We start from the raw sequence: 55,524 nt of genomic DNA, 5'->3' as shown, positions 1-55,524 counted from the left end.
CTCTCCCCGCACCAGGCGCCGGGCCACCGCGCGCCTCGCCGCAGCCGCCCTGCTGGCCGGGGCCGTGGCCGCCCTTCCGGCGCCCGCCGCCCACGCGGCGGGCAGCGTGGTCGAGGTGACCGGCTCGCAGGGCGACTGGCAGCTCACGGTGGACGGCGCGCCGTACACCGTGAAGGGCCTGACCTGGGGCCCGTCCGTCGCGGATGCCGAGTGGTACGTGCCCGATGTGAAGTCGATGGGCGTCAACACGATCCGTACGTGGGGCACCGACGCCACCACGAAGCCCCTCCTGGACACCGCGGCGGCCAACGGCATCAAGGTGATCGCCGGATTCTGGCTCCAGCCCGGCGGCGGCCCCGGCAGCGGCGGCTGTGTGAACTACCTGACGGACACCGCGTACAAGAACGACATGCTCGCCGAGTTCCCGAAGTGGGTCGAGACCTACAAGGACCATGAGGGCGTCCTCATGTGGAACGTCGGCAACGAGTCCGTACTCGGCCTGCAGAACTGCTACAGCGGCGAGGCCCTGGAGCAGCAGCGCGACGCGTACACCTCGTTCGTCAACGAGATCGCCAGGAAGATCCACGACGTCGACTCGAACCACCCGGTCACCTCCACCGATGCCTGGACCGGGGCTTGGCCCTACTACAAGAAGAACGCGCCCGACCTCGACCTCTACGCCGTGAACTCCTACGACGCCGTCTGCGACATCCGCTCCACCTGGGAGCAGGGCGGGTACGACAAGCCCTACATCGTCACCGAGGGCGGGCCGGCCGGCGAGTGGGAGGTTCCGGACGACGCCAACGGCGTACCGGAGGAGCCCACCGACGTGGAGAAGGCAGCGGGGTACCGGAGCGCCTGGGACTGCGTCCAGGACCACCCGGGAGTCTCGCTCGGGGCGACGCTCTTCCACTACGGCACCGAGTACGACTTCGGGGGCGTCTGGTTCAACCTGCTCCCCGCCGGCCAGAAGAGGCTCTCGTACTACGCGGTGAAGGAGGCGTTCGGCGCCGCCACCTCCGGTGACAACACCCCGCCCGTCATCAGCGGGTTCACCGTCGACAACGCCTCCGCAGTGCCGGCCGGGCGGACCTTCCGGGTGAGCGCCTCCGTCACCGACCCGGACGGCGACGCGCTCAGCCACCAGATGCTGTTCAGCTCCAAGTACGTCGACGACAACGGGAGCTTGACGGAGGCGGAGTTCACCGACCGCGGCGACGGCACCTTCGACGTGACCGCCCCGGACCGGCTCGGCGTCTGGAAGGTCTACCTCAAGTCGACCGACGGCCAGGGCAACGTCGGCATCGAAACCAGGTCCTTCAAGGTGGTGCCGCCGCAGGTCGACGGGGTCAACCTGGCGCTCGGCAAGACCGCCACGGCGTCGACCTTCCAGGCGGACAGCACCGGTTGCCCCTGCCCGGCGGCCAACGCCGTCGACGGCTCCTTCGACACCCGCTGGGCCAGTGAGTGGGCCGACCAGCAGTGGATCCAGGTCGACCTGGGCGCAGCCGCCTCCTTCGACCATGTCCAACTGGCCTGGGAGGCCGCCTACGCCAAGGGCTACACCGTCCAGACCTCTACGAACGGCGAGGACTGGACCACCGTTCACACCGAGACCGCGGGCAACGGCGGCATCGACGACATCGAGGTCGCCGGGAGCGGCCGCTACGTCCGCGTGAACACCTCGGAGCGCGGAACCCCGTGGGGCAACTCGCTCTACGAGTTCGGCGTCTACCGCGGCTGACCCCGCCGGACGGCACGACCTGCCGCACCGTTCCCACCCCGCTGCCGGTGCGGTGGGACAGGCCGTGGCGGCCACGGAAATCCGTGGCCGCCACGGCCTTCCCCTTCGTGGCCACCTCCGACCCGCGAGGCTGGTCGTGGAGCCCTCCGGACGGTCAGGTGGCGGACCAGTCGCCCGCGACGCACACGGAGGACATCGCCCGGACCGAGGACCCCAGGGCCTTCGCCGCCCGCCTGCGGGACGTGCTCGCCGCCACGTGAAAAGGCTCCCGGCCGTGGCGGCGAACCACCACGGCCGGGAGCCCGTACAACCAAGGGCCGAGCGCTCAGACGGACAGCCCCGCGTGGCGCTCCGCGTGCTCCCGGATCAGCTCCGCGTACCGGCGGCCGCTGCTCTTGACCGTACGGCGCTGCGTCGCGTAGTCCACGTGCACCAGGCCGAACCGCTTGTCGTAGCCGTAGGCCCACTCGAAGTTGTCCAGCAGCGACCAGGCGAAGTACCCGGCCAGCGGCGCGCCCTTGGCGACCGCGCGGGCGCAGGCGGCGAGGTGCTCCTCCAGGTACGCCACGCGCTCCGGGTCGTGGACCGAGCCGTCCGCCGCGACGGTGTCCTGGTAGGCCGAGCCGTTCTCGGTGACGTAGACGCGCTCGACGCCGTACTCCTCGGTGAGCCGCAGCAGCAACTGCTCCAGCCCGTCCGCGTACACCTCCCAGTCCATGTACGTGTGGCGTGCGTCGGCCACCGGGACCTGGGTGAACCCCGGCGCCGGGCCGGACGGATCGGCGGCGACGATCTGCCGGAAGTAGTAATTCAGGCCCAGCCAGTCCAGCGGCGCGGCGATCGTCTCCAGGTCGCCCGGCCGCACCGGGAGCTCGACTCCGTACGTCTCGACCATGTCCTGCGGGTAGCCGCGCCCCAGGACCGGGTCCAGCCACCAGCGGTTGATGTGGCCGTCGGCGCGGCGGGCGGCGGCGAGGTCGGCCTCGCTCGTGCTCGCGGAGACGATCGGGCTGAGGTTGTTCACGATGCCGACCCGGGCGTCCGAGGAGGCCGCGCGGATCGCCTGCACGGCCAGGCCGTGGCCCAGGTGCAGGTGGTACGAGGCGTGGACGGCGGCCGTCAGGTCGGTGAGGCCCGGGGCCATCCGGCCCTCCAGGTGGCCGATCCACGCCGAGCAGAGCGGTTCGTTGAGCGTCGCCCAGTCCTTGACCCGGTCGCCGATCCGCTCGACGACGTGGGAGGCGTACGCGGCGAAGTGCTCGGAGGTCTCCCGTACGGTCCAGCCGCCCCGGTCCTGGAGCACCTGCGGCAGGTCCCAGTGGTAGAGCGTGGCGAACGGGGTGACCCCGGCCTCCAGGAGCCCGTCCACCAGCCGGTCGTAGAAGTCCAGGCCCGCCTTGTTGACGGGTCCGTCGCCGCCCGGCACGACGCGCGGCCAGGCGATCGAGAACCGGTAGGCGTCCGCGCCGACCTGCTTGATCAGGCCGATGTCCTCGGGGACCCGGTGGTAGTGGTCGCAGGCGATGTCCCCCGTGTCGCCGCCGTCGACCTTGCCGGGCGTGTGCGAGAACGTGTCCCAGATGGACGGCGAGCGGCCGTCCTCGGTGACGGCTCCCTCGATCTGGTACGCGGCGGTGGCGACGCCCCAGGTGAAGTCGGCCGGGAAGGCGTTGAGATCGGTCACGTGCTGCCTTTCTGCGGGGGTCACTTGACGGCTCCCGCGGTGAGTCCGGCGACGAGGTAGCGCTGCAGCAGCAGGAACCCGGCGACGATCGGCACGCTCACCACGAGCGAGGCGGCCATGACCTGGTTCCAGTAGACGTCGTTCTGCGTGGCGTACCCCTGGAGGCCGACGGAGAGGGTCCGGGTCGCGTCGTTGGTCATGACGGAGGCGAAGAGGACTTCGCCCCAGGCCGTCATGAACGAGTAGACGGAGACGGCGACGATGCCCGGCACGGCGGCCGGCACGACGACCCGGAAGAGGGCACCGACCGGTCCGCAGCCGTCCACCAGGGCGGCCTCGTCGAGGTCCTTCGGGATGGAGTCGAAGTACCCGATCAGCATCCATATGGAGAACGGCAGCGAGAACGTCAGATAGGTGAGTATCAGGCCGCCGCGTGAACCATAAAGGGCGACGCCGGTCGAGCTGCCGATGTTGACGAAGATGAGGAACAGCGGCAGCAGGAAGAGGATGCCCGGGAACATCTGCGTGGAGAGCACCGTGACGGTGAAGACCCGCTTGCCCCGGAACTTGTAGCGGCTCACCGCGTAGGCTGAGAACACCGCGATCGTCACCGACAGCACCGTCGCGGAGCTCGCCACGATCAGCGAGTTGACGAAGTACTTGGCGAGCGGAACGGTCTTCCAGATGTCGAAGTACGGCTGAATCGTCAGCGTGGACGGGATCCACTGGAACTTCCCCGACACGTCCTGGAGCGGCTTCAACGAGCTGCTGACCATCACGTAGACCGGCAGCAGGACGAAGCCGGCCAGCAGCGTGAGGACGATCCGGCGGGTCCACAGGAAGGACTGCGGTGCCGCCATGGGGGAGCGCGACCGGGACCGGGCGGTGCCCGGGGTCCGGGCGGCATCCGGGGTCCGCGTGAGGCTAGACATCGGCGCCCTTCCTTCCGCGGGAGGTGAGGATCAGGTAGACGGCCGTCACGAGCAGCAGGAAGAGCAGCAGCAGGACGGACATCGCCGAGCCGGTGCCGAAGTTCCAGGTGACGAACGAGGACTGGTAGATGTGGATCGAGATGAGGTCCGCGTTCTCCGGCGCCGATCTCCCGAACAGGACGTACGGCGTGTTGAAGTCGTTGAACGTCCAGAGGAAGAGCACGAGGACCAGCACCTGGTTGACCGGGCGCAGCGAGGGCAGGGTGATCTTGCGGATCTGCTGCCAGACGCCGGCGCCGTCGATCGAGGCGGCCTCGTACAGTTCACGCGGGATGTTCTGAAGGCCCGCCATCAGCATGAGGAAGGCGAACGGCCAGCCCTTCCACACCGAGACGATGATCAGCGTGTAGAGGCTGTTGTCGCCGATCAGCCAGAAGGAGGGCTCATCGGTGATCCCGAGCTGGTCGTGCAGCACGTGGTTGATCAGGCCGTTGTCCCGCTGGAACATGAACGCCCAGGTGATGACGGCGGCGTAGACCGGCAGGGCGTACGGGACCAGGAAGATCGCCCGCAGGATGCCCCGGCCCCGGAAGCTCTCCTGGAGCAGGATCGCCGCCGCCGTCCCCAGCAGCCAGGCGAACCCGACCGAGAAGAACGTGAAGACGCAGGTCACGAAGAACGAGTGGAGCAGGGCCTCACCGATCGGCGCGTCGAAGTCGACGGCGATCCGGTAGTTGTCGAGGCCGGTCCAGGGCGCTGCACCCCAGTTGTTGATGAAGAACTGTGTGAGCTGACGGAAGCTCATCACGATCCCGATGACCATCGGGATGATGTGGATGAGGAGTTCCAGCAGCACGGCGGGCAGGAGCAGGAGATAGGGCAGTCCGCCTTGGCGGATCCGGTCGGGGATGCGCGGCAGTCTCCTGCGCGCACCCCCGGTGCCCCGGCTCGTACCCCCGGTGGCCGACTTGTCGACCTCGGGGTTGGTGACGGTGGCGGTCATGGATCAGGGCCTCACTGCTGCATCGACTGCTGGGCCTTTTCGAGGCGTGCCTTGACGGACGCCTCCGTCACCGGACGTCCGGCGGCGGCGTCCGCCCACAGCTCCTTGACCGCGGTGCCCACGGCCGTCTCGAACTGCGACTCGTTCGGGACCTGGGGGAGCGGGGCGGCGCTGGTGGAGAGCGTGTCGCGCAGGACCTTGAGGTCGGGGGCGCCGAAGGCCGCGTCGGCCTGGGCCTCCTTGACCGGCGGGATCGACCCGTAGGTCTTGTTGAGGTGCTTCTGCTCCTCGTCGCTGGTCATGAACTTCACGAACTTCTTCGCGCCGTCGATGTTCTTGGTGTTCTTGAACACCGCGATGTTGATGCCGGCGACCATGGAGTTGACCTGCTTGCCCGTGCCCGGGGCGCCCGCCGGGACCGGCACCGGGGCCGCGCCCCAGTCCTCCGGCTTCATGCCCTGGGCGGCGAAGGTGGAGGCGGCCGCCTGCCACAGCACCATCGCCGTCTTGCCCTTGGCGAAGTCGGTGAGCGACTGGTTCTGGGCGTACTCCGCGTTGCCCGGAGCGATGATCTTGTCCTTGGCCATGAAGTCGATGTACTGCTTCACGGCGGCGACGGCGCCGTCCGAGGTGAAGGTCGCCTTGCCGTCCTGGTCGAAGAAGTCGGCGCCGTGCTGCTGGCCCAGGACGAAGGTCTGGTGGATGTTGTTGGAGAGGTTGCCGCCCTCGGCGCCAAGACCCCACTTGCCGCCCTTGGATATCTTCTTACCCGTGGCGACGAGGTCGTCCCAGGTGGCCGGAGGTTCGTCGACGCCCGCCTCGGCGAACATCTTCTTGTTGTAGTAGAGCGCGTACGCCAGCGAGTACAGCGGGACGGCGGCGGGCGGCTCGCCCTCCTTGCCGGCCGAGGCGACCGCCGAGTCGACGAAGCGGTCCCGGCCGCCGATCGCCTCGAAGTTCTTCTCGTCCCACGGCAGGAGCGCGCCGGTCGCCTGGAGCGAGGCCGACCAGGTGTTGCCGATGTTCAGCACGTCCGGGCCCTGACCGGACGCGGTGGCGGCGAGGATCCGGTTCAGCAGGTCGGCCCACGGCACGACCTCCAGCTTCACCTTGATCCCGGTCTCCTTCTCGAACTTCTTCAGCTCGGGAGTGAGGATCTCCTTGTCGGCCTCGATGCTCGGGCCCTGGTTCGACGCCCAGTACGTGAGGGTCTTCGGGGACTCGTTGCTCCCGCTCCCGCCCGTTCCGCCGCCGCAGCCGGTGGCGGCTGCGGCGATGGCGATCGCGAGGGTGACGGCGCTTGCGGCTCTGAGGTGACGCATGTGAGGTGGCCCCTTTCCGGGGATGGCTGCGTTCGGGAACCGAACGGCCTCCATGACTTAATTTATGCCGTGATTTAAGAGGTGAGAGAAGGTCGCGTCAAGGTCTGGGACCGGGTATGTTCCTGGACGGGAAGGAGCAACATGGCCGAGCGCAACAGACGAACCGTGCGTGACCTGCGGCGGGGCAACCGGGCGAGGGTATTGCAACGGTTGTATTTCGACGGTCCGCTGAGCCGCCAGGAGCTCGGACCGGCCACCGGGCTGAGCTCGGGCTCCATCAGCAACGTTGTTGCGGAACTGGCCGCCGAGGGGCTGCTCCAGGAGGCCGGCATCGTCGACTCCGACGGCGGCCGCCCCCGTACGCTGCTGAAGGTCGCCCCGGACGGCGGCTTGCTGGTCGGCATCGACATCGGCGAGACCCGGGTGCGCGTCGAGCTCTTCGACCTCTCCCTCACCGAACTGGCCCGCACCGAAAGGCTGCTGGCCCAGCACGGGTACGACGTCGAGCGCATCGTCGCCCACGTCCGTACGGGCGTCGCCGACGTCCTGCGCGACGCGGGAGCCGACCCGCACCGGCTGCTCGGCATCGGCGTCGGGGTCCCCGGCATCATCGAGCGCGAAGGACCGGAAGGCCCCGACGGCAGGCGCACCGCCGTGGTGCACGGCCAGACGATCGGCTGGCAGGCGGTCCCCTTCGAGCAACTGCTCCGCGAGGCCGTCGACGTACCGCCCGAGGTGCCCCTCTTCATCGACAACGGCGCCAAGACGCTCGGCCGGGCCGAGATGTGGTTCGGCGGCGGGCGGGGCGCGGGCGCCGCCGCCATCGCGCTCATCGGCTCCGGGGTGGGCGCCTGTGTCGACCACGGCGACATCCTCGCCGAGGACCGCACGAGCCTCGCCCTCGAATGGGGCCACACCACCGTCCAGTTGCGCGGCCGCCGGTGCCGCTGCGGCTCGATCGGCTGCCTGGAGGCGTACGCCGGAGCGGAGGCGCTGCGCGAGCGCTGGCGCGAGGCGGGCGGCCCGCTCCCGGAGGACGCCGACGACGAGACCGCCCTCGCCGCACTCCTCGCCGCCGCCTACCCCCCGCCGGGCGGCCCCGCCCCGGACCAGGTCGCCCTCTCGCTCCTCGACGAGACCGCCGAATGCCTCGGCGCGGCCCTCGCGGACCTGGTCAACCTCTTCCTGCCCGAACGCATCCTGCTCGGCGGCTGGGCGGGCCTGCTGCTCGGCCCCCACCTGCTTCCCGACATCCGCCGGTACGCGAACGGGTACGCCCTGCGCCACGCGGCGGCCCGCACCACCATCGAGATGGGCAGGCTCGGCCCGGACGCGGTCACCGTCGGCGCCGCCACGCTCCCGCTGGCCGACTTCCTGACCCGCGGCGGCAGCCGCCCGGCCCCCGGTGCCCGGCCGGACGGCACCGGCGCCCCCGCGCGGACAGCGACCGAGACCGTACGCAACCGGAGCCGTACGGCGGCGAGTTGACGGCGGGGAGCGTGCGAAGCCGCTACGCCGACCCCCGCACCACCAGCTCCGGTTCGAAGATGACCGAGGTGGCGGGGGCGGCCGGGCGGGCCATCCGGTCCAGGAGCAGACGGGTCATCTCGGCGGCCATCTCCTCCACCGGCTGGCGGACCGTGGTCAGCGGCGGCCGGCACGCCAGGGCGGCACTGCTGTCGTCGAAGCCCACCACCGCCACATCCTCGGGCACCCGGCGGCCGTGCTCCCGCAGCACATGGCAGGCCCCCATCGCCATCAGGTCGTTGGCGGCGAAGACCCCGTCCAGATCCGGATGCTCCGCGAGCAGCCGCTCCATCGCCGCCTCCCCGCTCTCCTGGGTGAACTGCCCCTCGACGATGGGGGTGTACGGGTGCCCGTGGCGCGCCATGGTGTCCCGGAAGCCGGCCAGCCGGGCCTGGCCCGCCGGCACGTCCAGCGGGCCGCTGATCGTCGCGATCCGGCGGCAGTCCCTGGCCAGCAGGTGCTCGGCCGCCAGCCGGGCGCCGTCCTGGTGGGCGAGGTCGACATAGCTGATGGGGACGGGCCGGGCGGGGCGCGCGTAGAGGACCGCCGCGAGCCCCGCCTCCGCGAGCAGGCCGGGCAACGGGTCCTCGGCGTGCGTGGAGACGATGAGCGCCCCGTCCGCGCTGCCCTGCCGCAGATACGCCACCACCTCGTCGCGGGCCCGCGAGGTCTCCGCGAACATCAGCACCGGATGCATCCCGCGCGGCCGCAGGTAGTTGACCACCCCCGTGACCACCCGGCCGAAGAACGGGTCGGCGAAGACCTGCGCGGTGAAGGAGCCGTCGTCCCCGGCCGCCCGTGAGCCGGAGCCCTCGGGTCCCGGTTCGACGCCCGCCCCCGACACCACCAGCGCCACGGCGTCCGTCCGCCGGGTGACCAGGGAGCGGGCCGCCCGGTTCGGCGCGTAGCCCGTGACGGAGACCGCCTGGCGTACGACCTCCTGGATCGCCGGGTCGACGTTGCGCACCCCGTTGATGACCCGGGAGACGGTGGCGCGCGAGACACCGGCAGCCCGCGCCACGTCCTCCAGGGTTGGTGCTCCGGCCGACCGCAGATCATCCGTCATAAGCGTCTTTATAGCACCTGCGGAGAGCGCTCTCCATTCGCAACCGCCCGCACTTTCCCGCCCCTTGCACAAGGGGCGGGCGAGGATGGTCCGTTGGGCCCAGGGGCGGAATCCGGCCACAGACCCGGCCTGGGCGGCCGACTATCACGTTTCGCTTGTGATCAGTCTCCGCTCCGCCCTACGTTTGCCCCGCATTGCGACATCCCAACGCCCGTGGGGGAGCCCCGTCATGGCCGCAAACGGTCGGCACCGCAGATACCAGCCCAGCCGGATCAACCGTGCCTCGCTCACGGTCACCGCGGGCGGTGCGGGCCTAGCACTCCCGCTCCTCACCGCGACCTCGGCGGGAGCCGCCTCGGGGGAGGTCTGGGAGAAGGTCGCCGCCTGCGAGTCGAGCGGCGACTGGGCCGTCAACACCGGCAACGGCTATTACGGCGGGCTGCAGTTCAGCGGGCCGACCTGGGCGGCCTTCGGCGGTACGCGGTACGCACCCCGCGCCGACCTCGCCACCCGGGACCAGCAGATCGACATCGCCGAGCGGGTGCTCGACGGCCAGGGGCCCGGAGCCTGGCCCGCCTGCTCGGTGAAGGCGGGCCTCACCCGGGGCGGGGACGCACCCGACACCACCCCGCAGAGCGCGGGCACCCGGCCCGTCCAGGCCGCGGCGCCGCAGAGCGCCCCGCCCCGGAAGCCGCGGACGACGCCTGTCGCGGCGACACCGACGCACGTACCGGGCAAGCGCGACGCGTACACCGTCGCGAACGGCGACTCGCTCTCCGGGATCGCCGACGCCCAGCGCGTCCGCGGCGGCTGGCAGAAGCTGTACGCGGCCAACCGCACGGTCGTCGGCGACGACCCCGACCTGATCTTCCCCGGCCAGCGGCTGAGCCTCATCCCGCGCGGCGGCGACGGGGCGAGCGCCCGGAAGCCCGCGCCGCCGCCCGAGCCGCAGAAGCGGCAGGCGGCGCCCAAGCCCAGGTCTTCCGGGCAGCAGGCCGCGGGGTCCCGGGCCGACGAGGCGAAGCAGGCCGAGCAGCGCAGGGCCGAGCAGCGGGCCGCCGCGTCGAAGGCCGAACAGAAGAGGGCCGAGCGGGAGCGGGCCGAACAGAAGCGGGCGGAGCAGCGTAAGGCCGAGCAGGAGCGGGCGGAGCAGCAGCGGGCCGAGCGGAAGAAGGCCGAGCAGAGGCAGGCCGCGCCCAAACCGCAGAAGCAGGCGCCGGCGGAACGCGCCGTGAAGAGCTCCGGCATGAGCGCCCCCGTCGCCGCCTCCACCGGAACCGCCTACCGCCAGGCAGGCTCCTGGTCCAGCGGCTATCACACGGGCGTCGACTTCCCCGTGCCCACCGGGACCTCGGTGAAGGCGGTGGCCCCGGGCCGGGTCGTCTCCTCCGGCTGGGCGGGGGCGTACGGCTACGAGGTGGTCATCCGCCACGAGGACGGCAGGTACAGCCAGTACGCCCACCTCTCCGCCCTCCATGTGCGGGAGGGGCAGTCGGTCTCCGGGGGACAGCGGATCGCCCGCTCCGGCTCCACCGGCAACAGCACCGGCCCGCACCTGCACTTCGAGGTCCGCCTCGGCCCCGGCTACGGGTCGGACATCGACCCGCTGGCCTACCTCAGGGCGGGCGGCGTCAGGGTCTGAACCGTCCGCTCCGGGCGCGGGGCGGCGGCCGGCTCACCGCGCCGGTCGTGCCCCGCCCGGCGCGGACCACCGAACTCCACCCGCGGAACCGCGCCGCCGGGCCGCAGGGGCATCGGCGGAACGTACGTCGACCCGACGGCGGCCGGCGCCTCCTCGGGCCACACCTGCGCGCCCTGCGCCCCGCCGCTCTCCGGCTGCGCGTCCTCCGTGCCCTCCGCGCCGTGCGGCCTCAGGCGCCCCTGTCCGGCCAGCTCCGCACTCAGCCGCTCCTTTGTCAGCAGGACCAGGCCGCCCGCCGCCAGCGCCCCGCAGAGGAGCGCGAGGACCGTGCCCGTGGCGCCCTGGCGGAAGTGCTCGCCGAACAACGTGATCCCGATCGCGGCGGCCACCACGGGGTTGACCACCGTCACCGTCGCCAGCGGAGCGGCGAGCCCCGCGCCCCGGTACGCGGCCTGGGAGAGCAGTAGGCCCGCCGCCGCGAGCCCGGCGATCACCAGCAGCGTCGGGAGCCCCGAGCGCACCGAGCCGGACGTCCACTCCATGGCCACGGTCTTGGTGAACACCGAGGCCATACCGAACGCCCCACCGGCCGCCGTGGCCAGCACCGCGCTCCGCAGCACCGGTCGGCGCAGCGCCCGGGCGAGCAGTACGAGCGCGCCCACCGCCCCGAAGGTCACCGTGGCCAGCGCGAGCTGCTCGGGCCCGCCCAGGGTGTGCGGATCGGTGTCGGCCGTGAGGGCCAGCAGCCCGACGAGACCGGCCGTGGCCATGAACGCACCGCGCCAGGCCCGCCCCCCGGCCCTGCGGCCGACGAAGAGGGCCGCCATCGGCAGGGCGAAGACGATGGTCAGCGCACCGAGCGGCTGGACCAGGCTGAGGGGGCCGTAGGCGAGGGCCACCACATGCAGGACCGCGCCGACCCCGTTGAGCAGCACCGCCACCCACCAGACGCCGTTGCGCACCAGGGCGTGCGGGGAGTTGTCACCGCGCGCGGCCACCCGCTCCTGGACGATCGCCCCGGCCGCGTAGGCGACCGCGGAGACCAGTGACAGCAGCACAGACAGCGCGAGGGAGCTCATGTACACCACGATGTCCTGTCCGGGGCGCCACGTCGTCGTCCTTGAGACGTCACTTCCGCGTACTGCCCCAGTAGTACGGACGGAGGACCGAGGTCCTCCCCTCGACGGTAGTCCTGCCGGGCCCGGCCGTCAGAAGTTGTGCACCGGCGGATACGGTGAGCCGCGCGGACGGCACACGCCGTCGCCGGACGCGGCCCGTGCTCCGGCGCCGACCCGCAGACCGTGGCGAGTGAGGAGCGGGGCATGGACCTGGAGCGGACGGCCTCGGTGGGCGGCTTCTTCGCCTTGCGGACCACTCCGGTCCCCGGCGGCTCCCACCGGCCCCTGGCGGAGCTGTACGCGGGCGGGACGGCGCCCCTGACGGCGCGGGTCGACAAGGTCGCGGCGCGGCTGGTCGCCCCCGAACGCCGGGTCGCCGCCTCCATCGCCCATCTCGGCCTCGCCGCCCGGCTCTGGTCCATCGCGCTGGGCCCGGCCGTGCTCTTCGGCCGCTTCCCCGCCCTCGTACCGGACACCCTGCACTGGGACCCGCTCCACACCTCGCCGGACGATCTGTGGCTCGCGGACCCCGCGGAGCTGCCCGGGACGGCCGACCGGATCCGCGAGCAGGTCCAGTACGGGCACCTGGTGCCGCTGGCCGAGGCCGTCCGGCGCGACGGACACATCTCCCCGCAGCTCCTGTGGGGCAACGCCGGGTCCGCGCTCGCCGGGGCCGTACGCGAGCTGGTCACCTGGGCGCGCGGGCAGGACCGCCCGGATGTGGCGCAGCGGGCCCGGGCCCTGGCGGCGGAGCTGTTCGACCACCCCGACCTGCGCTCCACCGGCTCCCCGCACGGTCCGGCGTTCCGGCGGCGGAGCTGCTGTCTGTACTGGCGCTGCCCGGGCGGCGGGCTCTGCGGCGACTGCGTATTCGACCGCCCGCCGGGCCGGACGCACGCGGCCCGGTAGGCGCGGAGGCAGGGCCGTCACGGCCCGCCGTCCACGGCCACCGGGCCGGACGTGCCGGTCAGGAGGGCAGGGCCGCGTCTATGGCCTCGTCGACGTCCTGCAGGACGGGGATCGCGCTGTCGAGCCCGATCATCCCGATCAACCGCCGGAAGAACGGGGAGGGTGCGGCGAGCCGCAGCCGGCCGCCCAGCGCGGTCTGCCCCTGGAGCAGCACATTGACCGTGGTGGAGTCGGCGAAGCCCACCCCCGACAGATCCACGACGACCGGTCCGGAACCGTCATCGGCCGCTGCCTCCAGTGCTCGACCGAGCGGCGGAACGCTGTCGATATCGAGGTCACCCGACACGGTGAGGACCAGAGCACCCCGTTCCTGACGGGTCGTGATTCTGACTGCTCTGTCTTCGTTGGGCGGTGGTTGCACGGAAGGCACCTCGGGCGGATTCGGATGGACGGCGGACGCCGGTGCGCCGGACGGTCGGCCTTGTTCCGTCCCTGCTCACGGCGGGGTACGGACCAACGATAGAAGGAACGGTTGCCATTTGACAACATTTGCCATTGGGTAACAATCTGATCCGCAACGGTTGGAGGACCAGCCGTCGGCGGTGACGCACCGAGAGAAGCGGGAGCAGGAACGGGATGAGGCTAGGCGCTGTCGGCGACATCATCGCGGAGCAGGCGGCCCGCCGCACGTGTTTCCGGCGAGAGCCGCTCCGAAGCGGCCACGTGGAAGGCCGCCAGCCCCTCCGCGAGCGCGGCCACGGCGGCCGGTTCCATGCGTTCCAGCACGGCGCTCAGCTCGCGCGCGCGCAGGGCCCGGTACTCTTCGAGGAGGGCCCGGCCGCGCAGACTCAGCCGCAGCAACACCTCGCGCCGGCTCGTCGGGCTCGGTGCCCGCTGTACGAGCCCCATCGCCTCCATCCGGTCGCAGAGCCGGCTGACCGACGGCGCGCGCGAACCCAATGCCTCGCCCAACGAGCGCAGATTGGTGCCCTCCTGCTTCTCGATCACGAGCAGGGCCCGGAGCTGGGAGGGCGATACGGTGCCCGAAGCGGCCGCTTCCTGACCGCGTCCCCAGAGCACTTCCAGCAGCTCCGAGGCCGCGGCGGCGTCGGCGGACACCTCTGCGCGACTGATCGGGCGGCGGGCACGGTGGGGCATCCACCCACTCTGTCATCCGTCGGCCCCACTTGTCAGCCCGGCTCAGGCCCCTACCACGTCGCAGGACGAAGAATGCACGAGAGACCGTGAACAGAAGACCGGACATCGAGACGGCCGTCAGGGCCGCCGCTCCGCATGCCCTGCTGTCGACGCTGCGCACCCTGCTGGCCGACGCCTACGGGGCCCTCGCCGTGGATCTGCACCTGGCCGACTACGGTCTGCGCGTCCTCAAGCGCCTGGACGGGGCCGATGGCGAGGAGGAGCCGCTCTCGCTGCACAACAGCCCCGAAGGCCGGGCTTTCGGCAGCCAGAAGCCCCGCGAACAGCAGGTCCGGCACGGCGACGCGGTCGACCACTACCTCCCGGTGACGGTACGCGGCGAACGCCTCGGCATCCTCACCATCCGGCTGCCCGCCGAGCGGTCGGTCCCGGAGCTGGTGGGCGAGCTGACCCATGTGGCCGACCTGCTGGGCCACGAGATCCTGGTCGCCGAACGGGACACCGACGTCTACCAGCGCGCCCGGCGCACCACCCGGCTCACCCTCGCCGCCGAGATGCAGTGGCAGCTCCTCCCCGCCCGGGCCTGCACCGCCGCCGAGTTCGCCATCGGCGCCCAGCTCGAGCCGGCGTACTCCATACACGGCGACAACTTCGACTGGGCGGCCGACGCCGAGGAGCTGACCCTCGCGGTGACCAACGGCATGGGCGAGGGCATACAGGCCTCGCTGCTCACCAACCTCGCGGTGAACGCCCTGCGCAACGCCCGCCGGGCCGGCATCGGCATCGCCGACCAGGCGGCCCTCGCCGACCAGGCGCTCTACGACCAGCACCGCGGGGCCTCCCACGTCTCCACCCTGCTGCTCCGCTTCGAGCTGGCGACCGGCCGGGTCGGCGTCGTGGACGCCGGATCGCCGCAACTGTGGATCCAGCGCGGCCGCACGGTCCGGCGCATGGAGCTGGAGGCCCAGCTCCCGCTCGGCATGTTCGAGGAGTCGCACTACACGGTCCAGGAGTTCCACGTGGAGCCCGGCGACCGGCTGCTGCTGCTCAGCGACGGCGTCTACGAGGCGGTGTCCCCGGCGGGGGAGAGGTACGGCGAGAAGGCGCTGGCCCGGGCCATCCAGTCGACGCGGCTGCTCCCGGCAGCCACCGTCCCGCGCGCGATGCTCGGCGAACTGGCCGAATATCGCGTCACGGAGACACTCGACGACGCGCTGGTGGTCTGCGTGGACTGGTTCGGCCGGCAGAACGACGGCTGAGGCCGGAACATGATGCCCCCGGGGACGCGTGACGCGTCCCCGGGGGCATCGCCGTGTCCGGGTCAGGCCTCAGGGCCAGGCCGCGGGGCCAGGTCTCCGGGTCAGATCGAGAGCTGGAACTCCGCGCGGATCCGCTTGCCGACCGGCACCCGCTCCGCCGTGAGCCGGTCGCACAGGGCCACGACGATCTCCATGCCGTGCCCGCCCAGCCGGGAGGGATCGGGGCCGTACAGCACGGGCATCGCCGTACTGCTGTCGTACACCGTGACGCTCATGACCTGGGCGTTCCCCTCCAGCTCCAGGAGGTACGGGCCGTGGCTGTAGCGGTCGGCGTTGGTGACCAGCTCGCTCACGGCCAGCATCAGATCGCTGCGGGTGTGCTTGCCGATCGGGGCCAGGCACTCCACCGCGAGCCGCGTGAGGAAACGGTCCGCCAGGGCACGCGCGAGCGCGATGCAGCCCGGTTCGCCGTCGAAGACCTCGGCGCAGAGCAGTACCTCCGTGGACCGCAGACCCTGGCCGGGATCTTCCGGTGGTGAGGTGACCTCTGTGTTCATGTGCTCCAGCCAGGCGCCGCAGTGAGGTCGGAGACCTTGTTCCGCCATTCGTCTACCCGAGTCGAAGGATCCCACGCCAGGCGATCCGGACCGATCCTACGCACGTCCGGGCAGCCGCACCACGGTCACGAAGAATTCATCGATCTGACGTACCGCCGCGATGAACTGATCCAGGTCCACCGGCTTGGTCACGTACGCGTTGGCGTGCAGCTTGTAGCTGCGCAGGATGTCCTCCTCGGCCGAGGAGGTGGTGAGGACGACCACGGGGATGAGCGACAGCTCGGGGTCGCCCTTGATCTGCTCCAGGACCTGCCGCCCGTCGTACTTGGGCAGGTTCAGGTCGAGGAGCACCAGGTCGGGGCGGGGGGCGTCGGGGTACTCGCCGCGCCGGTAGAGGAAGTCCAGCGCCTCCTGGCCGTCGCGTACGACGTGCAGGGTGTTGCGGATCTTGTTGTCCTCGAACGCCTCACGGGTCATGAGCTCGTCGCCGGGATCGTCCTCGACCAGGAGGACCTCGATGGGTTGTACGGGGCTGTTCACGAAGGGTCTCCCGGCTGGCTGACGGTCAGGGCCGGAGCGAGGGGCTCGGCCGTGGTGGGCTGGGGCGCCTCGGGCGCGGCAGGCAGGGTGAAGTGTATGCGGGTGCCTTCGCCCGGTTCGTCGTCCAGCCAGATCCGGCCACCGTGGAACTCGATGATCTTCCGGCAGAGCGCGAGGCCGATACCCGTTCCCTCGTACTCGTCACGCGCGTGGAGCCGCTGGAAGATCACGAACACCTTGTCCGCGAACTCGGGCGCGATCCCGATGCCGTTGTCCGAGACGGTCAGGTGCCAGTCCTCGTCCTCGCGTACGCAGTCGACGGTGATCCGGCACTCCACCTCCTCCCGGCGGAACTTGACCGCGTTGCCGATGAGGTTCTGCCAGACCATGGTGAGCGCTGTGGAGTCGCCCAGCAGTCCGGGCAGCTCCTCGGGCCGCTCGATCACCGCCCCGGACTCCTCGATCGCCACGGTCAGGTTGCCCAGCGCGCGGTCCAGGGACCGGCCCAGATCGACCGGCTGCCGGCCCTCGTTGACCCGGCCCACCCGCGAGAAGGTCAGCAGGTCGTTGATGAGCACCTGCATCCGCTTGGCGCCGTCCACCGCGAAGGCGATGTACTGCTTTCCCCGGTCGTCCAGCTCCTCGCCGTACCGCTTCTCCAGGAGCTGGCAGAAGGAGGCGACCTTGCGCAGCGGCTCCTGGAGGTCGTGCGAGGCGACGTACGCGAACTGCTCCAGCTCGGAGTTGGAGCGGCGCAGCTCCTCCGTCTGCTCGGCGAGCAGCTTCTCGCGGCCCTGCGCCCCGTCCAGCTCGTCGACCAGCCGTTGCCGCATGTCCTCCACGGCCCCGGCCACGGCCTGGACGTCGGAGGGCCCCTTGGCCTCGATCCGCTGGCCGAAGGCGCCCGACCGTACGCGCTCCGAGGCGGCGCGCAGCCGGTTCAGCGGAACGCCCACCACCCGGTGGAGCAGCACGCTGAGCGCCACCACGGTCAGGACGAAGACGGCCACCAGGGCGAACAGCACCTGGTCACGGGTGGTGCGGGCGTCGTTCAGCTCGGCCCGTGCGGTGTCCCGGGCCTCGTCGAGGTGTTTCTGCTGGGCGCCGTAGGCCCGTCGCAGCGCGTCGAAGTCCGCCTTGCTGCTCTGCAGCTGCGCCGAGGCACCGGCCTCGTTCGGCCCCTGCTCGCGGACCAGCTTCAGCAGCGGCTCGGCCTTGTCCTCGCGCCACTGCCGGGCGGCGGTCTCTATCGCGTCGAGATGGTCGGCGAACTGCTGCTGCCCGCCGACAAGCTGCCGGGCCCGGGTCAGCCGCTCCCGCTCGGCGGCCTTGCCCGCCTCGTACGGTTCGAGGAACGAGTCGTCGCCCGTCAGGGCGAAACCGCGGACCCCGGTCTCCTGGTCCAGCAGGGCGTTCTGGAGCTGGAAGGAGACGGACCGCGCGGGCTGTATTCGGTCGACCAGATCGGTGGTGCGGTCGGACATCCGGGCCAGCACCAGCCCGCCGGCCACCAGGCAGCCGCAGACGACCACGATGAAGCCGCCGAGGATCAGGTGCACCCAGTTCTGCACCGAGAGCCGGGCGGCCACACCGGCGGGTGCCGGGTCCTTCCCCGTGTCGGTCCGCGTGGACTGTTCCGTGCTCATGAAAGTTCCGATCCCCAGCCCAGATGCAGGACAGCCACATCATCCGCAAGTCCGCCGTAGGGGGCGGCTCCCTCGGCGGCTCCGGCCACCAGCGCGTCGACGAACCTCCGGCCCGGCAACTGCCCGAGGGCCCGGGCCATCTCCAGCAGCCCTTCCTCGCCGAGGCGGCTGTCCGGGCCGTTGCGCCCTTCGAAGAGTCCGTCGGTGAAGAGTACGAGACCGTCACCGGGGACCAGCGGCAGGTCGACCGTCGGCCACCGGCCCATCCCGGGGAGCAGCCCGAGCGCCATGCCGCCCTCCGGCTCCACCCAGCGGACCTCCTCGCCCCGGCGCAGCAGCAGTCCCGGGTGTCCCGCCCGCACGATCTGCACGTTCCGCCCGTCGGGCGCGAAGGTCAGGGAGGCCATCGTGGCGAAGACGTGCGAGTCCGAGCGCTCGGCGACCAGGATCTCCTCCAGCAGTTCGATCTGCTCCAGGTGGGAGGTCCCGCACAGCACGGCCGTACGCCACGCCACCCGGAGACAGACCCCCAGTGCGGCCTCCGCCGCACCGTGCCCCGAGACATCACCGATCACCGCGTGGACCGCCCCGTCGGCCGTCTGCACGACGTCGTAGAAGTCACCGCTCAGCAGCCCGTGGACGCGCCCCGGCTCGTACCGGGCGCGCGCCTGGAAGCGGTCGTCCCGCAGCAGCGGGACGGGCAGCAGCCCGCGCTCCAGCCGGGCGTTCTCCTGGGCGATCAGCTGATTGGACCTCAGCGCCGCCGCGGCCCGTTCCACTTCCTTGCGCTGGAGGGCGTAGCGGATCGCCCGCGACAGCATCTCGGGGTCCAGCCGCCCCTTGACCAGGTAGTCCTGGGCGCCTTGGGCGACCGCGCGCAGCCCCGTGCCCGACTCTTCGAGACCGGTGAGGACGACGATCGCGGCATCGCTGTCGGACTCCAGGATCTGGCGTACGGCGTCCAAGCCCTGGGCGTCCGGAAGGTGCAGGTCCAGAAGGACGCAGACGGGGGTGGTGCAGGTGTCCAGGAAGGCGCGGGCCTCGGCGAGCGTCTTGCGCCAGGTGAGGGCGGAGTCCAGCTCGCTGTCGGTGAGCATCTCCTCGACCAGCAGCGCGTCGCCCGCGTCGTCCTCCACCAGGAGGATGGTGGCGTCGACGTTCCACAGGAGGGAGCTGGGGGAGGAGTCGTCGGTGATCTCCTGCTGGGAGGGGATGCCGACGGTGCCCACAGGTTTCAGAGACATGCCCATGGGTGACTCGGCCAACCCCTTCACCCCCTCGGACGACCGGCATCAGACCATCCGGCCGATCGTCGGGAAGCATATGTGATCGGCGGCCTCGGCAGATGCCACGGGCCGCTGGTCCGACAGGAAACGGTCGGGCACCCAGGCGGGTGCCCGACCGGACGAACGGCGGGTGCCGGGGGAGACCCCGACAGGTCAGGAAGTGAGCGAACTCACGCCTCGATGCTCATTCCCTTGCGCAGTTGCTTGACGATCCGGGTCAGCAGCCGCGACACGTGCATCTGGGAGACACCCAGCTCCGCGCCGATCTGCGCCTGGGTCATCTCGGCCCCGAACCGCATCTGCACGATCCGGCGCTCCCGGTCGTCGAGCTGCTCCAGCAGCGGCGCCAGGGTGTGCAGGTTCTCGACGGTCTCCATGCCGGGGTCCGCCTCGCCGAGCACATCGGCGTACGCGCGCTGCTCCTGGCCGGAGTCGCTGTCCGCCGAGGGGGTGTCGAGGGAGCCGGCGGAGTAGCCGTTGGCGGCCACGAGCCCCTCGATGATCTCCTCCTCGGGCAGATCCAGGTGGGCGGCGAGCTCCTTGACCGTGGGGTCGCGGTCCAGCTCGGCGGAGAGCTGCTCCTTCGCCTTGGCGAGGTCGACCCGCAGCTCCTGCAGGCGGCGCGGCACGTGCACGGACCAGGTGGTGTCCCGGAAGAACCGCTTGATCTCGCCCACGATGTAGGGGACGGCGAAGGTGGCGAACTCGACCTCGCGGGAGAGGTCGAAGCGGTCGATCGCCTTGATCAGCCCGATCGTGCCGACCTGGATGATGTCCTCGGTGTCGTCACCGCCGCGGTTGCGGAACCGGGACGCGGCGAAGCGCACCAGGGAGAGGTTCATCTCGATCAGGGTGTTGCGGGCGTACTGGTACTCGTGGGTGCCCTCCTCCAGAGCCTGGAGGCGGTCGAAGAACACCTTGGACAGGGCCCGCGCGTCCTTGGGGGCGACCTTTCCGGCGTCCTCGACCCAGGGCAGTTCCTCGGCGCCGACGTCGGTCCGCGAGCCTGCCAGGTCATCGCTCAGCGACGCCGTCGCTCCGTTGGCTCGCACAGACATCGCCGTCATGATGTCACCCTCCCTGTCACCCAATGTGTCGGACGGTCGCCTTCCCGGTCATTCCGAAGTCATGCCTACCTTTTCAAGAAAGTTTTTCCGGCCCTCCGCCGGCCCTCTGTCGGCGCCCCTGCCGAGCCCTTCCCGGCCCGCTGTCCGGCCCTCCGCCCGCCCGAACGGGGCAGCCTCGCGCGCATGGCAAACTTGAGCGGGGTGTTTCGGCCTGCGGTGACCCCTGACCCGCGGGGATGAAGATGACAGAGGAACGGCAATGACGGTGACAGAGGACAGCCCGGAGCTCGCTCCCGGAATCGACGAGTTCGGTCCCGGTATCGACCCGGAGCGGCTGGCCGTCTGCCTGAGCGTGCTCGACGAGCTCGACCGCATTGAGGTCGACCACCCGGACGCCATCGCCGTCCGCCGGGCCACCGCCGGGATCTACCGCACCGTGAAGCAGCGCCGCCGCCAGGAGCGCCGGGCCGCCAAGACCGCCCACGACCGGGCCGTCACCGAGGCGACCGCGACCGGTTCGGCCGAGCGCATCGACGACGAGACGCAGGGCGTCCTGCCGTCCTCCTCCGCCCAGGCCGAGATCGCGGGCATACTCCAGCGCCCCCGCTCCTGCTACATCTGCAAGACCCGGTACGTCGAGGTGGACGCGTTCTACCACCAGCTCTGCCAGCCCTGCGCCAAGGAGAACCGCGCCCGCCGCGACGCCCGCACCGACCTCACCGGGCGCCGGGCGCTCCTCACCGGCGGCCGGGCGAAGATCGGCATGTACATCGCGCTGCGGCTGCTGCGCGACGGGGCGCACACCACCATCACGACCCGCTTCCCCAACGACGCGATCCGCCGCTTCAAGGCGATGGAGGACAGCGACGAGTGGATCCACCGGCTGAAGATCGTCGGCATCGACCTCCGCGACCCGGCCCAGGTCGTCGCGCTGGCCGACTCCGTCGCCGCCGAGGGCCCGCTCGACATCCTCATCAACAACGCGGCCCAGACGGTACGCCGCTCCCCGGGGGCGTACAGCGAGCTCGTGAACGCCGAGTCCGCTCCGCTACCCGCGGGCGCGCTGCCCGCCGCCGAGGTCATCGGGACCTTCGGCAGCGGCACGGTCGACCGGGTGGCCGCCCTGCCCGCCGCCCGCAAGGAGAGCCTCAGCGCCCAGGAGGTCACCGACCTCGCCCTGGTCACCGGCTCCGCCTCCCCGGCCCGGATCGCCGCGGGCACCGCGATCGACGCGGGCGGGCTCGTCCCCGACCTGCACGACACCAACAGTTGGGTCCAGACGGTCGAGGACGTCGAGCCGATCGAGTTGCTGGAGGTCCAGCTCTGCAACTCCACCGCGCCGTTCATCCTGATCAGCCGCCTCCGCCCGGCGATGGCCGCCACCGCCGCCCGGCACGCGTACGTGGTCAACGTCTCCGCGATGGAGGGTGTCTTCAGCCGGGGCTACAAGGGGGCGGGCCACCCGCACACCAACATGGCCAAGGCCGCGCTCAACATGCTCACGCGCACCAGCGCCCAGGAGATGTTCGAGAAGGACGGCATCCTGATGACGGCCGTGGACACCGGCTGGATCACCGACGAGCGGCCGCACCCGGACAAGATGCGGCTGGCCGAGGAGGGCTTCCACGCCCCGCTGGATCTCGTCGACGGCGCGGCCCGCGTCTACGACCCGATCGTGCGCGGTGAGGGCGGCGAGGCGCTCTACGGCTGCTTCCTCAAGGACTACGCCCCCGCGAACTGGTAGCTCCCGCCCGTGTCGGCGTAACCCGACCGGCTCAACCGGAGCCGCACCCTCCGTGCGGCGGCCGCAGACCCGGCCCAGGATGGATCCTGGGCCGGGTTTTCGCTGTGCGAAGTGGCCGAAAGTGACCCACTGCACACGTTCTATAGAGCGCGAAGTCGCTCATTTGGTTACTCTGAGGCCAACGGACGCCATCGGGGAGCCCACGAAGGCTCCCCGACCGTCCCGGGACAGGTCTGCAACCCGACCGCCGTCCCGCCCCGACACGGCGCCACCGCGACCGACATATCTCAAGCCCCTGCCCCACTCCGGGGCGGTCGATCTCCGGCGCCGCAGCCGGAGCGTCGGCGCCGCCCCGGGTGACGCGACACAGAGGAGTGCGCGGTGACGACACCAGAACTGACGATGCGCGAGAAGCGACCCGCCGAACGGTACGGGGAGCGGACCGCACGGCCCGAGAAGCTCCGGAACATCGAGGTGTGGGCCCGGTCCGCACCGATCCGGCTGGCCGGTTACGAGGACGACCTCGCCGAGCCGCACATCCTGCCCGGCATCGACTGACCGCTCCGGCGCGGATCACGTCCCACGGCCCGTGTCCCGGCCCTCCCGCTCCGGCGGGAGCGGCCGGGACACGGGCCGCATGAATTCCCGCACGTAGGTGCGGTCCCACCAGGCACCGGTGGCCCGCAGGTCGCCCGGGTCGGTGAACCGGTAGTGGAACACCCGGGCCCGCACGTGCACCGGAGGTTCGTCCGGGAACGGGTTGTGCGCCAGCAGCCGGAGCGTGTCCCGGTCCCCGCGCAGCAGCCGCTCGGTGAACGGGCCGAACCAGGAGCGCGCGTAAGCGGGGGAGAGCGCCGCGAACCACATCATCCAGTCCAGCCGCAGGTGGTACGGGGCGAAGAGGCGCGGCAGCCGCCGCACATCGCCGGGTTTGCCGCGGAAACCGTACTCCCGCCACGCGGCGCCCTCGTTCGGGACCGCGTCCGCGGTGCCCTCCACCACGACTTCCAGCCGCATTCTGCTGATGGAGCCGAACGCTCCGTAGGTGTTGACGAGGTGCAGGGGGTCGAAGGACCGGTTCATCACCTGCCGGCGCGAGAGCAGATTGCGCGCGGGGCGGTAGCTGAGGACCAGGACCAGGGTCGTCACCGCGATGACGACCACCTCGTACCAGAGCGGTGGCGCGGCCAGGGCGGGCGGCCTGCCGGCGAGCGGGGTCCAGTCGATCACCGAGAGCGCCAGCGCGATGGTCAGCCAGTTCAGCCAGGCGAAGTTGCCCGACAGGACGAGCCAGAGCTGGGTGAGCACCATCAGGGCGGCGGCCGCGCTCGCCACCGGCTGCGGGGTGAACAGCAGGAAGGGGACCAGTAGCTGGGTGACGTGGTTGGCGGCCACCTCGACCCGGTGCACCGGGCGCGGCAGATGGTGGAAGAACCAGCTCAGCGGCCCCGGCATCGGCTGGGTCTCGTGGTGGAAGTCGAGGCAGGTCAGCCTCCGCCAGCACGCGTCGCCGCGCATCTTGATGAGCCCGGCGCCGAACTCCAGCCGGAACAGCAGCCACCGCAGCAGCCAGAGCACCAGCACGGGCGGCGCGGTGTCCCCCGTACCGAGGAAGACGGCGAGGAACCCCGTCTCCAGGAGCAGCGACTCCCAGCCGAACCCGTACCAGACCTGCCCGACCTGGACGATCGACAGGTACAGCACCCAGGGCAGCGCCCACAGCAGCATCCCGCCCCAGAGCGGAAGGCGGCCGTCCAGCCCGGCGATCAGGGCCACCGAGACCGCGCAGCCGGTCCAGGCGACAGCGGCGAAGAACCGGTCGGAGTAGTGCAGCCGGAACAGCCCCGGCGCCGCCTTCCAGGGGGTGCGCCGGAGCAGCTCCGGTACGGGCAGGATGCCGCGCTCGCCGATCAGCGCGCGGAACTGGAGGGCGGCGGAGAGGAAGGCGACCAGGTAGATCACGGCCAGCGTCCGCTGGAAGATCAGCCTGCTCAGCCAGTAGCCGTCGGCAGAGAACCACTCCATCCCGGCCAGTATCGGCCCGGCGGCGCCTTCAGCGCGCCGCGACGAGCCGGCCCAGCGTCCGGCCCAGCCGGCGCGCGTACCAGAGCTGCACGGGAGGCACGAGCGGCCCGGCGAGGCGCGAGTACCAGGCCGCGGGGCGGGAGAAGGCCGTGACGGTGAACCAGACCGTGCCGTCGTCCGCCAGGTCGACCACGAAGCATTCCTCGCCGTTCTCCGGGTGCCCGGTGAGCGTGCCGTAGCCGAATCCGGTACGCCCGTCCTCTCCGTATGCCGTCCAGATCACCTCGCACGGGGCGCTGAGACGGATCGGCCCCACGCCGAGCGACACCCGTACGGAGGCTCCGGGCTCCGCGCGTGCGGCCGAGGCGTCGACCCGGGCTCCCGAGGCCCGGTGCATGCGCCACTCGGTCACCGCCGCGCCCGCCGCCGCGAAGTCGTCGGCGCCCCGGCCTACCCGGGTGCGGTGGTGCAGGTGGTGGTAGCCCTTGGGCAGCGGGCCGAGGCGGGTGGCGCCGACCTCGGGGTAGGTGAGCGTGCTCATGCGGTCCTGCTTTCCGGGTGGGTGGTGGTGCGGATGCGCTGCCAGGCGAGGAGCGAGCAGAGGGCGAAGCCCAGCGCGTTGCCCAGGCCATGGGTGGCGGCCATCCAGGTCAGGGTGGGGTGAGGCAGTCCGGTCGCCTCGCCGACCGCCCAGCTCAGGGCGAGCAGCATGGTGGCCACCAGGACGGCGGCGGAGGTGAGGAGCAGCAGCCGGGTCGTCCTGTCCCGGCCCTCCTCGTGGCCCAGGCGCCAGGTGAGCAGGCCGACGGTCCACATGCCGGCCGTCAGGACCACGGCCCCGGCCAGTTCGGCCCAGTCGCCGATGAAGTAGCCGACGAGGACGAGCAGGGTGCCCAGCGGCACGCTGAGCGCGGCGAACCGGCCCGCGGGGCCATCGGTGACCCCGCAGACGAGCCCGGCGACCAGGGCCGCGGCGAAACCGGCGAAGTGGAAGTGCGGCACGGTCAGGGCGAGAATGCCCAGCTCGAAGCCGAACAGCTCGTGGCCCCACCGCTCCGCGACCAGGGCGAGCGCGGCGACGGCCGGGGCGACGAGGGCGGTGAGAAGGGCGATCCCGGCGGGGGAGAGGTCCCGGCCGCGGACCGCCCGGCGGGCGCCGAGCAGGGCGAGAAGGACGGTGCCCAGTGCGTAGCACGAGGCGAGCGCGGTGGCGGTAGGGCCACGCGGCAGCCATAGGGCCACCGCGCCGGGCGCCGCGAAGAGGGGCCAGAGCCTGCGGATCCCGTCCAGCTCGCGCAGCCCGGTCAGCCGCAGCCCGGCCGGGACGACCAGGAGCATGCCCAGCATCACGATCGCGTTGACCAGTGCGGTCATGGCCCCACCCCCATCTTTGAACGTGTTCAACTCTTGGGGCGAGAGTAGAGGTTTTCTTGAACGTGTTCAAGATGGCTGCTTCCCGGCGTGGTGTCCGCGCCTGCTGTCTGTGTCCGGTGTCCGCGCCCGGCCTCCGCTTGCGGGCTGCCGACCGGTGCGGCACAGATGGTGACGGACCCATCCGTTCGCCATGGACAGGCATGGACAGGCAGGAGAGCTCTGTGCGCTCACCCAGACGTTTCCGGTGTGCCGCGCTCGCCGCGCTGGCCGCCGGGGCCCTGTTCGCCGTAGCAGGCTGCGACAGCGCCGCCGACCGCACGACGAAGGGCACCACGGGCACCGCGGAGGCCGAGGACGTCCTTCTCCAGCCGCTCGCCGAGCCGGGCCCCGGGCCCTTCACGAAGTCGACCGCGCGGCAGGCGCCCTCGCCCTCGGCCCCCCCTTCGCCGCGGGAGGGCGACGGGTCCGCCACCCGGACGGTCCATCGCGTCTCGGGCGCTGTCCCCGGGCTCTACGGAGGTGTCCGCTCCGAGGCGTCCTGCGACGTAGAGCAGCAGGCCCGCCTGCTCACCGCCGACCAGGACAAGGCGCGGGCCTTCGCGGAGAAGGCGGGCATCGAGGCCGTCCAGATCCCGGGCTACCTGCGCTCGCTCACCCCGGTGACCCTGCGCGCCGACACCCAGGTCACCAACCACGGCTACAGCGCCGACTCCGTCACCGCCTTCCAGGCCGTGCTCCAGGCGGGCACCGCCGTCCTGGTCGACAGCAAGGGCCTCCCCAGGCTCCGCTGCGCCTGCGGCAACCCGCTGGAGAAGCCGGTGATCGCGAAGGGGCAGGTCACGTACCGGGGCGAGCGCTGGGCCGGCTACGACCCCGCGCGGATCCTGGCGATCGACCCGGGCGTGCGGCCGGTCGGCAGTCTGGTCATCGTGGACACCGCCGACAACACCTGGATCGAGCGGTCCGTCGGCGACGACGGCGGACGCGACCGGACCCCGGACGACCCGCCGCCCTACGAGCCGAGCGTGGACCTGCTCTTCCCGTCCCCGGCCCGCCCCTCCGATCCCGCACCGACCGAATCCGCCCCGTCGGCCCCGTCCCCCGCCGAGCCGGAGGAGTCGGAGGGGGCGCAGTGCCCGGAGTCCCCGGGCGACCCCGCCGAACTGCCCCCTGGCTGCCCGCCGCCCATGGAGCCCGACCCCGGTACCGAGGCGCCGGACGACTTCGACGGCATGCCGAGCGAGGAGCCCTGGGAGATGGAGGATGGCGAGCTCGGCGTGGTGCCGGAGCCGACCCAGGTCTCTCCCGGCGAACGCGGTGAGCGCGGCGAACTCGACGAGCTCGGTGAACTCGAAGGGCTGGATGAGTCCGGGGGACTCGACGAGCTTGACGAACTGGATGAGTTCGATGAGTTCGGCGAGCCCGCGGACTCCGGCGTCCCCGAGCCGTTCGCCGGCTGACCGGCCGGGACCAGCTCTTCCCCAGCCCGTTACGGCGACCGCCCCGGCCGCCGTAACGGATCACTCGAAGAATCGGACAAATGGTGGCAGAGTGGCCCACATGGATGATCGGGTAGCGGGTGCCCTGTCACTCCCGGACGACTGGCCCGCCCACCCGGATCTCAGCCTCGCCCTGAACCGTATGGGCAGCTTCGACTGGGATCTGGGCACCGGCCTCATGCACATGGACCAGGCCGCCCTCGACGTGTTCGACCTGACCCCGGAGGAGTACGACGGCCGCCCGGCCTCCCTGGCCCACCGGGTACCGACCGACGAGGCGCAGCGCCTGGACGGGATGGTCTCGCAGGCCCTCAAGAGCGGCCTGACCAACTACGGCGCCTACTTCCGCATCCAGCGCCGCGACGGCACCCTGCGCTGGACCCACACCCAGGGCTTCGTCCGCCGGGACGGGACCGGCCGGCCCCGCCGCATCATCGGGATCGTCCGCGACGCGACCCAGGAGCTGGCCGACTCCTCCGCCCGGCAGGACCTGGACCTGGAGCGGCGCCGGCGCACCAGCCTGGTGGAGGGCACCACGGCCGCCCTGGCCCACGCCCGTACGGTCAAGGACGTCATCGCGGTCCTCAAGAACTCCCAGGGCCTCGCCCACCTGGGCGCCACCAGCCTCGTCATGGGCCTGCTGGAGTCCGGCCGCATCCACCTCGTGGCCGACGGACCCGAAGGCGCCTACGTTCCCGGCACCCGGTTCACCCGGGTGGACGAGCAGTACCCGATGAGTGAGGTCGTCCGTACCCTCGCCCCGCGCTTCATCGAGTCCGCGGAGGACTTCGCCGCCTCCTACCCGGTCCTCTGGCCCAACATCAGCCACCTGGGGATCACCGCGGCCGCCTATATGCCACTGATCGCGCAGGCCCGCCCGATCGGCGCGCTCGGCCTGCTCTACCGGGACAAGGCGGGCTTCACCCCCGACGAGCGCAACCTCCTCATGGCGCTCGGCACCTCGATCGCCCAAAGCCTCCAGCGGGCGATGCTCTACGAGCAGGAGCACGACCTCGCCGAGGGGCTCCAGCAGGCGATGCTGCCGCGCCGGATCCCCGCCGTCCCCGGGGCCCAGGTCGCCGTCCGCTACCGCTCGGCCCGGCTCGGCCGGGACATCGGCGGCGACTGGTACGACCTGATCCCGCTGCCCGGCGGCCGGGTCGGCGCCGTCATCGGAGACGTACAGGGGCACGACACCCACGCCGCCGCCGTCATGGGGCAGCTCCGCATCGTGCTGCGGGCCTACGCCGCCGAGGGGCACAGCCCCGCCACCGTCATGGCGCGCGCCTCCGTCTTCCTCCACGAGCTGGACACCGACCGCTTCGCCACCTGCACCTACGCCGAGGTCGACCTGACCACCGGGGTCGTCCAGGTGGTCCGCGCGGGCCATGTCGACCCGCTGGTACGCGACGTGGACGGCAGTTGCCGCCGGATGCCGGCCGAGGGCGGGCTGCCACTGGGGCTCTCCGCGGAGTTCGGCCGGCTGGAGTACCCGGTCGGAACGGCGGAGCTGGACCCCGGCCAGACGATGATCCTGTTCACCGACGGCCTGGTCGAGCTGCCCGGATCCGACCTCGACGAGGGCATGCAGCTGCTCACCGCGCTGGTCTCCAACGGCCCCCAGAACCTCCAGAAGCTGGCCGACGACCTCTGCGACGCCGTCGACGTGCGCGGCGGCCAGGACGACGTGGCGCTCCTGCTGCTCCGCCGCCGGGCCGCCCAGGCACCCCAGCCCGGCGGCCGGCTCCGGCAGCACGTCGCCCAGAACGACCCCGAGGCGCTCAGCTCGGCCCGGCACATGATCCGGGCGGCGGTTCGCGCCTGGGGGGCGAAGGAGCGGGCCGACGAGATCGAGCTGGCCGCCGATGAGCTGACCACCAACGCCCTGATGCACACCGACGGCGGGGCCGTCGTCACGATCCGGGTGATGGCCGGCTCCGAGCGGCGGCTGCGGGTCGACGTGGAGGACCGCTCCAGCGCCCTGCCCCGCCGAAGGGACGCGGGGTCCGACGGGGTCTCCGGTCGCGGCCTGATGCTCGTCGACCGGCTGGCCGACGTCTGGGGCGTGGAGTCCCGGGGCAGCGGCAAGTGCGTGTGGTGCGAGTTCCTGATCCCCGAGCGGTCGTGATCCCTGAAAGGTCCTGATCTCCGAATGGTCGTGATCCCCGAACGGTCGTGATGAGCGGGCAACGCGTTCTGTAACAGTACGTAACATGTCCGTACTTGACCGTAACCGAACGCAAGCGATTGACTGCGGGGGTACGGCCGTTCCGCCCCCCGGACGACATGAGGCACCTGTTGGGTACCGAACTCCTGGCCCCGCTCGACCTGGCCTTCTGGCATCTCGAATCCGACGCCCACCCCATGCACCTGGGCGCGCTCGCCGTCTTCGCCCCGGCGCCCGGCGTCACCCCGCCCCACGTCCTGGAGCTGCTCCGGACCCGGGCCGCCGCGATCCCCCGGCTGCGGATGTGCGTACGGGACGTCCTGCTGCCGGTCGGCGGTGCGGCCTGGAACGTGGACGAGGACTTCGACGTGCACCGGCATGTACGCCGCGTCGCGGTGGAGGACGGCGACTTCATGGCGGGGGCCACCCGGCTGGCCGGAGAGCTGATGGAACAGCCGCTGGGCCGCGGGCTGCCGCCCTGGCAGATGTATCTGATCGGCGGGGCCGACGACGGGCCGTTCGCCGTACTGGTCAAGCTGCACCACGCGCTGGCCGACGGGATGCGGGCGGTCGCCATCGGCGCCGGGATCTTCGACGAGATCGCCGCCGCCACCACGGCCCGGTCGGCCGCCCGCGGCCGCCCCGTCGTCCCGCCCCGCTCGTGGCTCCCCGACCCCCGCGAGGTGGCCGGCATGGCGCTCGGCCGGATCGGCGAGGTCGGCCGTGCCCTGGGCGTGGGGGCCTCCGTCGTCCGCGCGGGCCGCCTCGACCTGCGCCCCACCGCCTTCACCGCACCCTCCAGCGGCACCCGGCGCCTGGCCACCGCGGACCTGGACGCCACGGCCCTCCAGCGGATCCGGCGGATGGAGGGCGGCACCGCCAACGACATCCTGCTCGCCGTCGTCGCCGGGGCCCTGCGCCGCTGGATGGCCGAGCGCGGTGAGGCACCCGCCGCCACCGACCCGCGCGCCCTGGTCCCCGTCTCCCGGCGCAGGCCCGGCGGCGCGGTGAGCGGGAACCGGCTCTCCGCCTACCTCCTCGACCTGCCCGTCGGAACCGCCGACCCCCGCGAACGGCTCCGCTCGGTCCGGGCCGCGATGGACCGTAACAAGGCGGCCGGACCGCTGAAGGGCGCCGGTGCCGTCGCCGTACTCGCCGACCAACTACACCCGCTGGCCCACCGGTTCGGCGCACCGCTCGCCGCCAACGCCGCCCGGATGCTCTTCGACCTGCTCGTCACCAGCGTCCCGCTCCCGCGCTCCGCGCTCTCGCTGGGCGGCTGCCCCCTGAGCGCCCTCTACCCGATGGCACCGCTGGCCCGGGGCCAGTCGCTGGCCGTCGCCCTGTCGACGTACGGCGGCCGCGTGCACGTGGGTTTGGTGGCGGACGGCAAGGCGCTGCCGGACCTGGACCGGCTGGCCGGTGCGGTCCAGGAGGAGTTCGACGAGATCGGGGCGCTGTTCACCGTCGGCCGGGTGGCGGCACCGGTGTCCTGACGGGCAGCCGTACGCCGTCTGCGGCAGGCTGGTGCCATGCCCGAGCTGCCCGAAGTCGAAGCCCTGCGGGTCTTCCTCGACGACCACCTGGTCGGCAAGGAGATCGCCCGCGTCCTCCCGCTGGCGATCAGCGTCCTGAAGACGTACGACCCGCCGCTGAGCGCCCTCGACGGGACCACCGTCACCTCGGTGGCCCGCCACGGCAAGTTCCTCGACATCGAGGCGGGCGGGCTGCACCTCTGCACCCACCTGGCCCGCGCGGGCTGGCTCCGCTGGAAGGACTCCTTCCCGGCCGCCCCGCCGCGCCCTGGCAAAGGGCCGCTCGCCCTGCGCCTGGTGACCGTGGACGGCGACGGCTTCGAGCTCACCGAGATGGGGACCAAGAAGAGCCTCTCCGTCCACCTCGTCCGCGACCCGATGGACGTCCCCGGCATCGCCCGCCTCGGCCCCGACCCGCTCGCCGACGCCTTCGACCAGGACACCTTCGCGGGAATCGTCGCCGGGGCGCGCCGCCAGATCAAGGGCGCGCTGCGCGACCAGTCGCTCATCGCGGGCATCGGCAACGCTTACAGCGACGAGATCCTGCACGTGGCGAAGATGTCCCCGTTCAAGCGGACCGCCGACCTCGACGAGGATGACCTCACCCGCCTGTACACCGCGCTGCGCACCACGCTCCAGGACGCCGTGGCACGCTCCAGCGGGGTGGAGGCCGGAAAGCTCAAATCCGAGAAGAGGAGCGGGATGCGCGTGCACGGACGGACGGGACAGCCGTGTCCGGTCTGCGGTGACACCATTCTGGAGGTCTCCTTCAGCGACTCCTCGCTCCAGTACTGCCCCACCTGCCAGACCGGCGGCAAGCCCTTGGCCGACCGCAGGACCTCGAAGTTCCTGAAGTGAGACTCAGGACGTTCCTGCGGTGCGATACGAGGGCCGCTCACCGCTCCACCGTCATCAGCCGCCGCCCGTCCGCCGTCCGCACCTCGAAGTGGTCGATGCCCTCCGGCCGCAGCGCCGCCCCGCCGGACACCGCCACCAGGCCGTCCCCCGCGCCCCCGGCCGACCAACTGCTCACCGTCTCCTCGCTGCCGTCCCGGCCCACCGCGATCAGCGCGCACACCCCGACGACCGGCACCCGGACGACCTCCAGCGCCACCGACGTACCCCACTCGTGCCCCGCCGCCGTCACCACCGCCGCCGCCCCCGACGCCTGGTCCGCCCCCACCCACCGCTGCACCACCGCCCCGCCCGCCGCACCGCCGGAGCCGCCGGGGCTGCCCGGGAGATCAGCCACCGCCCACGGCCCGCCCACCGCCAGCACCACCCCGGCCGCCACCAGCGCCAGCCGCCGCCGGCCCGCCCTCCGCCGCCCCGCCGCCACCGCCTCGACCAGCCGGTCCGCGAGGCCGGGGGAGGGCCGCACCGCCGGCCGGGCCACCGCCAGCCGGGCCGCGACCGGGGCCAGCTCGCGGGCGCGGGCGCGGCACGGCGGACACTCCTCCAGATGCTCCTCGAACCGGAAGGCGTCGGCCCTCCCGAGGACGCCCAGGGCGTAGGCCCCCACCCGGATGTGGGGCTCGGTCAGCTGCATGTACTGCGGTACGGGAACAAGCCGGGATTCACTCAAGCCAGAAGGCCCCGGAGCACCTAAACTCCGGGCTCATGCTGCGCGTACTCGCCGTCGACGACGAACCACCCGCCCTGGAGGAGCTCCTCTACCTCCTGCGCGCCGACCCCCGCATCCGCAGCGCCGAAGGTGCCACCGGGGCGACCGAGGCGCTGCGCCGCATCGGCAACGCGGTGGACGCGGGCCCCGACGACCCGTCCGCGATCGACGTCGTCTTCCTCGACATCCACATGGCTGGCCTCACCGGCCTCGACGTCGCCCAACTCCTCGCCGGATTCGCCTCGCCCCCGCTCATCGTCTTCGTCACCGCGCACGAGGGCTTCGCCGTGCACGCCTTCGACCTCAAGGCCGTCGACTACGTCCTCAAACCGGTCCGCCGCGAACGCCTCGCCGAGGCCGTACGCCGGGTCGCCGAGCAGGTGGGGGAGCGGTCCGCCCCGGTCAACGACACCGCCACCGACCAGATCCCGGTCGAGCTCGGCGGCGTCATCCGCTTCATCCCGATCGACGAGATCGCGTACGCCGAGGCGCAGGGCGACTACGCCCGGCTGCACACCGCGGCCGGCAGCCACCTCGTCCGCATCCCGCTCACCACCCTGGAGGAGCGCTGGCGCTCGCGCGGCTTCGTCCGGATCCACCGGCGCCACCTCGTGGCGCTCAGCCGGATCGACGAGCTGCGGCTGGACGCGGGGAGCATGAGCGTACGGATCGGGGAGGCCGAGCTGGCCGTCAGCCGCCGCCACACCCGGGCGCTGCGCGACCTGCTGATGCGCCAGGGCGGCCGCTGACCCGGTGCCGGCGGACGACGGCTGAACCGGGGGCGGCAGCCGCCGCTGACCTGGGGTGACCTCGCCGAGCCGCTCCGGGAAGACGCTTCGGTGAAGCCTTCCCAGCACCGCCTTCCGCCGCCTACACTCCGAGCCCATGTCACCGGAGACCGCACCCCGGCGCGAAGTCGTCACGGGAGAGCCCCGCCGGGTGCGTCCGCTGCCCCGCTACCGCACCCAGGCGGAGATCGAGGAGCAGACCGCCCTCGGCGGCGCCTACGTCCGCTCGCTGATGCGGAGCCAGCTCCGTGCCGGGCTCACCGTCTTCGCCGTGCTCGCCCTCGTCGCGGGCACCCTGCCGCTCCTGTTCGCCGCCCTGAACAGCGCCGCCCTCGTCTGGGCGGTGCTCGGCTTCGCCACCTACCCGCCGCTCACCCTGGCCGCCTGGTGGTACGTGCGCCGGGCGGAGCGCAACGAACGCGACTTCGCCCGGCTGGTGGAGGGCCGCCCCACGCCGTGAGCACCCCCGACCACACGGCGTCCTGGGTGGCGGTCGCCCTCGTCGTCCTCGCCACCGTCCTCGTCGGCGGCTTCGGCCTGCGCATCTCGCGTACGACCTCCGACTTCTACGTGGCGTCCCGTACCGTGCGCCCCCGGCTCAACGCGGCCGCCATCAGCGGGGAGTACCTCTCCGCCGCCTCCTTCCTCGGCGTCGCGGGGCTCGTGCTGCTGCACGGCCCGGACATGCTCTGGTACCCGGTCGGCTACACCGCCGGATACCTGGTGCTGCTGGTCTTCGTCGCGGCCCCGCTGCGCCGCTCGGGGGCGTACACCCTGCCGGACTTCGCCGAGGGGCGGCTCGAATCGCTCCCTGTGCGGCGACTGGTCAGCCTCCTCGTGGTCGGTGCCGGCTGGCTCTACCTCGTGCCGCAGCTCCAGGGCGCCGGGCTGACGCTGAAGATCCTCACCGGGGCGCCCGGCTGGCTCGGCGACGTGCTCGTGGCGACCGTGGTGATGGTGGCCGTGGCGGCGGGCGGGATGCGGTCCATCACCTTCGTCCAGGTCTTCCAGTACTGGCTGAAACTCACCGCGCTCCTCGTTCCCGCCCTCTTCCTCGTCCTGGCCTGGCAGGACGACGGCCGGCCCCGGGTCAGCTTCGACGACCAGGTCGCCGTCTTCCGCGCCGACCACCCGCTCTACGCGACGTACGGACTCATCGTGGCGACCTTCCTCGGCACCATGGGGCTGCCGCACGTCGTCGTCCGCTTCTACACCAGCCCCAACGGCCGCGACGCCCGCCGCACCACCGTCGCCGTCCTCGCCCTGGTCGGCCTCTTCTACCTGCTGCCGCCCATCTACGGGGCGCTGGGCCGGCTGTACGCCCCCGAGCTGCGGCACGGGGGAGACGCGGACGCGGCCGTGCTCCTCCTGCCCGCCCGGGTCATCGGCGGGCTCGGCGGCGATCTCCTCGGCGCGCTCATCGCGGGCGGGGCGTTCGCCGCGTTCCTGTCCACCGCGTCCGGGCTCACCATGGCGGTCGCCGGGGTCATCACGCAGGACGTGCTGCCGTCGCGCGGCGTGCGCTCCTTCCGGCTGTCCACTGTCCTCGCGATCGCCGTGCCGCTCGCCGGTTCGCTGCTGGTCAGCCGGGTGCCGGTGGCCGACGCGGTGGGCATGGCCTTCGCCGTCTCCGCGTCCTCCTTCTGCCCGCTGCTCGTCCTCGGCATCTGGTGGCGCCGCCTCACCCCGCCCGGCGCGATCGCGGGGCTCGTCCTCGGCGGCGGCTCCGCCCTCCTCGCCGTCGCGATCACGGTGGCCGGGGCGGTGACCCCGCCCGGCTGGCCGCACGCACTGCTCGCCTGGCCCGCTGTCTGGTCCGTCCCGGTCGGCTTCCTCGCGATGATCCTCGTCTCGCTCGCGACCCCGGGGCGGATCCCGCCGGGCACCAACGCGGCCATGACCCGCTTCCACCTCCCCGAGGCGCTCACCTCGGCGCGCGGCGGCGGGAGGGAACGATGACGGGGGCCGGGGTCGCCGTCCTCGTGGTCCTGGTGGCGCTGCTGCTCGGTACGGGGTTCCTGGCGGGGCGACGTACCGCTCGGCCACTGCGGCCCAGCGATGTCGGCACCCCCGTCGAGCACGCCACGTTCGAGACCCTGCACACCGCGTCCCTCGCCGCGCCCCCGCTGCGCGCCGGCCTCACGGAGGAGAGCGCCCGGCGCTCGGCCCGCCGGCTGCGCTCGCTGCTCGGCACCGACGCCCTCTGCCTCACCGACCGGGAACGTGTCCTGGTCTGGGACGGCGCCGGACACCATCACGGCAAGGACGTGATGGGCCATATCGAGGAGTTGCTGGAGGGCGGGCGCGGCGCGGCCTTCGACAGCGGCTGCGCCGACCTCGACTGCCCCCTGCGCTGGGCGGTCGCCGTACCGCTCACCGTCGAGAACCGGGTCCTGGGCGCGCTCGTCGCCTACGCCCCGCGCGAGTCGGCGGTACTGGCCCGGGCGGCGGGCGAGGTCGCACGCTGGGTCTGCGTACAGTTGGAACTGGCCGAGCTGGACCGCTCCCGTACGCAGCTCATCGAGGCCGAGATCAAGGCGCTCCGGGCGCAGATCTCCCCGCACTTCATCTTCAACTCCCTCGCCGCCATCGCCTCGTTCGTCCGCACCGACCCCGAGCAGGCCCGCGAACTGCTCCTGGAGTTCGCCGACTTCACTCGCTACTCCTTCCGGCGGCACGGCGAGTTCACCACCCTGGCCGACGAACTCCACTCCATCGACCAGTACTTGGCCCTGGTCCGCGCCCGTTTCGGCAAACGCCTCTCCGTCACCCTCCAGGTCGCCCCCGAGGTACTGCCGGTCGCCCTCCCGTTCCTCTGCCTCCAGCCGCTGGTGGAGAACGCCGTAAAACACGGCCTGGAGGGAGCTTCCGCCCCGCCCCGCGAACGACCGGCGGACGCCCCGTTCCGCATCACCATCAGCGCGCTCGACGCCGGATCCGAGGCCGAGGTCGTGATCGAGGACAACGGCGGCGGCATGGACCCCGACCGGCTGCGGCGCATCCTGCGCGGCGAGGCCACCACCTCCACCGGCATCGGCCTGCTCAACGTGGACGAGAGGCTGCGCCAGGTGTACGGGGACGGGTACGGGCTCGTCATCGAGACCGGGCTCGGCGCGGGCATGAAGATCACGCTCCGGCTGCCCAAGTACCGGGCGGGCGTGCACGGTTCATGAGGTCCGGGCCCTGGCCCACGGGCCGCCCGGTCCTCTCAGCACAGATGTACGGCCAAATGGCCCAGGGGAAGCCCGAGTTGCCACGCCGGGGTCCACACCTGGACCTCCCCCTCCTCCTCGTGCCCGCCCCCGGCCACCGGCTCCCAGGGCGCGGGCACGATCGCGTCGAGGTCGGCGGCGAGCAGCTCGGTCTCCTCCAGCCACCGCCAGGCCGCCCGGGCCAGTGCCATGTCGGGGTCGCCGGGCCCGGCCCGGCGCTCGGACTCCGTGAGCCGCTCGCAGACCCAGCTCCGCCAGGTGGCCCCGTACGCCGTGAGGACCCGCAGCTCGTCGGCGCGCGCCTCGGACAGGGCACCGGGGGTCGGGGTCTCCCCCAGGAGGCCGGAGAGGAACATCGTGAGGGCGAGCGCGTCGCGCCCGGCCCGGAACTCCAGGGTCGTCGGCTCCATCAGGTCGCCGGTGCGTAACAGCTCATCCGCGACGTACTCGGTGTACAGCCAGGCCATCGGCACCGGCAGCCCGCCCCCACCGGTCCCACGCGTATCCTCGGGACGCATCCCGTCTCGCCTCTTTCCTTGCTCGGTACCGGGCTTCACGCAGCATTGAACCGGGGGCGGGCGCCCCGCGTGGGCAGAAGCGGAGGATCGCCCAGGAGATGCGAGGCTGTGAATGAGTGCCGACCCCGGCGACGACCCGCATGTGCGCCTGCTGCTGGGCGCGTACGTCCTGGACGCGCTGGATGCGGAGGAGACCTGCCGGGTCGCCCGCCACCTCCAGCTCTGCGACGCCTGCGCCCGGGACTACGTGGAGGTGGCGGAGGCCTCGGCCCTGCTCGCCCTGTTGCGGGCGGAGGACCTCCGTGAGTAGCCGGGCAGATTACGTGAGAGCAGCCGCAGGGCGTAGTACGAACGGGACTTGACGGTCCCGGCGGGGATGCCGAGCACCTCGGCGGTCTCGCCGACGCTCAGCCCGCGGAAGTAGATCTGCACCAGCACCGCACGGTGCTCGGGGCTGAGCGTGCGGACCGCCTCACGGACGTCCAGCGCGCGGACGGCCGAGTCCGCGGTGTCCTGGTCGGCCGGGGTGCTCTCCAGCACCAGATCGCTGACCTCGGTGGGGCGCGCCTGGCGGGAGCGCCGGGCGTCGATGGCGAGGCGGCGGCCGACGGTGAAGAGCCAGGGCCGCATCGACTCGTAGGGCGCGTCGAAGGCCTCCGGGTGCTGCCAGGCGCGTACCAGGGTCTCCTGCACCAGATCCTCGGCCCGCTGCCGGTCACCGAAGGTGAGGCCCAGCAGGAAGTGGAAGAGGGCGGGGCCGTGTTCCCGCTGCAACTCCGCGATGGCCCGCTCATCGGTCGTCGTCGTGGTGTTCATGAACGTCCTTTCCCGCGGGAGGCCCCCGGACGGCCTCGCTGCCGCCTGGCGTATCCGAACGCATTCGGTGGCGCAGGAACAGGCGGTGCGCCGAGGCGTGCGACGAGCGGTCGCTCAGTGCGGCGAATGGTGCGGCGAACGGTCAAGGGGCCGTCAGGGTCGGACGGTACGACCAGTTCAGCTAGGTATGCGGCAATGCTCCTTGCTTCAGCGGTATGACGATATATGTAGTCGGATGGTCGTAATAACCCGAACATGGATCCGAGCACCGATCCGAGCACCGATCCGCGCATGCATCCGAACATGGAGTCGAGCAGATGACGCAGCGCAGCCGACCCGGCGCCGTGGCCGCCCTCGCCCTCCTGCTCGCCGCGGCCACCGGCTGCACCGGCCAGCAGCCCCAGGCGTCCGTCCCGAGCGCACCCCCCACCGCCGCCGGGGGTGCGGGCGGCCAGGACGCCGACGTACCCCGCCCTTTCACCCTCCTCGCCTCGGGCGATGTCCTGCCGCACTCCTCCGTCATCGACCAGGCGGCGGCCGACTCGGGCGGGCAGGGCTACGACTTCACCCCGATGCTCAAGGCCGCGGCCCCCCTCGTCTCCGCCGCCGACCTGGCCATCTGCCACATGGAGACGGTGTACGGGAAGGACGGCGGCCCCTACACCGGCTACCCCAGCTTCACGTCACCGCCCGAGGTCGCCACCGCCCTGCGCGCCACCGGTTACGACTCCTGCTCCACCGCCTCCAACCACACCCTGGACGACGGGGCCGAAGGCGTCGCCCGCACCCTGGGAGCCCTGGACGCGGCAGGCATCCGGCACGCCGGATCCGCCCGCTCCGCCGCCGAGGCCGCCCGCCCCACGATCCTGCCGACGGGACCGGGGAAGAACGTCGCGAAGGTCGCCCACCTCGCGTACACCTACGGCACCAACGACATCCCGCTGCCCGCCGGGAAGCCGTGGGCGGTCAACGTGACCGACGAGCGGAAGATCGTGGCGGAGGCGAGGAAGGCCCGGCGGGCGGGCGCCGACGTCGTCGTGCTCTCCGTGCACTGGGGTACCGAATGGCAGGACGAACCGGATGCCACACAGCTTGAGCTGGCCGAGCGGCTCACCGCCTCCCAGGACCGCGGCCGCCCCGATCTCGACCTCGTCATCGGCACACACGCTCATGTCCCGCAGGCCTACGAAAAATCGAACGGTACGTGGGTCGTCTACGGGATGGGTGACCAGATTGCCGGCGCGATGATCAACTACCAGGGCGTCCAGGACCCGCGCGGCAACCAGAGTTCGATGGGCCGCTTCACGTTCGCACCGCCCGCCGAGCCGGGCGGACGGTGGACGGTGGAGAAGGCCGAGTTCGTTCCGCAGTGGTACGACACGGACACCGGGCGCGTCGTCGACCTCAACGCGTCCATCAAGGCCGGGGCCGACCACCACCGCCAGGTCCGCGACCGGATCCGGGACGTGGTGCTGGGCCGGGGCGCGGCGGCCGACGGCCTGGTGATGGGGGAGTAGCCCCGGCCGTCACCAGGGCGTGTCCTGACAAGATCCGCCGCACACGTCCTGGGGGCTACGGCACCACGGTGACCGGCCAGCGCCCCGCCTTCACCAGCCGGACGGCCACCGAGCCGATGAACCGGTGCCCCGCCGACTCCGACGCCCCCACCACCACGGCGTCGGCGGTGAGTTCGTCGGCCGCCGTCACCAGCCCGTTGTACGGGTCGCCGCGGAAGGTGTGGAACTCCCAGCGCACGTCCCAGGTGTCCTTCAGCCGCTCCGCCGACTCCCGGATCTCGTCCACCAGTTCCTGGGCGACCTCGCCCGTGGTGTCGCCCACAGGTACGCCCAGCGCGGCGCCCGAGGGGATCACGGGCTGGACGTACACGAGGGCCAGCGTGGCGTTCTGCCGTCGGGCGAGACCGGCGGCGTACGCGGCCGCGCGCATGGACGAGTCGGAGCCGTCGACGCCCGCGACGATCACCTTGGGCCCGTCCGTACCGCGTTCGAACTGATGGGGCTGCTGCTCTGTCACGGCTCCGAGGCTATCGGCTCGCCCGGAAGCCTTGGAGGAGGGGCCGCGTCCCCGGCAGGCCGCTGCGTCGAATGGGTAGAAAACGGTCAGCACCCGGTGTCGTCGGCCGGCGCGGGAGCCCGGCCGTGCGAGCAGTTGGCCATGAGAAGTGATCACCTCCGGCCCGACCGCCGCACCCTGCTGAAGGTCGCCCTCGGCCTCGGGACCGCCACCACCCTGCACCTGATCGCCGCCGACCCGGCCTCGACGCCCGCCCGCCCCGCCCGGGCCGCCGGCACTCCGCCCGCCGCGGCCGCCGGGCCGCCCGCCGGACTACCGGGCCGCCCGCCCGCGTACCGCCTCCAGCCCATGACGGGCGGCACCCCGCCCCGCTTCCGGCCGGCCAGGCCCCCGGTGCGGACCCGGCCCTTCGAGGAACTCCCCGACCTCGGGCACTCGATGGTGCTCAGCTTCGACGACGGCCCCGACGCCCGCTACACCCCGGACATCCTGGCCACCCTGCGCGAGCACCGGGTCCGCGCGATGTTCTTCGTCTGCGGCGAGATGGCCGACGCCCACCCGGACCTGCTGCGCGAGATGGCGGACGACGGCCATGTCGTCGGCAACCACTCCTGGTCGCACCCGCTGATCCCGGGGCTCTCCCGCGCCGCGATCCGCGACGAGCTCGGCCGCACCAGCGACGTGGTCGAGTCGGTGCTCGGCACCGCGCCGCTCTGGTACCGGGCCCCGTACGGCGCGTGGAACCGCAACTCCTTCGAGATCGGCGCCGACCTCGGCATGGAGCCGATGGCCTGGACCGTCGACACCCTCGACTGGACCACCCCGGGGACCGGCACCATCGTCCGCCGGGTGCTGGACGGGGCGGCGCCCGGTGTCGTCGTCCTCTCGCACGACGCGGGCGGCAACCGCTCCCAGAGCGTGGCCGCCCTGCGCCGCTACCTCCCCCGGCTGCTCGACGAGGGCTACCGCGTCACGGTGCCGCAGCGGATCTGAGAGGCCGGTCCGCCCGGGGCGGGCCTGCTGAAGATACGGTTCCTCCGGTACGTGCCCGGGGTGGAGCCCCGGGCGCGCCGACGCACCACCTGGGGGAACGATGAGCGAGCGGTACGGGGCGTACGCCCTGGCGGGAAATCCGGCGGCTCCGGCCGGCGTGCTGCTGAGGCTGCTGGCACTGAACGACCGGTCGATCACCCATCGGCTGTCGTACCACCCCGCGCTGACCGGCGAGGTCGCCGAGGCCATGCTCACCCACCCCGAGCGCTGGGTACGGCACCTGCTGGCCGAGAGCTTCACCGCCGCTCCCGAACTGCGGGCCCGGCTCCTGGACGGACCGGCGTCCGACGCGATGGCGGTCGCGATGGGCCCCCACCCCTACCGCATCCGGGTGGAGCCGCTGCCGGACAGGACGTACGAGCGCCTCCTGAACCACGAGCGGGGCAACGTCCGGTACGAGACGGTCGGCGCGCCGTCCACGCCGGACCACGTCCTGGTTCCGCTCGCCGGGCACGCGGACCCGTACTTCCGGCGGGCGGCGTGCCGGCGCGTCTGGCACCTGCTCGACGCCGACGCGCGCTCGGCGCTCCTCGCGGACCCCGACCGCGACGTACGCACCGCCGCCTCGCTCCAGGTCATGGACGAGGACGAGGAGCGCACCGGGGAACTCGTCCGGACGCAGACGGACGCCTGGCACCTGGGGGAGGTGGTGGAGCGCGGCAGGCTGGGGCGTGCCCTCGCGGAACGCCTGGTGGCCGAAGGGGTGCTGCTCGCGCGGCTCGCCCTCAACCCGACCCTCCCCGGCGACCTGGCCGCGGGGCTCGCGGACCACGAGAACCCGGCCGTCCGGCTGGCCGTCTCGGCCCGCCCGGAGCTCTCCGAGGACGAGCGGGCAGCCATCGACTGGCGGATCGACCCCGAGGACAGACTGCCCTGCCTGCGGTGGGTGTGGGACGCGCGGCACGATCCGGAGACCCTGCGGCGATGCGCGACCTCCGCGCACACCTGGCTGCGGCGCAGCGCCACGATGTGCCCCGAACTTTCGCAGGACTGCGTCGAGCTCCTCGCCGGGGACGCGGACTTCGCCGTACGGCTGCTGCTCGCCGAAGGCCACCCCGAGGCTCCGGCGGAACTGCTGCTCGACCTGTATCTGCACGGCACGCACCGGGCGGTGGGGTCGCTGGTCTCCCGGCCGCGGTTCCCGGCGGCCGGCCTCGCCCGGCGGTTCGCGGACGCGACGGACCCCAGGGCGCGCGCCCTGGCCCTGCGGGACCCGGCGGCCACACCCGGGCTCGTCGAGCGGCTGAGCCGGGACTCGGACGCGGGGGTGCGGCAGGCGGCCGCCCGCGACCCGCGGCTCCCGGTCGCCAGGCTGCTGGAACTGCTGGCGGACTCCGGCGCGGTGGCGGCCGCGGCCGCCAACCCCGCGCTGCCGCCGGCGGAGATGGCCGCGCTCCTGGACCGGGAGGGCGTCCCCCGCTGAACCGTGCGGCGTGGCGTTCGGTGACGTACCGTCAGCGGGTCTCGACCGGCCGAGTGAGTCAGCGGGTCTCGGCCGGCCGAATGCGTCAGCGGGTCTCGACGAGCCGGGCGAAGACCACCACGTTCCCGTCGTATCCGCCCGCCTTCGAGTAGCCACCACCGCAGGTGATCACCCGGAGCTCCGCGTGGCCCGTGTCGCCGTAGACCCGGGCGCCGGGGAAGTCGTTCTTGGAGAAGACCTCCACCCCGTAGATCTCGAAGACGCCGACCCGGCCGTCGTAGCGCTCCACCTCGACGCGGTGGCCCTTCTGGAGCGAGCCGAGGCCGTAGAAGACCGCGGGCCCGGAGTTGTTGTCGACATGGCCGACGACCACGGCGGTGCCGCGCTGTCCGGGCGCGATGCCGTTCTGGTACCAGCCGGCGAGGTTGGGGTCCTCGGCCGGCGGGGCGTCGATCCAGCCGTTGGCGTCCAGGTTGACGTCGATGATCGGGGCGTCCACGTCGATGTTCGGGATCTTCACCCGGGAGGCGGGGGCGTACGGCAGCGGCTGCACCGGCTCGCCCTCCACCGGCGGCCCAGCCGCGTCGCCGCTCAGGTCCAGCGAGGCGGCGGCCGCGGGCTGCGGCGGGCCCTCCTCCCCGAACTCCGCCCCGTTGCGCAGGAGGGCGAGGCCGGTGAGCATGACCAGGGCGACAGCACCCCACGGCACGCGTCTGGTCCGCTCGGCGCCGGCGTAGTGCTGGCCCATGGTGCTCCCTTCGTCGCGACGCTTGGAACGTTAGGGGCGGTGCGGCCGGGCGGCGATCAGGGAGAGGCGAACGGGTGGCGGCCGGGACCCGGGCCTCCGCGGTGACGGCATGCGGGCCCTCAGGGGGGACTGCCCTTCGGAGTAATGAGCAGATAAAAGTTCTGATGGCCTGTGACCTGCGACTCCGTCAGATCCAGGGGTTTCCGTACGGCGTGTCGCGTCACCGGGGTGGAGCAGTGCCGAAGTGCGATCCGTCGATCGGCTGGTGAGTGTTCGTCATGGGAGGCGTTCACGTCGATCGATTCCCGGAGGACAGGACTCCGGGGCGTTTCCCGCTGGAGGTCCACACGATGCGTGCTTCACGCGTTCTCGCGGTCACCGTGACCGCTTTCGCGGCTGTCGGGCTCGCTGCCCCCATGGCCGCCGCCACCAACGGTCCGGTCAACGTCACCGTCAACCCGCAGGCGGTCCACCAGGGCGGCACGCTGAAGATCACCGCTCGGGGCTGCGGTCACGGCGGCACGGTCTGGTCGAACGCGTTCCCGACGACCAGCCTCTCGGCGGGTGACGGCACCAACTACGCCCACGCCCGCGTCCGCAACAACACCACCCCGGGTCACTACCACCTCTCCGTGCGGTGCAGTGACAACGACCGGGTCGCGACGCAGAAGTTCACCGTGCTCGCCGGCAACGGCGCGGAGGGCGGACTCGGCGGCTCGATGGGACCGAACTCCACGGAGATGCAGGTCGGCGGCGGACTGGTGGCCGCGGCGGCCGTCGGTGGCGCGGTCTTCCTCGTCCGGCGCCGGCGGACGAGCCATGCGGCCTTCTAGGACGCCGGACCTCCCGCCCGGCCCGATACGCCCGTCGCCCCGAGTCCTGTGGTCAGGACCCGGGGCGACTGTCGTGCGTTCCACCTCGGCCCTCGCGCCGTCAGTGCCGGCGGCCGGCGCCGCGGCGGCGTGCGAACCAGAGCGTGCCGGTGGCGGCCGCGAGCACGAGGGCCGCGCCCGCCGCGACCTCCACCGTGTTCATGGTGGAGGCGCTGCCGCCGAGTCCGCCACGCACGCCGCTCGGCGCGATGGCCGTGGAGCTGACGGTCGGTGCCGTGGTCGGGGCCGTCGTGGGCGTCGGGGTGCTGGTGGCGCCCCCGGTGATGGTCAGGTTGACGTTGCGGGTGGTGCCGGTGGAGCCGCAGGCGAACGTCACCGCGTAGACCGCGCCCCGCCGGGCGTCCGCGTCGACGGTGGCGGTGGCCGAGGTGCTGCCGCTCGGGATCACGGTCGTGTCGAAGATGCCCGAGGTGACGGTCGTCTCGCCGGTGCACCCGCCGCCGCCGAGGGTCACCCGGCCGCCCGGAGCGATCACCGAGGGGGAGATCGTCGGGTTGAACGTGTTGATGGCCCCGTCCGGCGCGGCATGGGCGGCGGACGGAGCCAGCAGGGTGAGGGCGGTGGCGCCCAGGAGTGCGAGGGGTGCGACACGTATCGCGCGCATGGTGGATCCTCCGGGTTCCCCGAGGGGCAGCTGCGGAATGAATTTCCACATAGCAGGAAAAATGCACCTCGATGCGCGACACGCTAGGAGCGTGGCGGACCGACCGCTATCGGGGTCGGGCGAACGGGTCATTCCGTCCCCCGGCCGGCGCACTCGGCGGTTCACCGGCCGGGGAGAGCGCGTATCAGCGGGTGGCCTCCGGGAACAGGTCGAGGAAGGGCTCGGCGGTGGCCGAGATGCCCCGGCCGAAGGGCGCGTCGAAATTCCAGATGAGGAAGAGCAGGAACGCGATCAGCGCGCTGAAGAGCCCCGCCAGCAGAAGTTCCCGGAACGTTCTGCGGATCTGGAGGGTGAAGATCAGCCCGACCGTCACCAGCGCCCCGATGATCAGGCCGAACCACACCACCCCGGGCATCGTCGCCTCCGCGTTCTGTGCCCGGGTGGTGCGGGCGTCGTCCGCCGCCGCCACCTGGTCCACCAGCGGCTGGTAGGCCTGCCCCTCGTGGTCGGTCCGCGGCTCGTAGTCCGTGACGTCCGCCCGCACCCGGTCCAGCAGCTCCGTGCCGCGTTCGGTGAGCGTGCCCCGTTCGGACATCGCCCGCCACTCGGTGTCGACGACATGGGCGACGTACGCGTCGACGTCCACGCGGATGCGGTCGCGGACCTCCGCCGGGTAGACGGAGGACCGGGCCTGCACCTCGTGCAGTGCCTGCGCCTCCAGCCGTACGGACTCCTGGGCGGCGCTGCGGCCCTCCCAGACCCCGGCGATGGCCAGACCCAGCACGATCGCGTAGACCACGCCGATCATCATCGTCATGTACTCGATGACGTCGGGCGTCTCGGACGGATCGTCGTCATCGGCGATGCGGCGGTTGTTGAGGACCGCGATGGTGAGGACGACCGCACAGGCCGACGCCATGGCAATGCTCAGGACGAGCCATTCGGACATGGATATCTCCTCGTCAGCGGGACGATCGCGGCCGCAGCACGGCGACGGCGAACACCGCCGGGGCAGTGATCAGCAGGGTCGTGGACACCAGGGACGGCCCGCTCCGCGGCTCCTTGCGGGTCGCTTTGCGGTACGTCGGAAGCGCCACGGGCCGTGGGTCCGGCGGCTTCGGCCGCACCGACGGTGCCGGTGACGGCCTCGGCGCCGGCCTGGGCGCGGGCGCGGCCTTCTGTACGGGGGGCGGGGGAGGTGGCGGTGGCGGCTCCGGGGGTGATGGTGGCTCCGGTGGAGCTGGAGCTGGAGGAGGTGGTGGGGGCGGTGGTTCCGGTGCCGGGGGCGGCGGGGAAGGAGCCGGCGGTGGAGGTGGTGGGTCCGGCGGTGGCGGGGGTGGGGGCGGTAGTGGTGGGGGAGGCGGCGGAGGGGGAGGCGGTGGGGGTGGCGGCGGTTCCGGTGGGGTGACCGCCCCGCAGTCCCCGCTGCCCGCCACGGCGACCGCGGTGCTGCCGCCGTCCTGCCCGATGACGGCCACCGCGCAGGCGTCGGCGGTCGCGGGCGGCGGTACGGCTATCAGCCAGACGAGTGCGGCGGCTGTCGAGAGCCGCCCGATGCGGGATCCGTACACGAGCGGGAGCATGATCCACGTCGTGCGGCGACACACGGGACTCCGTCGGGATTCGCCTGATGGTGGGACAAGAAGCCGTTCATGTTTGCGCACGGTTGACGGTCCGACAGGCGCGCTCGCCCATCGCCCCGTTGGGCGTCGCGCCGAATTCTTCTCGGCCCGCGTTGAACGCGGGCCCCGTCACGCCCCGTACCTAGGGCCATGGACGGCGCGGCCTCGCGTCGCCATCGCAGCGAATACGACGACGTACTACGGGAGTCGACATGAACACCTGGCGCAACGCCTCGCTCGCGGTCACCGCGGCGGCCCTTTTGACGCTGACGACGGCGTGCGGTCAGGAGCAGGGCACGGCATCGCCCAACGGCCAGTCGGTCGGGAACGCGGCCCCGGCGCAGCAGCCGGCCGAGAGCGGCTACGGCTCGTCCGGCGGTGGTTACGGCTCCGGCGCGGACGTCGCGGCCCCGAAGGCGGCGGGTCAACTCGCCGTGCAGGACAGCAAGAAGCTCGGGAAGGTGCTCACCGACAGCGAGGGGTTCACGCTCTACCGGTTCGACAAGGACACCGCGAAGCCGCCGAAGTCGAACTGCGACGGCGACTGCGCGACGGCGTGGCCCGTGGTGCCGGCGGGCGACGTCGAGGCCGCCGCCGGAACCGACGCCTCGCTGCTCGGCGAGGTCGTCCGGACCGACGGCTCCAAGCAGCTCACCGTCGACGGCTGGCCGATGTACCGGTACGCGAAGGACACCGCGCCGGGACAGACCAACGGGCAGGGCGTCGGGGGCACCTGGTTCGCCTCCGCCCCCGACGGGAAGAAGGCGGCGGCCAACGCCGACGGTGCGGCCGTCACCGATCCGGCCGATGCGGAACCGGCCGACGCCGCGGGGCTTTCCGTCCGCAAGGACCCGGAACTCGGTGACATCGTGGTGGACAAGCGCGGTATGACGGTTTACCGGTTCACCCAGGACTCCGCGTGGCCGATGAAGACGGCGTGCACCGGCGACTGCCTCAAGAAGTGGCCGGTAGTCGCCCCCGTGTCCAAAAACTCGGTGGAAGGCGTGACGAAGAAGGGATTCGTCACTTTCGACCGGCCCGACGGGATCAAGCAGCAGACCATCGACTGCTGGCCGATCTATACGTTCGCCGGGGACGAGAAGCCGGGTGACGTCAACGGCCAGGGAGTCGGCGGCACCTGGTTCGCGGTCTCGCCCGACTCCAAGCTCGTCAAGACCACGAAGTGACCGCGAGACCACGAAGTAACCGCCCAAGGCACCCCCAAGCCCCAAGTGGCCCCGAACCACCGGGAATCGGTGATTGACGTGCCGGTCCGTCGCCGCATGTGTACGCGCAGCGACGGACCGGCCGTTCTTGCCACCGGAGTGTGACCAATAACGGATCCCTAATTTCCGTTTCCACTCGCTCTCCTGGCGGTCGATCAGTAGCCTCTGGTCAACACTGACCATGAACATGGCCGGATCGCCGTGGCGAACTTGTTGGAGACATTGATGGAGCGTCCCGCCTGGGCACCGCAAGGCATAGATATCTCGGTGCCGAGCGTGTCCCGCATGTACGACTTCTATCTGGGCGGATCGCACAATTTCGAGGTGGACCGGGAAGCCGCGCGGAAGGCCATGGAGTTCCTCCCGGGCCTTCCCAAGATCATGCAGGCGAATCGGGCCTTTATGCGCCGGGCCGTGCGGTACGCGGTCGGCGAGGGGATCGACCAGTTCCTCGACATCGGCTCCGGTATTCCGACCTTCGGCAACGTCCACGAGGTCGCCCAGGCCGCCGACCCGCGGGCCAAGGTGGCGTACGTCGACCACGACCCGGTCGCCGTCGCGCACAGCCAGGCGGTGCTGGGGGGCAACGACCTGGCCGTCATCGCCGCCGCCGACCTGCGCCGGCCCAAGGAGATCCTGGCGGACCCGGCGGTCACCGGACTCCTCGACCTGGACCGCCCGGTGGCCCTGCTGCTCGTCGCGGTGCTCCACTTCATCGAGGACGCCGACGACCCGCGCGCGGCGGTCGCCGAACTGCGCGAGGCACTGGCCCCCGGCAGCCTCGTCATCCTGACCCACGCCTCGTACGACGGCATCCCGCTCTCCAGGGAGGAGGCGGACGGCACGGTCGGCGTCTACCGGAACATCCGCAACCCGCTCGTCATGCGGACGCACGAGGAGATCAGCGCGTTCTTCGAGGGGTACGAGATGGTGGAGCCCGGCCTCGTGTCGATGCCCGAGTGGCGGCCGGACACCCCGCAGTCCCCGGAGCAGGAAGACCCGTACGCCTTCTCGGGCTTCGGCGGGGTCGGGCGTAAGGCGTGAAGATTCCCGCTCAGGCCTCCGGTGAGCAGGACGCGGAACCGGACGGGCCGGAAGGCCGGCTCCGGAGATTCGCCACGATCTGGAGCCGGGCCATCTTCCCCCTGACGGCCACCTCCCTGACCCGCCCGGAGTTCGAGCAGCACCTGCTGCCGCTGGCCCGCGAACTCAGCCTCACCCTGCACGCCCACCCGTTCGACGCCTCGCCCGCCGCCCGGATCGGCGCGGCGCTGGTCGACGCGCACTGCACCGACCCGGACGCCCTGAGCTCCACGCTCGGGGTCGTCGACTCCTACCTCGTGCTGTACTGCGGCGGCAACGGGCCCGGCGAGCTGTCCACCGAGGACGCCCGCGCCCGCTGCGCCCGGATCCAGCACACCCTCGCCTCCGGCTTCTCCCAGGCCCTGCGCGAGCGGACCCTCGCCGAGCAGGAGGCCATCGCCCGCTCCGCGCTCACCGCCCGCTCCAACGCCGAACAGGCCCTCCACGCCACCGAGGCCCGCTTCCGCGCGGTCTTCAAGGACGCCGCCGTAGGCATCGGCATCGCCGACCTGGACGGCAACATCCTGGAGATCAACGACACCCTCACCAAGATGTTCGGCGGCCTGGAGCACCACGTCCGCAGCCACAAGGTGAACGAGTGGGTGCACCCCGAGGACTCGCCGCAGGTGTGGAAGTTCTACAACGAGCTGGTACGGGGGGAGCGCGACCACTACCGGGTCGAGAAGGCGTACTACCGCAACGACGGAACGGTCCTGTGGACCAACCTCACCGTCTCCCTGCTGCGCGATCCCGAAGGCCGCCCCCAGTACCAGTTGGCGCTGATGGAGGACACCACCGAGCGGCGGCTGCTCAACCTGCGGCTGCGCTACGAGGCCACGCACGACGCGCTCACCGGGCTGCCCAACCGGACGCTGTTCTTCGAGCGTCTGGAGAAGGTGCTCGCTGCCAAGGACGGCGCCCGCTTCGGCCTCTGCTACCTGGACCTGGACGGCTTCAAGGCCATCAACGACAGCCTCGGCCACGCGGCCGGCGACCGGCTCCTGGTCGAGGTCGCCGACCGGCTCCAGAGCTGCGCCACCGCACCCGGCGAGATGGTCGCCCGGCTCGGCGGCGACGAGTTCGTGGCCCTGACCACCGGCCCGGAGACCGCCGACGCGGTGGACGAGCTGGCCGGCCGCATCCTGGGCGTGCTCGCCACGCCGATCCGGCTGGACGGCCGCGAGCTCACCGTCCGCGGCTCCATCGGCGTCGTCGAGGGCCCGGCCGGGGAGCGCGGCGCCGCCGAGGTGCTGCGCAGCGCGGACATCACCATGTACCGGGCCAAGGCGGCGGGCGGCAACCGCTTCGAACTCGCCGACGCCGAGGCCGACGCCCGCGCCATCACCCGCCACGGGCTCACCACCGCGCTGCCCGCCGCGCTGGACCGGGGCGAGTTCTTCATCGAGTACCAGCCGCTCGTCCACCTGGGCGACGGCACCGTGCACGGCGCCGAGGCGCTCGTACGGTGGTGCCACCCGCAGCACGGGGTGCTCGGCCCCGACCGGTTCATCCCGCTCGCCGAGCACACCGGGCTGATCGTGCCGCTGGGGCGCTGGGTGCTGGAGGAGTCCGTCCGGCAGGCCAACTTCTGGCAGGAGCGGCACAGCGACGGCGGCCCGCTGCGGATCAACGTCAACCTCTCGCCGACCCAGCTCCACCACCCCCGCCTCGTCGCCGAGACGGTCGACGTACTGGAGCGCTCCGGCCTGGAGCCCGGCGCGCTCTGCCTGGAGGTCACCGAGTCCGCCCTGATCGGCGCCGACGACGACCTCCTCAAGCCGCTGCGGCAACTCGCGGAGATGGGCGTCGACATCGCGCTCGACGACTTCGGCACCGGCTACTCCAACCTCGCGAACCTGCGGCGGCTGCCGGTGAGCGTCCTCAAGCTGGACCGCTCCTTCACCCGGGGCATGCAGCAGCACCCGGCCGACCCGGTCGACCTGAAGATCGTCGAGGGGATCGTCTCGCTGGCCCACAGCCTGGAGCTGGCCGTCACGGTGGAGGGCGTGGAGACGGGGGCGCAGGCCGAGCAGTTGCGCCGCCTGGGCTGCGACACCGCCCAGGGCTGGTACTACGCCCGTCCCGGCGCCCCGGACCGCATCCACTCGCTGCTGCTGGCCGACGCGGTCTGAGCCGTACGGGCACCGGGTGCGGGGACGTCACCCGCCCTCCGGCCCGTGCTCCAGCAGCATCCGCTGGAGCTCCCGGGCCGCCCGGGGCGGGGCCACGTCGCTGCGGTGCGCGAGAGCGATCGTGCGCCGCAGCCCCGGCTCGGCCAGCGGGGTCTTCCGCAGGTCATGGCCCGCCCGGCCCGCGGCCATGCTCGGCACGACGGCGATCCCGAGCCCCGCCCGTACGAAACCGAGCACCGCGTCCATCTCGCCGCCCTCCACCGTGAACGAGGGCTCGAACCCCTCCGCCCGGCAGGCGGCGAGCGTCAGCTCCCGCAGGTTGTAGCCGTGCCGGAACATCACCAGCGGCGCTCCTTCGAGGTCCGCGATCCGCACCCGCCCGCCGCGCCCCGGGGCCGGCTCCGCGGCGGACGACACCACCACCAGGTCCTCCCGCAGCAGCTCCACCGTGGTCAGCGCGGGGGAGGCTGCGGGCAGCGGCAGCACCACCAGGGCGAGGTCGAGCGCCCCGCGCGCGAGCTGCCGTACGAGGTCGAGCGAACCGCCCTCCTCCAGCAGCAGCCGCACCCCCGGGTGGCGGTCGTGGAAGGCACGCAGCACATCGGGCAGCAGCCCCGTACAGAGGCTCGGCGTCGCCCCGAGCCGAACGCGTCCGCTGCGCAGCTGCACCAGTTCCTGCACCTCGTGGCGCGCGGTCTCCGCGTCCGCGAGGATCCGCCGGGCCAGCGGCAGCAGCGCCTCACCCGCGTCGGTCAGGGCGATGTTGCCCCGGGCCCGGCTGAACAGCTCGGCGCCCAGCTCGCCCTCCAGCGCCCGGATCTGCTGGGAGAGCGAGGGCTGCGAGACATGCACGGCCTCGGCGGCCCGGGTGAAGTGCAGAGTCTCGGCGACGGCGACGAAATAGGTGAGCTGCTGGAAGTGCATACATCAAGGCTACGGTCATTTCATAGGCAACGCCTATGAAGATCAGCCACTCCATGTCTTGGACTGATCGGCCCGCGACCCCTACCGTCGGTTCCATGGCATTGGCAACGCGGACGGACCGACGGCCGTCGATGACGCGTACGCTCTGGGACTCGACCGTCGGCAAGAAAACCATCATGGCCGTGAGCGGCCTGATCATGCTCGGGTACCTCGTCGCCCACATGGTCGGCAACCTGAAGATCTTCTTCGGACCCGGCGAATTCGACGGCTACGCCCACTGGCTGCGCACCATGGGCGAACCGGTCCTCCACTACGAGTGGGCGCTCTGGATCGTCCGGGTGGGACTGGTCGCCGCCGTCGTGCTGCACGGCATCTCCGCGTACCAGCTCAGCCGCCGCGACATCAGAGCGCGCCCGGCGAAGTACGTCCACAAGAGGCCCCGCGCCAGCTACGCCACCCGGACCATGCGGTGGGGCGGCATCATCCTCGCCCTCTTCATCGTCTGGCACATCCTCGACCTGACGACCGGCACCGTCCACACCGGATTCCAGGCCGGGCACCCGTACCAGAACGTGATCGACACCTTCTCCACCTGGTACGGCAACGTCATCTACATCGTCGCCGTGCTCGCGATGGGCCTCCACGTCCAGCACGGATTCTGGAGCGCCGCGCAGACGCTCGGCGTCGGCAACGCGACCCGCGACCGCGTCCTGAAGACCCTCGCCAACGTCCTCGCGGCGGTGCTGACGCTGGGCTTCATCTCCGTACCCGTCGCCGTCATGACCGGAGTGGTGAGCTGACATGCCCGACTACACGCAGTACGCCACGGGCGAGCCCGTCGTCGACACCAAGGCCCCCGAGGGACCGGTCGCCGAGCGCTGGGACACCCGCCGCTTCCAAGCCAAACTCGTGAACCCGGCCAACCGGCGCAAACATACGGTCATCGTCGTCGGCACCGGACTGGCCGGCGGATCGGCCGGCGCGACCCTGGCCGAACAGGGCTACCACGTCGTCCAGTTCTGCTTCCAGGACTCGCCCCGCCGCGCCCACTCGGTCGCCGCCCAGGGCGGTATCAACGCGGCGAAGAACTACCGCAACGACGGCGACTCCATCCACCGGCTCTTCTACGACACCGTCAAGGGCGGCGACTTCCGCGCCCGGGAGTCCAACGTCCACCGGCTGGCGCAGATCTCGGTGGAGATCATCGACCAGTGCGTCGCCCAGGGCGTCCCCTTCGCCCGCGAGTACGGCGGCCTCCTCGACAACCGCTCCTTCGGCGGCGTCCAGGTCTCCCGTACGTTCTACGCGCGCGGCCAGACAGGCCAGCAGCTCCTCCTCGGCGCCTACCAGGCGCTCTCCCGGCAGATCGCCACGGGCGGCGTCGAACTCCACGCCCGTACCGAGATGCTGGACCTGATCGTGGTCGACGGCAAGGCGCGCGGCATCGTCGCCCGCGACCTCGTCACCGGGAAGATCGACACCTACTTCGCCGACGCGGTCGTCCTGGCCACCGGCGGCTACGGCAACGTCTTCTACCTGTCGACCAACGCCATGAACTCCAACGCCACCGCCATCTGGCGGGCCCACCGGCGCGGCGCCTACCTGGCCAACCCCTGCTTCACCCAGATCCACCCCACCTGCATCCCGCGCACCGGCGACCACCAGTCCAAGCTCACCCTGATGAGCGAGTCGCTGCGCAACGACGGCCGCATCTGGGTCCCCAAGGCCAAGGGCGACGACCGCCCCGCCGACCAGATCCCCGAGGACGAGCGCGACTACTACCTGGAGCGCATCTACCCGGCCTTCGGCAACCTGGTGCCCCGCGACATCGCCTCCCGCGCCGCCAAGAACGTCTGCGACGAGGGACGCGGCGTCGGCCCCGGCGGGCAAGGCGTCTACCTGGACTTCGCCGAGGCCATCGGCCGGATGGGCCGCAAGGCGGTCGAGGCGAAGTACGGCAACCTCTTCGACATGTACCAGCGGATCACCGACGAGGACCCCTACACGGTCCCCATGCGGATCTACCCCGCCGTGCACTACACGATGGGCGGCCTCTGGGTCGACTACGACCTCCAGACCACCATCCCCGGCCTCTTCGCCATCGGCGAGGCGAACTTCTCCGACCACGGGGCCAACCGGCTCGGCGCCTCCGCGCTGATGCAGGGCCTCGCCGACGGCTATTTCGTCCTGCCCTCCACCATCAACGACTACCTCGCCCGCAACCCGCACGCCGAGAAGGTCGACGCCGGGCACCCGGCCGTGGCCGAGGTGGTGGCGGAGACCGAGGACCGGATCAACCTGCTGCTCTCCGTCGAAGGCGACCGCACCCCCGACTCCTTCCACCGCGAGATCGGTGAACTCATGTGGGAGTACTGCGGGATGGCCCGCACCGAGGACGGCCTGCGTAAGGCGCTCGCCAAGATCCCGGAGATCCGCGAGGAGTTCTGGCGCCGCATCAAGGTGCCCGGCACCAGCGAGCAGTTCAACCAGTCGCTGGAGAAGGCGAATCGCATCGTCGACTACCTGGAGCTCGCCGAGCTGATGTGCCTCGACGCCCTGCACCGCGCCGAGTCCTGCGGCGGCCACTTCCGCGAGGAGTCCCAGACCCCCGAGGGCGAGGCCGAGCGGCGCGACGAGGAGTTCTCGTACGCCGCCGCCTGGGAGTTCACCGTCACCGGCGGCGCCCCCGTCCTGCACAAGGAAGACCTCGTCTTCGAGTACGTCCACCCCACTCAGCGGAGCTACGCATGAAGCTCACCCTGCGCGTCTGGCGCCAGCAGAATGCCGAGACGCCCGGCGCCATGGCCACCTACGAAGTCGACGGGATCTCCGAGGACATGTCGTTCCTGGAGATGCTCGACACCCTCAACGAGGAGCTCATCCTCGCCGGGGACGAGCCCGTCGCCTTCGACCACGACTGCCGCGAGGGCATCTGCGGCGCGTGCAGTCTCGTCATCAACGGCGACGCCCACGGACCGGAGCGCACCACCACCTGCCAGCTCCACATGCGGTCCTTCGACGACGGCGACACGATCGACATCGAGCCGTGGCGGGCCTCCGCCTTCCCGGTCGTCAAGGACCTGGTCGTGGACCGCTCCTCCTTCGACCGGATCATCCAGTCCGGCGGCTACATCTCCGCCCCCACCGGCACCGCCCCCGACGCGCACGCCACCCCGGTGCCCAAGCCGGACGCCGAACTCGCCTTCGAGAACGCCGAGTGCATCGGCTGCGGCGCCTGTGTCGCCGCCTGCCCGAACGGCTCGGCGATGCTCTTCACGGCCGCCAAGGTCAACCACCTCAACGTCCTGCCGCAGGGCGCCCCGGAGCGCGAGACCCGGGTGCTGGACATGGTGGCGCAGATGGACGAGGAGGGGTTCGGCGGCTGCACGCTGACCGGCGAGTGCGCGACCGCCTGCCCGAAGGGCATCCCGCTGCCGTCGATCGCGGCGATGAACAAGGAGTGGCTGCGCGCGACGCGCAAGGTGCGCCGCTGACGGGTGAGTTGATCCCGTACGGTCGTGAACTCCGTACCGTACGGGATCAGCCGCGCAGCGCCTTCGCCAGATACGGACCCGTGCGGCTCTCCGCCGACCGCGCCACCTCCTGAGGCGTACCGGCCGCCACGATCCGCCCGCCCCGGTCGCCGCCCCCGGGGCCCAGGTCGATGACCTGGTCCGCGCCCGCCACCACGGCCATGTCGTGCTCCACGACCACCACGGTGTTGTGCGCGTCCACCAGGCCGTGCAACTGCCGCATCAGCACCTCGACATCGGCCGGATGCAGACCGGTCGTCGGCTCGTCCAGCAGATACAGCGTGTGGCCGCGCCGGGTGCGCTGGAGTTCCGATGCGAGCTTGATCCGCTGGGCCTCGCCGCCGGACAGCTCGGTGGCGGGTTGCCCGAGCCGCAGATAGCCGAGCCCGACGTCCAGCAATGTGGTCAGCGCGCGCTCGGCGGCCGGGGTGCCGGAGAAAAAGTCCGCCGCCGACTCCACGGTGAGATCGAGGACTTGAGCGACCGT

Annotated in this window: 53 protein-coding genes (2 of these 53 only partly in view); 28 read left to right on the top strand and 25 right to left on the bottom strand. The window is 71.9% G+C overall.

All coding sequences use genetic code 11. The annotated features are described in order from the left end of the window. Together ACFWRT_RS00525 and ACFWRT_RS00520 are read left to right on the top strand one after the other, a co-directional pair. Positions 1–1,744, top strand: partial view of a galactose-binding domain-containing protein gene (locus tag ACFWRT_RS00525; RefSeq protein WP_380948803.1) — the 3' portion only. It extends 23 nt beyond the left edge of the window; the window shows 1,744 of its 1,767 coding nt (coding positions 24–1,767); the start codon falls outside the window, past its left edge; it ends in the stop codon at positions 1,742–1,744. An 83-nt stretch (positions 1,745–1,827) separates the two neighbouring features. Then, positions 1,828–2,004, top strand: a complete 177-nt coding sequence (locus tag ACFWRT_RS00520; protein WP_380948802.1) for a hypothetical protein — start codon at positions 1,828–1,830, stop codon at positions 2,002–2,004. Positions 2,005–2,069: 65 nt separating this feature from the next. Here the strand turns inward: ACFWRT_RS00520 and ACFWRT_RS00515 are convergent, their stop codons facing one another. Genes ACFWRT_RS00515 through ACFWRT_RS00500 form a run of 4 tightly spaced genes read right to left on the bottom strand, consistent with a single transcriptional unit; the run spans position 2,070 to position 6,685 of the window. After that, positions 2,070–3,428: a GH1 family beta-glucosidase gene (locus ACFWRT_RS00515; protein WP_380948801.1), complete on the bottom strand. Its 1,359-nt coding sequence runs from the start codon at positions 3,426–3,428 to the stop codon at positions 2,070–2,072. Positions 3,429–3,448: 20 nt separating this feature from the next. After that, positions 3,449–4,360: a carbohydrate ABC transporter permease gene (locus ACFWRT_RS00510; protein WP_380948800.1), complete on the bottom strand. Its 912-nt coding sequence runs from the start codon at positions 4,358–4,360 to the stop codon at positions 3,449–3,451. Continuing rightward, on the bottom strand, positions 4,353–5,363 hold the full coding sequence (locus tag ACFWRT_RS00505) for a carbohydrate ABC transporter permease (protein ID WP_380948799.1): 1,011 nt from the start codon (positions 5,361–5,363) through the stop codon (positions 4,353–4,355). The genes ACFWRT_RS00510 and ACFWRT_RS00505 overlap by 8 nt, the downstream gene beginning before the upstream one ends. 11 nt (positions 5,364–5,374) lie before the next feature. Next, positions 5,375–6,685: an ABC transporter substrate-binding protein gene (locus tag ACFWRT_RS00500; RefSeq protein WP_380948798.1), complete on the bottom strand. Its 1,311-nt coding sequence runs from the start codon at positions 6,683–6,685 to the stop codon at positions 5,375–5,377. Between the two features lie 141 nt (positions 6,686–6,826). Here ACFWRT_RS00500 and ACFWRT_RS00495 point away from each other — a divergent pair, with 141 nt between their 5' ends. Beyond that, complete coding sequence (locus ACFWRT_RS00495) at positions 6,827–8,173, top strand: ROK family transcriptional regulator (protein ID WP_380948797.1); 1,347 nt, start codon at positions 6,827–6,829, stop codon at positions 8,171–8,173. 22 nt (positions 8,174–8,195) lie between these two features. On the opposite strand, the gene ACFWRT_RS00490 is transcribed toward ACFWRT_RS00495, so the two are convergent. Next, positions 8,196–9,278 (bottom strand): LacI family DNA-binding transcriptional regulator, encoded by a 1,083-nt coding sequence (locus ACFWRT_RS00490; RefSeq protein WP_380948796.1) that lies wholly within the window; start codon positions 9,276–9,278, stop codon positions 8,196–8,198. Positions 9,279–9,507: 229 nt separating this feature from the next. On the opposite strand from ACFWRT_RS00490, the gene ACFWRT_RS00485 reads away from it, so the two are divergent. Next, complete coding sequence (locus tag ACFWRT_RS00485) at positions 9,508–10,920, top strand: transglycosylase family protein (protein ID WP_380948795.1); 1,413 nt, start codon at positions 9,508–9,510, stop codon at positions 10,918–10,920. Here ACFWRT_RS00485 and ACFWRT_RS00480 read toward each other — a convergent pair. Next, positions 10,890–11,999: a DMT family transporter gene (locus ACFWRT_RS00480; RefSeq protein WP_380948794.1), complete on the bottom strand. Its 1,110-nt coding sequence runs from the start codon at positions 11,997–11,999 to the stop codon at positions 10,890–10,892. The two genes, ACFWRT_RS00485 and ACFWRT_RS00480, sit on opposite strands and share 31 nt — an antisense overlap. A 243-nt stretch (positions 12,000–12,242) precedes the next feature. Between ACFWRT_RS00480 and ACFWRT_RS00475 the strand changes: the two genes are divergently transcribed. Then, positions 12,243–12,947: a (2Fe-2S)-binding protein gene (locus tag ACFWRT_RS00475; protein WP_380948793.1), complete on the top strand. Its 705-nt coding sequence runs from the start codon at positions 12,243–12,245 to the stop codon at positions 12,945–12,947. Between the two features lie 58 nt (positions 12,948–13,005). Here the strand turns inward: ACFWRT_RS00475 and ACFWRT_RS00470 are convergent, their stop codons facing one another. Further along, positions 13,006–13,368, bottom strand: a complete 363-nt coding sequence (locus ACFWRT_RS00470) for an STAS domain-containing protein (RefSeq protein WP_380948792.1) — start codon at positions 13,366–13,368, stop codon at positions 13,006–13,008. 221 nt (positions 13,369–13,589) lie between these two features. Continuing rightward, positions 13,590–14,105 (bottom strand): MarR family winged helix-turn-helix transcriptional regulator, encoded by a 516-nt coding sequence (locus ACFWRT_RS00465; RefSeq protein WP_380948791.1) that lies wholly within the window; start codon positions 14,103–14,105, stop codon positions 13,590–13,592. Positions 14,106–14,191: 86 nt separating this feature from the next. Here ACFWRT_RS00465 and ACFWRT_RS00460 point away from each other — a divergent pair, with 86 nt between their 5' ends. Next, positions 14,192–15,364, top strand: coding sequence for a PP2C family protein-serine/threonine phosphatase (locus tag ACFWRT_RS00460; protein WP_380948790.1), 1,173 nt, complete (start codon positions 14,192–14,194; stop codon positions 15,362–15,364). A gap of 101 nt (positions 15,365–15,465) precedes the next feature. Here ACFWRT_RS00460 and ACFWRT_RS00455 read toward each other — a convergent pair whose 3' ends face one another. The 5 genes from ACFWRT_RS00455 to ACFWRT_RS00435 all read right to left on the bottom strand — a co-directional run bounded on the left by ACFWRT_RS00455 (position 15,466) and on the right by ACFWRT_RS00435 (position 20,460). After that, positions 15,466–15,921 (bottom strand): ATP-binding protein, encoded by a 456-nt coding sequence (locus ACFWRT_RS00455; RefSeq protein WP_380948789.1) that lies wholly within the window; start codon positions 15,919–15,921, stop codon positions 15,466–15,468. Between the two features lie 96 nt (positions 15,922–16,017). Continuing rightward, a complete protein-coding gene (locus ACFWRT_RS00450; protein ID WP_030572762.1) occupies positions 16,018–16,461 on the bottom strand; it encodes a response regulator in 444 nt (147 codons plus the stop codon). Further along, a complete protein-coding gene (locus ACFWRT_RS00445) occupies positions 16,458–18,107 on the bottom strand; it encodes a sensor histidine kinase (RefSeq protein WP_380948788.1) in 1,650 nt (549 codons plus the stop codon). Before ACFWRT_RS00445 ends, ACFWRT_RS00450 begins: the two co-directional genes overlap by 4 nt. Beyond that, the gene (locus ACFWRT_RS00440; protein WP_380949007.1) at positions 18,104–19,357 is read right to left on the bottom strand and encodes a PP2C family protein-serine/threonine phosphatase; all 1,254 of its coding nucleotides are present in this window, start codon (positions 19,355–19,357) and stop codon (positions 18,104–18,106) included. The genes ACFWRT_RS00445 and ACFWRT_RS00440 overlap by 4 nt, the downstream gene beginning before the upstream one ends. Positions 19,358–19,563: 206 nt before the next feature. Beyond that, entirely contained in the window at positions 19,564–20,460 is an 897-nt protein-coding gene (locus ACFWRT_RS00435; protein ID WP_380948787.1) for an RNA polymerase sigma factor SigF, read from the bottom strand. A 259-nt stretch (positions 20,461–20,719) separates the two neighbouring features. On the opposite strand from ACFWRT_RS00435, the gene ACFWRT_RS00430 reads away from it, so the two are divergent. Then, positions 20,720–22,204, top strand: coding sequence for an SDR family NAD(P)-dependent oxidoreductase (locus tag ACFWRT_RS00430; protein WP_380948786.1), 1,485 nt, complete (start codon positions 20,720–20,722; stop codon positions 22,202–22,204). A gap of 381 nt (positions 22,205–22,585) precedes the next feature. Further along, positions 22,586–22,762, top strand: a complete 177-nt coding sequence (locus ACFWRT_RS00425) for a hypothetical protein (protein ID WP_015612873.1) — start codon at positions 22,586–22,588, stop codon at positions 22,760–22,762. Positions 22,763–22,777: 15 nt separating this feature from the next. Here the strand turns inward: ACFWRT_RS00425 and ACFWRT_RS00420 are convergent, their stop codons facing one another. The 3 genes from ACFWRT_RS00420 to ACFWRT_RS00410 are packed head-to-tail and all read right to left on the bottom strand — an operon-like array spanning position 22,778 to position 25,603. After that, a complete protein-coding gene (locus ACFWRT_RS00420) occupies positions 22,778–24,229 on the bottom strand; it encodes a lipase maturation factor family protein (RefSeq protein ID WP_380948785.1) in 1,452 nt (483 codons plus the stop codon). A gap of 28 nt (positions 24,230–24,257) precedes the next feature. Continuing rightward, the gene (locus tag ACFWRT_RS00415) at positions 24,258–24,770 is read right to left on the bottom strand and encodes a DUF1990 family protein (RefSeq protein ID WP_380948784.1); all 513 of its coding nucleotides are present in this window, start codon (positions 24,768–24,770) and stop codon (positions 24,258–24,260) included. Beyond that, the gene (locus tag ACFWRT_RS00410; RefSeq protein ID WP_380948783.1) at positions 24,767–25,603 is read right to left on the bottom strand and encodes a YndJ family protein; all 837 of its coding nucleotides are present in this window, start codon (positions 25,601–25,603) and stop codon (positions 24,767–24,769) included. The genes ACFWRT_RS00415 and ACFWRT_RS00410 overlap by 4 nt, the downstream gene beginning before the upstream one ends. A gap of 221 nt (positions 25,604–25,824) precedes the next feature. On the opposite strand from ACFWRT_RS00410, the gene ACFWRT_RS00405 reads away from it, so the two are divergent. The 4 genes from ACFWRT_RS00405 to ACFWRT_RS00390 all read left to right on the top strand — a co-directional run bounded on the left by ACFWRT_RS00405 (position 25,825) and on the right by ACFWRT_RS00390 (position 31,662). Then, a complete protein-coding gene (locus ACFWRT_RS00405; protein WP_380948782.1) occupies positions 25,825–27,063 on the top strand; it encodes a DUF6777 domain-containing protein in 1,239 nt (412 codons plus the stop codon). 100 nt (positions 27,064–27,163) lie between these two features. Continuing rightward, complete coding sequence (locus ACFWRT_RS00400; RefSeq protein WP_380948781.1) at positions 27,164–29,230, top strand: SpoIIE family protein phosphatase; 2,067 nt, start codon at positions 27,164–27,166, stop codon at positions 29,228–29,230. A gap of 170 nt (positions 29,231–29,400) precedes the next feature. Beyond that, positions 29,401–30,765, top strand: coding sequence for a wax ester/triacylglycerol synthase family O-acyltransferase (locus tag ACFWRT_RS00395; RefSeq protein WP_380948780.1), 1,365 nt, complete (start codon positions 29,401–29,403; stop codon positions 30,763–30,765). 36 nt (positions 30,766–30,801) lie between these two features. Beyond that, positions 30,802–31,662: an Fpg/Nei family DNA glycosylase gene (locus ACFWRT_RS00390; RefSeq protein ID WP_380948779.1), complete on the top strand. Its 861-nt coding sequence runs from the start codon at positions 30,802–30,804 to the stop codon at positions 31,660–31,662. 37 nt (positions 31,663–31,699) lie between these two features. On the opposite strand, the gene ACFWRT_RS00385 is transcribed toward ACFWRT_RS00390, so the two are convergent. Beyond that, positions 31,700–32,353 carry a zf-HC2 domain-containing protein gene (locus ACFWRT_RS00385; protein WP_380948778.1) on the bottom strand — a complete coding sequence of 218 codons (654 nt, stop codon included), beginning with the start codon at positions 32,351–32,353 and terminating at the stop codon, positions 31,700–31,702. 71 nt (positions 32,354–32,424) lie between these two features. On the opposite strand from ACFWRT_RS00385, the gene ACFWRT_RS00380 reads away from it, so the two are divergent. From ACFWRT_RS00380 to ACFWRT_RS00365, 4 genes are all read left to right on the top strand, one after another. Beyond that, positions 32,425–33,177: a LytR/AlgR family response regulator transcription factor gene (locus ACFWRT_RS00380; RefSeq protein ID WP_018513093.1), complete on the top strand. Its 753-nt coding sequence runs from the start codon at positions 32,425–32,427 to the stop codon at positions 33,175–33,177. A 136-nt stretch (positions 33,178–33,313) separates the two neighbouring features. Beyond that, entirely contained in the window at positions 33,314–33,676 is a 363-nt protein-coding gene (locus tag ACFWRT_RS00375; RefSeq protein WP_051884166.1) for a hypothetical protein, read from the top strand. Further along, a complete protein-coding gene (locus ACFWRT_RS00370) occupies positions 33,673–35,175 on the top strand; it encodes a sodium/solute symporter (RefSeq protein ID WP_380948777.1) in 1,503 nt (500 codons plus the stop codon). The genes ACFWRT_RS00375 and ACFWRT_RS00370 overlap by 4 nt, the downstream gene beginning before the upstream one ends. Next, positions 35,172–36,389, top strand: coding sequence for a sensor histidine kinase (locus tag ACFWRT_RS00365; RefSeq protein WP_380948776.1), 1,218 nt, complete (start codon positions 35,172–35,174; stop codon positions 36,387–36,389). The genes ACFWRT_RS00370 and ACFWRT_RS00365 overlap by 4 nt, the downstream gene beginning before the upstream one ends. 35 nt (positions 36,390–36,424) lie before the next feature. Here the strand turns inward: ACFWRT_RS00365 and ACFWRT_RS00360 are convergent, their stop codons facing one another. Continuing rightward, a complete protein-coding gene (locus ACFWRT_RS00360) occupies positions 36,425–36,946 on the bottom strand; it encodes a hypothetical protein (protein ID WP_380948775.1) in 522 nt (173 codons plus the stop codon). Positions 36,947–37,058: 112 nt separating this feature from the next. Between ACFWRT_RS00360 and ACFWRT_RS00355 the strand changes: the two genes are divergently transcribed. Next, positions 37,059–37,256: a zf-HC2 domain-containing protein gene (locus ACFWRT_RS00355; protein WP_128851749.1), complete on the top strand. Its 198-nt coding sequence runs from the start codon at positions 37,059–37,061 to the stop codon at positions 37,254–37,256. Here the strand turns inward: ACFWRT_RS00355 and ACFWRT_RS00350 are convergent. After that, complete coding sequence (locus tag ACFWRT_RS00350) at positions 37,190–37,762, bottom strand: sigma-70 family RNA polymerase sigma factor (RefSeq protein WP_380948774.1); 573 nt, start codon at positions 37,760–37,762, stop codon at positions 37,190–37,192. The two genes, ACFWRT_RS00355 and ACFWRT_RS00350, sit on opposite strands and share 67 nt — an antisense overlap. A 317-nt stretch (positions 37,763–38,079) precedes the next feature. Here ACFWRT_RS00350 and ACFWRT_RS00345 point away from each other — a divergent pair, with 317 nt between their 5' ends. Further along, a complete protein-coding gene (locus ACFWRT_RS00345) occupies positions 38,080–39,279 on the top strand; it encodes a CapA family protein (RefSeq protein WP_380948773.1) in 1,200 nt (399 codons plus the stop codon). Positions 39,280–39,334: 55 nt separating this feature from the next. Here ACFWRT_RS00345 and ACFWRT_RS00340 read toward each other — a convergent pair whose 3' ends face one another. Beyond that, positions 39,335–39,796 carry a universal stress protein gene (locus ACFWRT_RS00340; protein ID WP_326702257.1) on the bottom strand — a complete coding sequence of 154 codons (462 nt, stop codon included), beginning with the start codon at positions 39,794–39,796 and terminating at the stop codon, positions 39,335–39,337. Positions 39,797–39,937: 141 nt separating this feature from the next. On the opposite strand from ACFWRT_RS00340, the gene ACFWRT_RS00335 reads away from it, so the two are divergent. Then, entirely contained in the window at positions 39,938–40,789 is an 852-nt protein-coding gene (locus ACFWRT_RS00335; protein ID WP_380948772.1) for a polysaccharide deacetylase family protein, read from the top strand. A gap of 100 nt (positions 40,790–40,889) precedes the next feature. After that, positions 40,890–42,272, top strand: coding sequence for a hypothetical protein (locus ACFWRT_RS00330; protein WP_380948771.1), 1,383 nt, complete (start codon positions 40,890–40,892; stop codon positions 42,270–42,272). A gap of 85 nt (positions 42,273–42,357) precedes the next feature. Here the strand turns inward: ACFWRT_RS00330 and ACFWRT_RS00325 are convergent, their stop codons facing one another. Next, positions 42,358–43,020 (bottom strand): class F sortase, encoded by a 663-nt coding sequence (locus ACFWRT_RS00325; RefSeq protein ID WP_380948770.1) that lies wholly within the window; start codon positions 43,018–43,020, stop codon positions 42,358–42,360. Positions 43,021–43,370: 350 nt separating this feature from the next. Between ACFWRT_RS00325 and ACFWRT_RS00320 the strand changes: the two genes are divergently transcribed. Next, complete coding sequence (locus tag ACFWRT_RS00320; protein WP_380948769.1) at positions 43,371–43,853, top strand: hypothetical protein; 483 nt, start codon at positions 43,371–43,373, stop codon at positions 43,851–43,853. A gap of 100 nt (positions 43,854–43,953) precedes the next feature. Here the strand turns inward: ACFWRT_RS00320 and ACFWRT_RS00315 are convergent, their stop codons facing one another. Both ACFWRT_RS00315 and ACFWRT_RS00310 read right to left on the bottom strand, forming a co-directional pair. Next, positions 43,954–44,517, bottom strand: coding sequence for a hypothetical protein (locus ACFWRT_RS00315; protein WP_380948768.1), 564 nt, complete (start codon positions 44,515–44,517; stop codon positions 43,954–43,956). A gap of 184 nt (positions 44,518–44,701) precedes the next feature. Beyond that, the gene (locus tag ACFWRT_RS00310; RefSeq protein ID WP_380948767.1) at positions 44,702–45,466 is read right to left on the bottom strand and encodes a bestrophin-like domain; all 765 of its coding nucleotides are present in this window, start codon (positions 45,464–45,466) and stop codon (positions 44,702–44,704) included. A gap of 255 nt (positions 45,467–45,721) precedes the next feature. On the opposite strand from ACFWRT_RS00310, the gene ACFWRT_RS00305 reads away from it, so the two are divergent. From ACFWRT_RS00305 to ACFWRT_RS00290, 4 genes are all read left to right on the top strand, one after another. Next, positions 45,722–45,925, top strand: coding sequence for a hypothetical protein (locus tag ACFWRT_RS00305; protein WP_380948766.1), 204 nt, complete (start codon positions 45,722–45,724; stop codon positions 45,923–45,925). Positions 45,926–46,351: 426 nt separating this feature from the next. After that, positions 46,352–47,326, top strand: coding sequence for an SCO0930 family lipoprotein (locus ACFWRT_RS00300; RefSeq protein ID WP_380948765.1), 975 nt, complete (start codon positions 46,352–46,354; stop codon positions 47,324–47,326). 264 nt (positions 47,327–47,590) lie between these two features. After that, complete coding sequence (locus tag ACFWRT_RS00295; protein WP_380948764.1) at positions 47,591–48,409, top strand: SAM-dependent methyltransferase; 819 nt, start codon at positions 47,591–47,593, stop codon at positions 48,407–48,409. Beyond that, on the top strand, positions 48,406–50,580 hold the full coding sequence (locus ACFWRT_RS00290; RefSeq protein ID WP_380948763.1) for a putative bifunctional diguanylate cyclase/phosphodiesterase: 2,175 nt from the start codon (positions 48,406–48,408) through the stop codon (positions 50,578–50,580). Before ACFWRT_RS00295 ends, ACFWRT_RS00290 begins: the two co-directional genes overlap by 4 nt. 27 nt (positions 50,581–50,607) lie before the next feature. Here ACFWRT_RS00290 and ACFWRT_RS00285 read toward each other — a convergent pair whose 3' ends face one another. Beyond that, positions 50,608–51,504 (bottom strand): LysR family transcriptional regulator, encoded by an 897-nt coding sequence (locus tag ACFWRT_RS00285; protein WP_380948762.1) that lies wholly within the window; start codon positions 51,502–51,504, stop codon positions 50,608–50,610. A 95-nt stretch (positions 51,505–51,599) separates the two neighbouring features. Between ACFWRT_RS00285 and ACFWRT_RS00280 the strand changes: the two genes are divergently transcribed. Genes ACFWRT_RS00280 through ACFWRT_RS00270 form a run of 3 tightly spaced genes read left to right on the top strand, consistent with a single transcriptional unit; the run spans position 51,600 to position 54,998 of the window. Next, a complete protein-coding gene (locus ACFWRT_RS00280; protein WP_380948761.1) occupies positions 51,600–52,304 on the top strand; it encodes a succinate dehydrogenase in 705 nt (234 codons plus the stop codon). A 1-nt stretch (position 52,305) separates the two neighbouring features. Then, positions 52,306–54,255, top strand: a complete 1,950-nt coding sequence (locus ACFWRT_RS00275) for a fumarate reductase/succinate dehydrogenase flavoprotein subunit (RefSeq protein WP_380948760.1) — start codon at positions 52,306–52,308, stop codon at positions 54,253–54,255. Next, positions 54,252–54,998 carry a succinate dehydrogenase/fumarate reductase iron-sulfur subunit gene (locus ACFWRT_RS00270; RefSeq protein WP_380948759.1) on the top strand — a complete coding sequence of 249 codons (747 nt, stop codon included), beginning with the start codon at positions 54,252–54,254 and terminating at the stop codon, positions 54,996–54,998. The genes ACFWRT_RS00275 and ACFWRT_RS00270 overlap by 4 nt, the downstream gene beginning before the upstream one ends. 46 nt (positions 54,999–55,044) lie before the next feature. Here the strand turns inward: ACFWRT_RS00270 and uvrA are convergent, their stop codons facing one another. Further along, positions 55,045–55,524, bottom strand: the 3' portion of a protein-coding gene (gene uvrA, locus ACFWRT_RS00265; RefSeq protein WP_380948758.1) for an excinuclease ABC subunit UvrA. The gene runs 1,944 nt beyond the window's last position; only the last 480 of its 2,424 coding nucleotides appear in the window; its start codon lies off the right edge, out of view; its stop codon occupies positions 55,045–55,047.

It is taken from the genome of Streptomyces cyaneofuscatus (assembly GCF_042718795.1).
GTDB classification, from domain to species: Bacteria; Actinomycetota; Actinomycetes; order Streptomycetales; family Streptomycetaceae; genus Streptomyces; species Streptomyces cyaneofuscatus_A.
Note: the sequence above shows the minus strand (reverse complement) of the source record. Positions and strands in the feature narration are given on the sequence as shown.

Excerpts from the sequence above, each read along its gene's own strand:
- ACFWRT_RS00510 (WP_380948800.1), bottom strand. The coding sequence starts at position 4,360 with ATGTCTAGCCTCACGCGGACCCCGGATGCCGCCCGGACCCCGGGCACC.
- ACFWRT_RS00505 (WP_380948799.1), bottom strand. The coding sequence starts at position 5,363 with ATGACCGCCACCGTCACCAACCCCGAGGTCGACAAGTCGGCCACCGGG.
- ACFWRT_RS00500 (WP_380948798.1), bottom strand. The coding sequence starts at position 6,685 with ATGCGTCACCTCAGAGCCGCAAGCGCCGTCACCCTCGCGATCGCCATC.
- ACFWRT_RS00495 (WP_380948797.1), top strand. The coding sequence starts at position 6,827 with ATGGCCGAGCGCAACAGACGAACCGTGCGTGACCTGCGGCGGGGCAAC.
- ACFWRT_RS00490 (WP_380948796.1), bottom strand. The coding sequence starts at position 9,278 with ATGACGGATGATCTGCGGTCGGCCGGAGCACCAACCCTGGAGGACGTG.
- ACFWRT_RS00485 (WP_380948795.1), top strand. The coding sequence starts at position 9,508 with ATGGCCGCAAACGGTCGGCACCGCAGATACCAGCCCAGCCGGATCAAC.
- ACFWRT_RS00480 (WP_380948794.1), bottom strand. The coding sequence starts at position 11,999 with ATGAGCTCCCTCGCGCTGTCTGTGCTGCTGTCACTGGTCTCCGCGGTC.
- ACFWRT_RS00475 (WP_380948793.1), top strand. The coding sequence starts at position 12,243 with ATGGACCTGGAGCGGACGGCCTCGGTGGGCGGCTTCTTCGCCTTGCGG.
- ACFWRT_RS00465 (WP_380948791.1), bottom strand. The coding sequence starts at position 14,105 with ATGCCCCACCGTGCCCGCCGCCCGATCAGTCGCGCAGAGGTGTCCGCC.
- ACFWRT_RS00455 (WP_380948789.1), bottom strand. The coding sequence starts at position 15,921 with ATGAACACAGAGGTCACCTCACCACCGGAAGATCCCGGCCAGGGTCTG.
- ACFWRT_RS00445 (WP_380948788.1), bottom strand. The coding sequence starts at position 18,107 with ATGAGCACGGAACAGTCCACGCGGACCGACACGGGGAAGGACCCGGCA.
- ACFWRT_RS00440 (WP_380949007.1), bottom strand. The coding sequence starts at position 19,357 with ATGGGCATGTCTCTGAAACCTGTGGGCACCGTCGGCATCCCCTCCCAG.
- ACFWRT_RS00435 (WP_380948787.1), bottom strand. The coding sequence starts at position 20,460 with ATGACGGCGATGTCTGTGCGAGCCAACGGAGCGACGGCGTCGCTGAGC.
- ACFWRT_RS00430 (WP_380948786.1), top strand. The coding sequence starts at position 20,720 with ATGACGGTGACAGAGGACAGCCCGGAGCTCGCTCCCGGAATCGACGAG.
- ACFWRT_RS00420 (WP_380948785.1), bottom strand. The coding sequence starts at position 24,229 with ATGGAGTGGTTCTCTGCCGACGGCTACTGGCTGAGCAGGCTGATCTTC.
- ACFWRT_RS00415 (WP_380948784.1), bottom strand. The coding sequence starts at position 24,770 with ATGAGCACGCTCACCTACCCCGAGGTCGGCGCCACCCGCCTCGGCCCG.
- ACFWRT_RS00410 (WP_380948783.1), bottom strand. The coding sequence starts at position 25,603 with ATGACCGCACTGGTCAACGCGATCGTGATGCTGGGCATGCTCCTGGTC.
- ACFWRT_RS00400 (WP_380948781.1), top strand. The coding sequence starts at position 27,164 with ATGGATGATCGGGTAGCGGGTGCCCTGTCACTCCCGGACGACTGGCCC.
- ACFWRT_RS00390 (WP_380948779.1), top strand. The coding sequence starts at position 30,802 with ATGCCCGAGCTGCCCGAAGTCGAAGCCCTGCGGGTCTTCCTCGACGAC.
- ACFWRT_RS00385 (WP_380948778.1), bottom strand. The coding sequence starts at position 32,353 with ATGCAGCTGACCGAGCCCCACATCCGGGTGGGGGCCTACGCCCTGGGC.
- ACFWRT_RS00380 (WP_018513093.1), top strand. The coding sequence starts at position 32,425 with ATGCTGCGCGTACTCGCCGTCGACGACGAACCACCCGCCCTGGAGGAG.
- ACFWRT_RS00375 (WP_051884166.1), top strand. The coding sequence starts at position 33,314 with ATGTCACCGGAGACCGCACCCCGGCGCGAAGTCGTCACGGGAGAGCCC.
- ACFWRT_RS00365 (WP_380948776.1), top strand. The coding sequence starts at position 35,172 with ATGACGGGGGCCGGGGTCGCCGTCCTCGTGGTCCTGGTGGCGCTGCTG.
- ACFWRT_RS00360 (WP_380948775.1), bottom strand. The coding sequence starts at position 36,946 with ATGCGTCCCGAGGATACGCGTGGGACCGGTGGGGGCGGGCTGCCGGTG.
- ACFWRT_RS00355 (WP_128851749.1), top strand. The coding sequence starts at position 37,059 with ATGAGTGCCGACCCCGGCGACGACCCGCATGTGCGCCTGCTGCTGGGC.
- ACFWRT_RS00350 (WP_380948774.1), bottom strand. The coding sequence starts at position 37,762 with ATGAACACCACGACGACGACCGATGAGCGGGCCATCGCGGAGTTGCAG.
- ACFWRT_RS00345 (WP_380948773.1), top strand. The coding sequence starts at position 38,080 with ATGACGCAGCGCAGCCGACCCGGCGCCGTGGCCGCCCTCGCCCTCCTG.
- ACFWRT_RS00335 (WP_380948772.1), top strand. The coding sequence starts at position 39,938 with ATGAGAAGTGATCACCTCCGGCCCGACCGCCGCACCCTGCTGAAGGTC.
- ACFWRT_RS00330 (WP_380948771.1), top strand. The coding sequence starts at position 40,890 with ATGAGCGAGCGGTACGGGGCGTACGCCCTGGCGGGAAATCCGGCGGCT.
- ACFWRT_RS00325 (WP_380948770.1), bottom strand. The coding sequence starts at position 43,020 with ATGGGCCAGCACTACGCCGGCGCCGAGCGGACCAGACGCGTGCCGTGG.
- ACFWRT_RS00320 (WP_380948769.1), top strand. The coding sequence starts at position 43,371 with ATGCGTGCTTCACGCGTTCTCGCGGTCACCGTGACCGCTTTCGCGGCT.
- ACFWRT_RS00315 (WP_380948768.1), bottom strand. The coding sequence starts at position 44,517 with ATGCGCGCGATACGTGTCGCACCCCTCGCACTCCTGGGCGCCACCGCC.
- ACFWRT_RS00310 (WP_380948767.1), bottom strand. The coding sequence starts at position 45,466 with ATGTCCGAATGGCTCGTCCTGAGCATTGCCATGGCGTCGGCCTGTGCG.
- ACFWRT_RS00300 (WP_380948765.1), top strand. The coding sequence starts at position 46,352 with ATGAACACCTGGCGCAACGCCTCGCTCGCGGTCACCGCGGCGGCCCTT.
- ACFWRT_RS00295 (WP_380948764.1), top strand. The coding sequence starts at position 47,591 with ATGGAGCGTCCCGCCTGGGCACCGCAAGGCATAGATATCTCGGTGCCG.
- ACFWRT_RS00285 (WP_380948762.1), bottom strand. The coding sequence starts at position 51,504 with ATGCACTTCCAGCAGCTCACCTATTTCGTCGCCGTCGCCGAGACTCTG.
- ACFWRT_RS00280 (WP_380948761.1), top strand. The coding sequence starts at position 51,600 with ATGGCATTGGCAACGCGGACGGACCGACGGCCGTCGATGACGCGTACG.
- ACFWRT_RS00275 (WP_380948760.1), top strand. The coding sequence starts at position 52,306 with ATGCCCGACTACACGCAGTACGCCACGGGCGAGCCCGTCGTCGACACC.
- ACFWRT_RS00270 (WP_380948759.1), top strand. The coding sequence starts at position 54,252 with ATGAAGCTCACCCTGCGCGTCTGGCGCCAGCAGAATGCCGAGACGCCC.